46 protein-coding genes (2 of these 46 only partly in view) are annotated in these 57671 nt (G+C 56.2%); 16 read left to right on the top strand and 30 right to left on the bottom strand.

Translation table 11 applies throughout. From position 1 onward, the window contains the following. From VV869_RS02250 to VV869_RS02240, 3 genes are all read right to left on the bottom strand, one after another. Window positions 1-802: the 5' portion of a hypothetical protein gene (locus VV869_RS02250; protein ID WP_337733384.1), read on the bottom strand. It extends 230 nt beyond the left edge of the window; 802 of the gene's 1032 nt are visible here — the first part of the coding sequence; its start codon is at window positions 800-802; its stop codon lies off the left edge, out of view. A gap of 59 nt (window positions 803-861) precedes the next feature. Beyond that, window positions 862-1731: a TraB/GumN family protein gene (locus tag VV869_RS02245; protein ID WP_337733383.1), complete on the bottom strand. Its 870-nt coding sequence runs from the start codon at window positions 1729-1731 to the stop codon at window positions 862-864. Between the two features lie 194 nt (window positions 1732-1925). Beyond that, entirely contained in the window at window positions 1926-4850 is a 2925-nt protein-coding gene (locus VV869_RS02240) for a cation transporter (RefSeq protein ID WP_337733382.1), read from the bottom strand. A gap of 215 nt (window positions 4851-5065) precedes the next feature. Here VV869_RS02240 and cueR point away from each other — a divergent pair, with 215 nt between their 5' ends. Further along, on the top strand, window positions 5066-5470 hold the full coding sequence (cueR, locus tag VV869_RS02235; RefSeq protein ID WP_337733466.1) for a Cu(I)-responsive transcriptional regulator: 405 nt from the start codon (window positions 5066-5068) through the stop codon (window positions 5468-5470). A 67-nt stretch (window positions 5471-5537) separates the two neighbouring features. Here cueR and VV869_RS02230 read toward each other — a convergent pair whose 3' ends face one another. The 4 genes from VV869_RS02230 to tesA form a co-directional block, all read right to left on the bottom strand. Then, a complete protein-coding gene (locus tag VV869_RS02230) occupies window positions 5538-6392 on the bottom strand; it encodes a co-chaperone YbbN (protein ID WP_337733381.1) in 855 nt (284 codons plus the stop codon). Window positions 6393-7034: 642 nt separating this feature from the next. Beyond that, window positions 7035-7862, bottom strand: coding sequence for an SDR family oxidoreductase (locus VV869_RS02225; RefSeq protein WP_337733380.1), 828 nt, complete (start codon window positions 7860-7862; stop codon window positions 7035-7037). 98 nt (window positions 7863-7960) lie between these two features. Further along, the gene (locus tag VV869_RS02220; protein WP_337733379.1) at window positions 7961-8242 is read right to left on the bottom strand and encodes a hypothetical protein; all 282 of its coding nucleotides are present in this window, start codon (window positions 8240-8242) and stop codon (window positions 7961-7963) included. A gap of 100 nt (window positions 8243-8342) precedes the next feature. Continuing rightward, the gene (gene tesA / locus VV869_RS02215) at window positions 8343-8942 is read right to left on the bottom strand and encodes a multifunctional acyl-CoA thioesterase I/protease I/lysophospholipase L1 (RefSeq protein ID WP_337733378.1); all 600 of its coding nucleotides are present in this window, start codon (window positions 8940-8942) and stop codon (window positions 8343-8345) included. Between tesA and VV869_RS02210 the strand changes: the two genes are divergently transcribed. After that, window positions 8941-9615: an ABC transporter ATP-binding protein gene (locus VV869_RS02210; protein WP_337733377.1), complete on the top strand. Its 675-nt coding sequence runs from the start codon at window positions 8941-8943 to the stop codon at window positions 9613-9615. The two genes, tesA and VV869_RS02210, sit on opposite strands and share 2 nt — an antisense overlap. Then, the gene (locus VV869_RS02205; protein ID WP_337733376.1) at window positions 9612-12056 is read left to right on the top strand and encodes an ABC transporter permease; all 2445 of its coding nucleotides are present in this window, start codon (window positions 9612-9614) and stop codon (window positions 12054-12056) included. Before VV869_RS02210 ends, VV869_RS02205 begins: the two co-directional genes overlap by 4 nt. Before the next feature lie 50 nt (window positions 12057-12106). Here VV869_RS02205 and VV869_RS02200 read toward each other — a convergent pair whose 3' ends face one another. After that, window positions 12107-13030, bottom strand: a complete 924-nt coding sequence (locus VV869_RS02200) for a TIGR01777 family oxidoreductase (RefSeq protein WP_337733375.1) — start codon at window positions 13028-13030, stop codon at window positions 12107-12109. Window positions 13031-13400: 370 nt separating this feature from the next. Here VV869_RS02200 and VV869_RS02195 point away from each other — a divergent pair, with 370 nt between their 5' ends. From VV869_RS02195 to yfcE, 5 genes are all read left to right on the top strand, one after another. Further along, on the top strand, window positions 13401-14135 hold the full coding sequence (locus VV869_RS02195; RefSeq protein ID WP_337733374.1) for a DUF1538 domain-containing protein: 735 nt from the start codon (window positions 13401-13403) through the stop codon (window positions 14133-14135). 10 nt (window positions 14136-14145) lie between these two features. Continuing rightward, window positions 14146-14931, top strand: a complete 786-nt coding sequence (locus VV869_RS02190) for a DUF1538 domain-containing protein (RefSeq protein WP_337733373.1) — start codon at window positions 14146-14148, stop codon at window positions 14929-14931. Continuing rightward, a complete protein-coding gene (locus tag VV869_RS02185) occupies window positions 14931-15281 on the top strand; it encodes a P-II family nitrogen regulator (protein ID WP_337733372.1) in 351 nt (116 codons plus the stop codon). Before VV869_RS02190 ends, VV869_RS02185 begins: the two co-directional genes overlap by 1 nt. Continuing rightward, a complete protein-coding gene (locus VV869_RS02180; RefSeq protein WP_337733371.1) occupies window positions 15278-15682 on the top strand; it encodes a CBS domain-containing protein in 405 nt (134 codons plus the stop codon). The genes VV869_RS02185 and VV869_RS02180 overlap by 4 nt, the downstream gene beginning before the upstream one ends. A gap of 71 nt (window positions 15683-15753) precedes the next feature. After that, window positions 15754-16341, top strand: a complete 588-nt coding sequence (yfcE, locus tag VV869_RS02175; RefSeq protein WP_337733370.1) for a phosphodiesterase — start codon at window positions 15754-15756, stop codon at window positions 16339-16341. Between the two features lie 107 nt (window positions 16342-16448). Here yfcE and VV869_RS02170 read toward each other — a convergent pair whose 3' ends face one another. Together VV869_RS02170 and VV869_RS02165 are read right to left on the bottom strand one after the other, a co-directional pair. Further along, window positions 16449-16730 carry a SelT/SelW/SelH family protein gene (locus tag VV869_RS02170; protein WP_261601972.1) on the bottom strand — a complete coding sequence of 94 codons (282 nt, stop codon included), beginning with the start codon at window positions 16728-16730 and terminating at the stop codon, window positions 16449-16451. Between the two features lie 21 nt (window positions 16731-16751). Continuing rightward, window positions 16752-17513, bottom strand: a complete 762-nt coding sequence (locus VV869_RS02165; RefSeq protein ID WP_337733369.1) for a sulfite exporter TauE/SafE family protein — start codon at window positions 17511-17513, stop codon at window positions 16752-16754. A 228-nt stretch (window positions 17514-17741) separates the two neighbouring features. Between VV869_RS02165 and focA (VV869_RS02160) the strand changes: the two genes are divergently transcribed. Further along, a complete protein-coding gene (gene focA, locus VV869_RS02160; protein ID WP_337733368.1) occupies window positions 17742-18593 on the top strand; it encodes a formate transporter FocA in 852 nt (283 codons plus the stop codon). 168 nt (window positions 18594-18761) lie between these two features. Here focA (VV869_RS02160) and pta read toward each other — a convergent pair whose 3' ends face one another. Together pta and VV869_RS02150 are read right to left on the bottom strand one after the other, a co-directional pair. Beyond that, the gene (pta, locus tag VV869_RS02155) at window positions 18762-20915 is read right to left on the bottom strand and encodes a phosphate acetyltransferase (protein WP_337733367.1); all 2154 of its coding nucleotides are present in this window, start codon (window positions 20913-20915) and stop codon (window positions 18762-18764) included. A 171-nt stretch (window positions 20916-21086) separates the two neighbouring features. Continuing rightward, complete coding sequence (locus tag VV869_RS02150; RefSeq protein ID WP_337733366.1) at window positions 21087-22283, bottom strand: acetate kinase; 1197 nt, start codon at window positions 22281-22283, stop codon at window positions 21087-21089. Between the two features lie 336 nt (window positions 22284-22619). Between VV869_RS02150 and yfbV the strand changes: the two genes are divergently transcribed. After that, the gene (gene yfbV / locus VV869_RS02145; protein ID WP_337733365.1) at window positions 22620-23072 is read left to right on the top strand and encodes a terminus macrodomain insulation protein YfbV; all 453 of its coding nucleotides are present in this window, start codon (window positions 22620-22622) and stop codon (window positions 23070-23072) included. Between the two features lie 142 nt (window positions 23073-23214). Here yfbV and VV869_RS02140 read toward each other — a convergent pair whose 3' ends face one another. From VV869_RS02140 to VV869_RS02095, 10 genes are all read right to left on the bottom strand, one after another. Further along, entirely contained in the window at window positions 23215-23517 is a 303-nt protein-coding gene (locus VV869_RS02140; protein ID WP_337733364.1) for a DUF6172 family protein, read from the bottom strand. A gap of 93 nt (window positions 23518-23610) precedes the next feature. Then, entirely contained in the window at window positions 23611-24405 is a 795-nt protein-coding gene (locus VV869_RS02135; RefSeq protein WP_337733363.1) for an ABC transporter ATP-binding protein, read from the bottom strand. 9 nt (window positions 24406-24414) lie between these two features. Then, a complete protein-coding gene (locus VV869_RS02130) occupies window positions 24415-25350 on the bottom strand; it encodes an ABC transporter permease (protein ID WP_337733362.1) in 936 nt (311 codons plus the stop codon). Between the two features lie 86 nt (window positions 25351-25436). Continuing rightward, entirely contained in the window at window positions 25437-26342 is a 906-nt protein-coding gene (locus tag VV869_RS02125) for an ABC transporter substrate-binding protein (protein ID WP_337733465.1), read from the bottom strand. A gap of 532 nt (window positions 26343-26874) precedes the next feature. Next, a complete protein-coding gene (locus tag VV869_RS02120) occupies window positions 26875-27840 on the bottom strand; it encodes a ChaN family lipoprotein (protein WP_337733361.1) in 966 nt (321 codons plus the stop codon). Between the two features lie 157 nt (window positions 27841-27997). Next, a complete protein-coding gene (gene rlmA, locus VV869_RS02115; RefSeq protein WP_337733360.1) occupies window positions 27998-28813 on the bottom strand; it encodes a 23S rRNA (guanine(745)-N(1))-methyltransferase in 816 nt (271 codons plus the stop codon). Window positions 28814-28902: 89 nt separating this feature from the next. Continuing rightward, a complete protein-coding gene (locus tag VV869_RS02110) occupies window positions 28903-30723 on the bottom strand; it encodes a methyl-accepting chemotaxis protein (RefSeq protein ID WP_337733359.1) in 1821 nt (606 codons plus the stop codon). Between the two features lie 390 nt (window positions 30724-31113). Further along, complete coding sequence (locus tag VV869_RS02105; RefSeq protein WP_337733358.1) at window positions 31114-32382, bottom strand: sigma-54-dependent transcriptional regulator; 1269 nt, start codon at window positions 32380-32382, stop codon at window positions 31114-31116. Further along, on the bottom strand, window positions 32369-34747 hold the full coding sequence (locus VV869_RS02100; protein WP_337733357.1) for an ATP-binding protein: 2379 nt from the start codon (window positions 34745-34747) through the stop codon (window positions 32369-32371). The genes VV869_RS02105 and VV869_RS02100 overlap by 14 nt, the downstream gene beginning before the upstream one ends. Before the next feature lie 2 nt (window positions 34748-34749). Next, a complete protein-coding gene (locus tag VV869_RS02095; RefSeq protein WP_337733356.1) occupies window positions 34750-35979 on the bottom strand; it encodes an ABC transporter substrate-binding protein in 1230 nt (409 codons plus the stop codon). A 392-nt stretch (window positions 35980-36371) separates the two neighbouring features. Between VV869_RS02095 and VV869_RS02090 the strand changes: the two genes are divergently transcribed. Further along, on the top strand, window positions 36372-37760 hold the full coding sequence (locus VV869_RS02090) for an MFS transporter (RefSeq protein WP_337733355.1): 1389 nt from the start codon (window positions 36372-36374) through the stop codon (window positions 37758-37760). Window positions 37761-37855: 95 nt separating this feature from the next. Next, on the top strand, window positions 37856-39316 hold the full coding sequence (pyk, locus tag VV869_RS02085) for a pyruvate kinase (RefSeq protein ID WP_337733354.1): 1461 nt from the start codon (window positions 37856-37858) through the stop codon (window positions 39314-39316). A 138-nt stretch (window positions 39317-39454) separates the two neighbouring features. On the opposite strand, the gene VV869_RS02080 is transcribed toward pyk, so the two are convergent. From VV869_RS02080 to VV869_RS02070, 3 genes are all read right to left on the bottom strand, one after another. Then, window positions 39455-40726, bottom strand: coding sequence for a sigma-54-dependent transcriptional regulator (locus VV869_RS02080; RefSeq protein ID WP_337733353.1), 1272 nt, complete (start codon window positions 40724-40726; stop codon window positions 39455-39457). After that, complete coding sequence (locus VV869_RS02075) at window positions 40713-43076, bottom strand: ATP-binding protein (protein ID WP_337733352.1); 2364 nt, start codon at window positions 43074-43076, stop codon at window positions 40713-40715. The genes VV869_RS02080 and VV869_RS02075 overlap by 14 nt, the downstream gene beginning before the upstream one ends. 443 nt (window positions 43077-43519) lie before the next feature. Beyond that, window positions 43520-44020 carry a YfbU family protein gene (locus tag VV869_RS02070; RefSeq protein WP_337733351.1) on the bottom strand — a complete coding sequence of 167 codons (501 nt, stop codon included), beginning with the start codon at window positions 44018-44020 and terminating at the stop codon, window positions 43520-43522. 274 nt (window positions 44021-44294) lie between these two features. On the opposite strand from VV869_RS02070, the gene VV869_RS02065 reads away from it, so the two are divergent. Beyond that, a complete protein-coding gene (locus VV869_RS02065) occupies window positions 44295-44951 on the top strand; it encodes an energy-coupling factor ABC transporter permease (protein WP_337733350.1) in 657 nt (218 codons plus the stop codon). A gap of 94 nt (window positions 44952-45045) precedes the next feature. Here VV869_RS02065 and VV869_RS02060 read toward each other — a convergent pair whose 3' ends face one another. Beyond that, window positions 45046-46800 carry a formate--tetrahydrofolate ligase gene (locus VV869_RS02060; RefSeq protein ID WP_337733349.1) on the bottom strand — a complete coding sequence of 585 codons (1755 nt, stop codon included), beginning with the start codon at window positions 46798-46800 and terminating at the stop codon, window positions 45046-45048. 210 nt (window positions 46801-47010) lie between these two features. Next, complete coding sequence (gene focA, locus VV869_RS02055) at window positions 47011-48489, bottom strand: formate transporter FocA (RefSeq protein ID WP_337733348.1); 1479 nt, start codon at window positions 48487-48489, stop codon at window positions 47011-47013. A gap of 215 nt (window positions 48490-48704) precedes the next feature. Here focA (VV869_RS02055) and VV869_RS02050 point away from each other — a divergent pair, with 215 nt between their 5' ends. After that, window positions 48705-49610, top strand: a complete 906-nt coding sequence (locus tag VV869_RS02050) for a LysR substrate-binding domain-containing protein (RefSeq protein ID WP_337733464.1) — start codon at window positions 48705-48707, stop codon at window positions 49608-49610. A gap of 522 nt (window positions 49611-50132) precedes the next feature. After that, window positions 50133-51125, top strand: coding sequence for a hypothetical protein (locus VV869_RS02045; RefSeq protein WP_337733347.1), 993 nt, complete (start codon window positions 50133-50135; stop codon window positions 51123-51125). 114 nt (window positions 51126-51239) lie between these two features. On the opposite strand, the gene pflA is transcribed toward VV869_RS02045, so the two are convergent. Further along, entirely contained in the window at window positions 51240-51980 is a 741-nt protein-coding gene (gene pflA / locus VV869_RS02040) for a pyruvate formate lyase 1-activating protein (protein ID WP_337733346.1), read from the bottom strand. 400 nt (window positions 51981-52380) lie between these two features. Here pflA and VV869_RS02035 point away from each other — a divergent pair, with 400 nt between their 5' ends. Then, entirely contained in the window at window positions 52381-54000 is a 1620-nt protein-coding gene (locus VV869_RS02035; RefSeq protein ID WP_337733345.1) for a methyl-accepting chemotaxis protein, read from the top strand. A 113-nt stretch (window positions 54001-54113) separates the two neighbouring features. On the opposite strand, the gene pflB is transcribed toward VV869_RS02035, so the two are convergent. Further along, window positions 54114-56390, bottom strand: coding sequence for a formate C-acetyltransferase (gene pflB / locus VV869_RS02030; protein WP_337733344.1), 2277 nt, complete (start codon window positions 56388-56390; stop codon window positions 54114-54116). A 212-nt stretch (window positions 56391-56602) separates the two neighbouring features. Beyond that, on the bottom strand, window positions 56603-57671 hold the 3' portion of the coding sequence (locus tag VV869_RS02025; protein ID WP_337733343.1) for a DUF3360 family protein. 446 nt of this gene lie beyond the right edge of the window; only the last 1069 of its 1515 coding nucleotides appear in the window; the start codon falls outside the window, past its right edge; the stop codon is at window positions 56603-56605.

Here is a 57671-nt window from a genome sequence, read left to right as displayed (position 1 = left end):
GGAAGAATGCCTCGACATAACCCGGTCCCCAACCTTTTTCCGCCAGGTAATGAATTGTAGTGGCGAACAGATCATAGTCTTCATACCCGCCCAGGTTACCTGTGGCCATATCCAGCATGGTGTTGTTATATTTCTCGTGCTTGGCATGCCAAGTGCCGAGAGCCATCGGTTGCTTGCCGGTAATGACTTCCGCCATCCCTTCAACAAACCAGCTTGGATTGATGTTGTAGCCGCGTTGGTTGCCGTTCATTTGTGAATCAATGATGTGGGCCAGTTCATGCTTGAGCAGGCCGAACTCGTAGACGCCACCGTGCGTGTTGCGTTGGAACGCACTGATTTCACTGCCCTGACCACCGGCGACTGAGTTGGTGCCTTCTTTCAGACAGATCCCCAGTTTATTAAGGTGGCTGTGCTTGATCAGTGCCGCCGGTTCCAGATTCAGGTGACTGGCGATCATCTCCAGGCTGACTTCAGCAATGGCCGCGATGCGCTGCATGTCGGCCAGTGGAATGTTGTCATTTTCTCCAGCGATTTCAAAATGCGCACTGGTGTATGCAGGCCGTGCGCTACAGTCCACCATAATATTATTTGAGCGATCAATATACAGCCCGCTATCCTGGCTGGCGCTTTTTGGGGTCAGGGACGGGACGGCATTCATACGTTGTTGGAGCTCGGCAAATGACGTGCTGTGCGTTGCGCCCCAGCCCAGGGATTTACCATTGACGCTGCCGTTTTCGTCTTCTTCACCACACCCAGTCAGCGCCAGGACAACGGATAAAGCCAGTAAAGATGTTTTTTTCATGTAAACCTTTGAAATCTTGCATATATGAGGTTTACATCATAGTTTTAAAAACAATACTGTCAATTAGATGCACATTGACTTGGCTGGCTTTGGCTCAATTGTGTGATGCGAAATCCTCTTTGCTCCAGTAGTGACGGCACGCCGGACGGGCCAATCAGGTGCATCGCACCGACCACAACCAGAAAAGAGCCTTGTTGATAGGCGGGAGATTCACTGAGCTGGGCTGTCCAGTCATGGTTGCGCTGGTCGATCAGCAGGTGATTGGTTGTGTCACTGTAGCGGCTGTCTTCCAGGAGCTGTTGCATCTGGTGGTGATCGCCATGCTGCCAGGCTGAAAGCATGCATTGGAGCTGGGATTGCATGTCCTGCCAGTCATACAGGGTGGTGCGCAGCAGGCTTTGGCCGTGGTCTGGCAGGTTTTCCATCATCGCCAGTTGCTGCTGGAGACTTTCCAGTTCAAAGATGGGTTTGTTGTCTGCTTTGGCACGATGCAGCAGGGTGATATCGATCCCTTGCTCTGCGCTTAAACCAGCTTGAGTGGCCATGACATTTTGTAGTTGGATGGCGGCCAGCCAGGGCGGGCTATGGAGCAGCGACAGGTAGGGGAGTCGGGTTTGCTCGGCGATATCACGCAGTTGGCGTTTTTCCTGTTTGCTCAGCAGTGTCTCGTTGGTCGGGAGAGCACGGTTGAGGGATACATCAGCCGGTTTCAGAATGTCGGCTTCGACAATCAGGCCGTTCGCTGCGGGCCAGTGATCCCAGAAGACTTGCGGCAATGGGTACAGGGCGGATTTTCCGGCATGGATAGAGCCCAGCAGGATAAACTGTCGTTGCTGTTTTTGTGCCAGCCAAACCTGAGGCTCTGCCAGGGCAGGTGCCGCGATAAAGGGCAGGAACAGCAAGGCTTTGGTGAAGAGTGATTTCAGCATAGACATTCTGATACCAGAAGCAGAGAACTGATACGGTTATATCAGTTCTCTGTTGGCAGGGCGAGTCTGTCGCTATGTTCCTGTTATCAATCCCGAGAAATGGGATTTAGCTTTTGCTGTCAGGATGCAGCCAGAACCACCAGACAATCAGGGCAATGGCCGCGAGGCCGAGTACTGCAATCATAGGTTTCTCCTTATTGATGATGGTTGCGGTTGGGCTTGAATAAACGCAGGCGGTTCGCGTTACTAACCACGGTAATGGAGGACAAAGCCATCGCCGCGCCGGCAATGACCGGACTGAGCAGGGTGCCGGTCAGCGGATAGAGGATCCCCGCAGCAACCGGGATCCCCAGGCTGTTGTAGATAAAGGCCCCGAACAGGTTTTGTTTCATGTTTTTCAGGGTCGCGCTGCACAGTTGCAACGCATCGGCAACACCATGGAGTGAGTGGCGGATCAGGGTCAGTTGGGCACTTTCGATGGCCACGTCACTGCCGCTGCCCATCGCAATACCGACTTCGGCCTGAGCCAGTGCCGGCGCGTCGTTGATCCCGTCGCCCACCATGGCGACACGCTTGCCCTGTTGTTGGAGTTCGGCGATTTTCGCCGCTTTGCCGTCCGGCAGGACACTGGCGATCACAGTGTCAATGCCTGCCTGGCGGGCGATGGCATTGGCCGTTGTTTCCGTATCCCCGGTCAGCATGACCACGTTCAGCCCCATCCGGTGCAGCCGCTCAATGGCTTCAACCGAATCGCTGCGCAGCGGATCGCTGACCCCGAGCAGGCCGACGAGCTGGTCCCCGAGAGCCAGGTAGATCGGTGTCGCTCCTTGTTCGGCAATGGCTTGCACGTCTTCAGCGGCTGCCGCGACCTCAATTTGGTGCTTGGCCATCAGCTTCTGGTTGCCCAGCAGCACGCGCTGCCCATCAACGTTACCGGCCACCCCGTAACCCGGCAACGCTGCAAAATCCGACTGCGCCGAGAGGGTGAGTGAGCGCTCAGAGGCGGCCTGGCAAATGGCTTTGGCCAGTGGGTGCTCTGAGCCTTGTTCCAGGCTGGCAGCCAGTTGGAGCAACTGTGCTTCATCAGACTGATAGGCTTTGAGGGTGGTAACTTGTGGTTTGCCTTCGGTCAGGGTTCCGGTTTTATCGACCACGACTGTGTCGATATTGGCCGCCAGTTGCATGGCTTCGGCATTGCGGATCAGGACGCCGTATTCGGCAGCCCGTCCGACGCCGACCATTACGGACATTGGCGTGGCCAGTCCCAGGGCACACGGACAAGCGATGATCAGGACCGTGGTTGCGGCCACCAGCATGTAAACCGAAGAAGGAGCCGGGCCGACGTAGTACCAGATCATGGCGGTCACAATGGCGATAATCATTACCGCGGGCACGAAAATGGCGGAGACGGTATCGGCCAGCCGGGCCAGCGCCGGTTTGCTGTTCTGTGCTTCGCGAACCAGGTTGATGATCCGCGCCAGCATGGTGTCGCTGCCAATCTGCTCGGCACGGAACAGCAGGCTGCCGTTCTGGTTGATGGTACCGGCATGGAGTTTGTCACCCGGCTGCTTATTGGCCGGCAACGGCTCCCCGGTCAGCATGGACTCGTCCAGGTAGCTCTGGCCTTCTTCAATGGTGCCGTCGACCGGGACCTTGGCGCCGGGGCGGAGCCGGAGCAGAGCGCCGGTTTCGATCTCGGCCAGCGGCACTTCTTTCTCCCCGCTCGGGGTCACCAGGATGGCGGTTTGCGGCTGCAGATCAATTAGTTGCTCCAGCGCTTTGGAGGTCCGGCTTCTGGCCCGGGCTTCCAGCGCATGTCCCAGTGTGATCAGACCGAGGATCATCACCGAGGCCTCAAAATAGACGTGCCGGGCCTGCTCCGGGAAGAGTTCCGGCAACAGCACCACCACGGTTGAGTAGAGCCAGGCGGCACCGGTGCCCAGAGCGACCAGGGTATCCATCGTCGCGCGATGGTGCCGGAACGCTTTCCAGGCGTTGACGAAGAAGTGGCGGCCGATGGTGTAGAGCATGACAAAGGTGACGAGGCCGACAGCGCCCCAGCCCAGCTGGCTGGCGGTGGAGGTGATCATCATACTGCCACCGAAGATCCCCCAGCCCATCATCGGTAGTCCAGCACCAAGGGCAATCAGCGAGTTGCGCAGGTGACGGCGATACAGCTGGGCATTTTCGGCCTGTTGCCGCTCCCGGCGACTGTGCTCGTCCTCGCTCAGCTCAGCACCATAACCGGCATCGGTGATGGCGGTTATGAGGCGCTCTACCGGCGCATCCCCGGCGACCAGGGCAGTACGCTCGGCCAGGTTGACACTGGCGCGGGTCACGCCGGGGACATTGCGGATCGCTTTCTCGACCGAAGCCACACAGCTGGCGCAGGTCATGCCGCTCAGCATCAATTGAATACTCTGCTCTCCGGGCGCTGCCGGGGCATTGTCCGTAGTGTCTGGTACGACGACGTCGGCCGGTGCTGCCGATGGGGCCGTTTCTGTTCCGGTCTCGGCTTTTTTCTCTGTTTCCATATCCGGCGGCGTGGTGAGGGTTGCCTGGTAGCCTAGTTGCTCAATGGCGGCAATGACCGCGGCCGCTTCACCGCTGGTGGTGATGTCAGCTCGGGTTTTGCTGACCTGATAAGCAGAGACATCCGGTTGCTCGGCCAGGGCTTGCTCGACTTTGGCGACGCATTTGCCGCAGCTCAGGCCACTCAGTGCCAGGTGAAGTTGTGCCGGGGCGGGGACCTGGTAGCCGGTGCGCTCGATCAGGGCCACAGCATCGTCCCGGGTCAGAATGCCGACGATTTCGGCCTGGGTTTTGCTGACCGTGAACCGGCTGATGTTCGGGTTCTCAGCAAAGGCTTGTTCGAGCTTAGCAACACATTTGCCGCAGGATAAACCTTGAAGCGGCAACACGTGGTGATAACCGGCTTCATAACCCAGCTCGGTGATCGCTTCGATAATCGGTGTGAGCGCGCTGTCCCCCTGAATGATCGCCTGTCGGGTATCGACGGTCACTGAATCAACACCGGGGAGGGTGCTGAGGGATGTCTGGATTTTTCCTGCGCAGTTCATACACCGAACTTTGCTGAGCGGAAGAATATATTCGGTCATATCTCTATCCTTGGTTATGTTGAGGTCCTGAATCGCAGGGGTCGGGACGATTCTTTCTGTCGTTATTAAAAATGATAAACCTTCCAGAAAGTGGAAGGTCAAAATAAATTTTCACATTATTAATCAGTGTCGGATTTCTCCCGACGAACCCTTGTATCTGGCGCCGGAAGGTCGCAAGATACATTGAAACCTTCCAGAAACCGTAAGGATGGATGATGAATATCAGTGAAGTGGCAGCCAAAACCGGTTTGAACACCAAAACAATTCGATTTTATGAGGAAAAAGGGGTGATCACCCCACCGTCCCGTGCCAGCAATGGCTACCGGCGCTATGGCGATCGGCAGCAGAATGAATTGTTGTTGATCCGCCGTGCCCGGCTGGTGGGCTTTTCCCTGGATGAATGTCGGGAGTTACTGGCGTTCTCGCGGGATCCGGCGCGCCGCAGCGCAGATGTCAAAGCCAAAGCCGAGCAGAAGCTGGCCGAAATCGACGGCAAGATCCAGGAGCTACTGGAAATGAAGGCGACGCTGACCACGCTGACGGAGCAGTGTCCGGGCGATAGCGGTGCGCAATGTCCGATTATTGAAGGGCTGTGCTGTGCGTCGGAGCCTGCGCGTTAACGCTCATTCCCCTTGCTACACCAGAACCTGCAGGCCACGCGCGGGTGGCCTGCGGCGATGAAAGCGATTAATACAGCAGCGAGTACAGCTGGCGACGGTAGGTACTTGCCATCGCATTCCCCTGGCCGAGTGCCGAGAGCAGATCCATCATGGTTTTCTTGGCGTTGCCATCGGCAAAGTTCATGTCCTTGCGCAGGATGGTGATCAGCAATTCCAGCGCTTCCTGGGCCCGATCCACCTGGCTGTACTGCACGGCCAGCTCATAGGTGACTTGAATATTATCCGGTTCGGCCGCCAGCCGCTCTTCCAGCAGGCGGATTTCCGGTGAGTCGCTGGCTTGTTTATGCAACTCTAGTTTAGCCATGAGGCCTTTGTACTTGGCGTCCTGATCCTGCATCGGCACGGTTGCCAGCAGGGTTTCGGCTTCATCATACTGTGAGGTTGCGACCAGGCATTCGGCAATGGCCAGCGTGATCACGCTGTTTTTCTCGAACTTGCCGGCCAGCTCGCGCAGAGTCGGCAGGGCCTGGGCATAATCCTGCTGATCGACTAGCGCCAGCGCTGCTTTCAGCTGCAGCTCTTCCTGACTGGGCAGATGTTTGCTCAGCATGGCACGCAGACTTTCATTGGTTTGCGGTCCGGCGGCACCGTCGACTGGCTGGCCGTTTTTAAACAGGGCTACAGTCGGCAGGCCACGAACGCCAAACTGAGCAGCGACCATCTGCTGTCTTTCGCAATCCAAGGTCGCCAGGATCAGCTGTCCCTGATATTCCGAGACGATTTGCTCCAGAAGTCGGTTCACATCCGCCGTTTCCGGCATGGACGGTGCCCAGAAACTGATGACCACCGGGGTCTGCATGGATTGTTCGATGGTCTGCTGTAGGTTCGTTTCGTTCAGTTCGATCGCAAGATTTTCGTACATGGGGCTGCTCTTTGATGTTTTGGCCTATGGAGATCGATATGGGGGATAAAGCGAGAAAGATCAAGGGAGCAGCCTGCCCGGGATAAAAAAGGAGAGCCTCGCTCTCCTTTTTTATGGATGTAACGTCAACAGCAATGCGAGTGTCACGCAGACACAGAGGAAATTAATTCTGCTTAACGTCATGATGATACCTGTTAGTCTGAGTCTGTTAACCGTTGATAATCCCAATCGTCGTAAATAACTGGTCATCCTAGCTTGTTAAAACGCTCGATAACTACGTTAGAATTTTTGATTGTAGAATGACTACTTATCGAAAAATTCCGCCTTGTTCTCAAGCATTTTTCCTACGCTATATCTGATCACTTACTTACTGTGATTGGTATAAGACTCCGGGGAGTCTGCTTTCAAATTACAGGGCTAATATACAAATCCAATATGACAGGAACATGACGTTTACTCTCTTTTTCGATGAAATGCTTGCCACTCGTCCACGAAGGATGCTTTTTCCGGGTTCAGGCGTTGAATTCCGGAATTAGAAACTGAGAGAGCGGCAAAGCGATTTCAGGTTTTTGGCTGTTTTATGGGTTTATTTTCAGTGTTTTAGCGTTTTTAGGCCGAATTTCTGGTGTTTACCCATTTTGTTTAATCACTCTGGCTTAATAACTTGTCCAACCAGACCGTCGGTAAAACACGACGTAAAAAGCCGAAAATATAGGTTGGCTGGGTGACGTAATAACGGGATTTTGGCTGTTTACTGTGAATAATGGCTTGTAACGGCTTTAATACGGCTTCAGGCGACAGAGTGAAACGGCTGGAAGGTGATGATTTTCCCAGACGCTCCAGGGTCTTTCGGTAGCTGGCCTGGTGGCGGGAGGCTGCCATATCGATGTGTTGTTCAAACTGCAGTTTGGCATTTTCCCGAAACCGGCTCTCGATCGGACCGGGCTCAATCAGGCTGATGTGGATCGGGGTACCCTGTAATTCAAGACGTAAGGTGTCGGTATAGCCTTCCAGGGCAAATTTGCTGGCATTGTAGGCCCCGCGAAATTTCATCGCGACCAATCCCAGTACCGAGCTGTTTTGTACAATTTTGCCGCCGCCCTGAGCCAGCATCAGCGGGATCACCGCCCGGGTCAGTTCGTGCCAGCCAAACAGGTTGGTTTCAAACTGCTGGCGCAGGGCATCTGTCGGCAGATCTTCCAGCGCGCCGGGTTGACCATAGGCGGCGTTGTTAAATAGGACATCAATGCGGCCGCCGGTGAGCGCCAGACAAGCCGTCACACCTTGTTGAATTGATTCGGGATCAGCCAGGTCGAGCCGGACACAGTGCAGGCCCTCGTCCTGGAGTCGCGCAACATCATCCGGATGGCGACAACTGGCCACAACGGTATAACCGGCCTGGTGCAGCTGTTTGGCGCAGTGATAGCCGATCCCGCTGCTACAGCCGGTGATCAGGATGCTCTCTTTCATGATGGTTCCTTCAAAACGTCGGGGAGAGCACCATTGTTCCTGATTTCAATCGGTTTTTAAACGATTACGGACGTGCGTGGCGGGCGTGATCGCCTGACTCAGTAGCCGACGGCGCTGCCGTTGACATCGACAACATTACAGTTGACCCCGCCGAGCTCGTTGCAGGTGTTCAGCGCTGCGGCCTGGGCATCCTGGATTGAGCCGGCGGACCAGGCGGCACCAGCTACTTTATTGATGCCAATCGCATAGGCTTTATTGCCCGGTTGATCCCGGTATTCCTGAAACAGCGAGTAGGTGGTGTATTCGCCCGAACTACAGCCACCGAGGATAGACAGGACTGCGCAAAGTCCCATAACGTTCATACTTAACTTCAACATCATGTCTGACTTCCTGTTGCTTATCATCAGATCAAGCTTAGTCAAAGTGAGGGGAAAAAATTATCCTCAGCGCAAAATAGTTCTACTTACAGGTGTGCCCCGGTTACAGGTGCGGGGCCAGCTCGGATGCCATAAAGGCGGCAATCCAGGGTTGCGCTTCCGAAGTCGGGTGCAGGCCGTCCTCCATCATCCATTCGGGCTTGAGGATCACCTGCTCGAGGAAGAACGGCAGCAGCGGGGCCTCGTACTGTTGGCTGAGCGCCGGGTAAATCTGGCTGAAACTATCGCTGTAGCGTTTGCCGTAGTTAGGTGGGATGCGGATTTGCATCAGCATCGCCTGCGCGCCCTGATCATGGATCTGAGTGATCATCTGTCGCAGGTTGTTGCGTATTGTTGTGGGAGGGAACCCGCGCAGCCCGTCATTGGCACCGAGCTCGATGATCACATAATCCGGCTGATGCCGTTTGAGCAGTTGCGGCAGCCGGGCCAGCCCGTTGCCGGTGGTATCGCCGGAGATACTGGCGTTCACGACCTTAATTTCATGACCCTGGGCGATCAGGATCGGTTCGAGCAACACCGGCCAGCTTTTTTCGGCCGGCATCCGGTATCCGGCACTCAGGCTGTCACCGAGAACCAACAGAGTGGTAGAGTAGGCGTTGAGTGAGAAAAAAATGAACAAGACAACTGAAAGGATTCGCATCATGTCAACTTCCGTGATTAAGGCCAAATCGGTATCCAAGCAGGTGACGACTGCGTCATCACAGCTCACCATTTTGCAGGATGTTTCCCTCGAGGTCGAGCAGGGCGAAGCCATTGCCCTGGTCGGCGTCTCCGGTTCCGGGAAGTCGACCCTGATGACGCTGCTGGCCGGGTTGGATATTCCGAGCAGTGGTGAAATCGAACTGCTGGGTCAGCCGTTGTCCCAACTGGATGACGAAGCGCGGGCGGCGCTGCGCAGTGATGCGATCGGCTTTGTGTTTCAGAGCTTTCTGTTGGTGCCGTCGCTCAGCGCGCTGGAGAATGTGATGCTGCCGGCGATCATCCGCGAAGAGGCCGGAGATGAAGTACGGGCTGCCGAGCTGTTGCGTCAGGTCGGGCTGGAGGGGCGGGAGAGTCACTTGCCGTCGCAGCTCTCCGGCGGGGAACAACAGCGGGTCGCCCTGGCGCGGGCCTTTATGACTCGGCCGCGGATCCTGTTTGCCGATGAGCCCACCGGTAACCTGGATCAGCACACGGCCGCAACCGTGATTGATTTGCTGTTTGCCCTCAACCGCGATCACGGGACGACCCTGGTGCTGGTGACCCATGATCCGCAGCTGGCACAGCGGTGCGATCGCACCTTACGGATCCAGGGCGGCAGCGTGGAGGCAGCATGAGTGAAATGAGTGATACACGAGCTTTGACCAAACCGGCGCACGCTTCCATGCTGCTGAAATGGAGCTGGCGCGAACTCTGGCACGGCCAGCTCTGGCCGGTGGCCGTGGCCCTGACGTTAATTATTGCCTGTGTGTTTGCCCTGGCAGCGCTGGTGGTGCGGGTCGAGAAGATCATGGTCGATCAGGGGCGTTCCATGATTGCGGCCGATCTGGTCTTTCGCTCCGCTGATCCAATCGCCGAGCCGCTGCTGACGCAGGCACAATCACTGGGGCTGACTATCTCGCAGCAAACTCGGTTCGGCACCATGGCGTTCAGTGACGCCCAGATGCAGCTGGTGAGTGTCAAGGCGGTGGACAGCCGCTTCCCGCTGCGGGGCGAGTTGATCCTGCAAGGCGAGCAGCGTCATAGCCAAGTCCGGCCCGGGGAGTTGTGGCTGTCGGAGCGGCTGTTTTCGCTGCTGGCGGTGAAGCCGGGCGATGCGGTGTCAATTGGCGATGCGACCCTGACCGTCAGCGGGCATATCGTGTCGGAGCCGGAGCTGTCTTTTAACCCGTTCAGTCAGATGCCGGCCGTGCTGATCCACGCCAGTGATCTGGCCAAAACCGGGGCCATTCAGCCGGGCAGCCGGGTACGGTTCCTGGCCTATTTCAACGGGCCGGATGCTCAGTTGAAACAATTGCAGCAGGCGGTGACCCTGGCCCCGGGACAGCGCTGGATCAGTGAAACCACGCAGGGCCAGACCGGAGAGATGATTGAGCGCGCGCGCCAGTATCTTTCGCTGACCCTGTTTCTGGTGATCCTGATGGCCACCGCGACCTTGGTTCTGACTTGTCTGCATTACAGTGCAACCCGGGTTGAAGCAGTGGCGATGATGAAAAGCCTCGGCGCCAGCAAACGCTGGCTGTGGCGTTGGCTGGCCCGCCAGCTGGTGATGCTGTTTGCCATCGCGGCGATTGCCGGGCTGAGCCTGGGCGGGTTGCTTGAGTTTCTGCTGCGCCTGCCGCTGGCGGATGTGCTGCCGGATCCGCTGCCGGAGATGGGGATGATGCCTGTCGCCGCAAGCCTGTTGGTCGCGCTGCTGGTGGCGATCCCCGGGATGGGGATTTCCCTGCTGCGTCTGGTGGATGCCCCGGCGATTTCAGTGATCCAGCAGCAAGTAGCATGGCCGAAAAAACGTCAAGGCTACGCGCTGATTGCATTGCCGGTGATCGCGGCCCTGCTGTGGTTCGGCAATAACAAGTTTATGTGGCTGACCCTGGCCGGCCTCGCGGCCCTCTTTCTCGTGTTGGCGGCGCTCGGATTGGGGTTGGTGGGGCTGCTCAAACGCGGCACCTGGCGCAGTGCCGTGCGGCTGGCATTGAGCCGGATCAGCCGCAGCCCGCTGGCCACCGGCGCGCAACTGGCCGCTTTGACCAGCTCCCTGATGCTGCTGGCGGTGATCTGGCTGCTGCGCACGGACCTGCTGGCCGACTGGCAGCAAACGCTGCCGGCTGATGCGCCGAATGTGTTTGCGCTGAACATCAGCCCGCAGGAGCAGGCCCGGTATCTGGCGGAGCTTGATAACAACCAAGTGGCGCGTTCGGACAGTTACCCGGTGATCCGCGGCCGGTTAACGGCTATCAACCAGCAAGACATGCTGGCGGTTTCTCGTGAGGAGCGGGATGAGTCGTTGCGCCGTGAACTGAACCTGACCTGGCGTGAATCAATGCCGGCCCACAATACGCTGCTGTCGGGGACATGGACGACGCAGTCGGGCGTGTCGGTGGAATCCGGCCTTGCCGAGCGGCTCGGGATTGAACTGGGCGACGAGCTGACCTTTACCGTCAACAGTCAGCCGTTCAGCGCGACGGTCACCAGCTTGCGTCAGGTCGAGTGGCGCAATATGCGGCCGAACTTCTATTTTATTTTTACCCCGGATGTGATGGCGGATCTGCCGGCCACCTGGCTGTTGAGTTATCGGATTGAAGCGGATCAGGATGCGCTGATCAATCAGCTCGGCCGGGATTTCCCGACGGTCACCCTGCTGGATTTACGGATCATGGCGACCCGGATCCAGGCCATTTTGCAGCAGGTCTCGCTGTCGCTGTCGGTGCTGGCGGCGCTGGGGGTCTGCAGCGGCCTGTTGCTGGTGCTGACTCTGCTGCGGCTCAGCCTGTCGCAGCGGGCGCAGGAAATCCAGCTCTATCGCACCCTGGGGGCGAGTCGCAAGCGTATTTCGGCGACACTCTGGAGCGAGTACGGGATCATGGCACTGCTGGCCGGGGTCATGGCTGCCGTCGGCGCTGAAGTGGTGATGGCGTCCCTGATGACCTGGGGATTTGAGCTGCCGGTCCGGGCGCATTCCGTGTTGTGGCTGGTGCTGCCGCTGTTGTCGCTGGCGCTGGTGGTGGTCATCATCCGCACCATGATCCGTCAGCTGCTGTTGCCGCTCCGAGGCTAGCGGCAACGATGATGATGCTGACATGCGCGAGGTGAACCGGAAGTCCGGCGTCAGACGCCGGACGCATCGATTCGGCTTTTATCTCCGACTGTCTCTTCCAGGGCATGTTCAAGTTTCGGAAAACAGAAGTGAAAGCCGTGATCCTGCAGGCGTTTCGGCAGCGCTCGCTGGCTGTCGAGCAGCAGCGTGGCGGCTTCTCCCAGCCCGAGCCGGAGCAGCCACGCCGGGGTTTTGAAGAAGTGGGGCCGGTGCAGCACCTTGGCCAGAGTTCGGCTGAATTCCTGGTTGGTGACAGGGTTCGGGGCAGTAAAGTTGTAGGCGCCGTTTGCTTCCGGGTGCTTGAGTAAAAACAGGATCCCCTTGACCATATCTTGCAGGTGGATCCAGGGGAAATACTGCTCGCCGGTGCCGATCGGGCCACCGAAGCCGAGCTGGTAGGCCGGTAGCATCCGGGCCAGCGCGCCGCCGTGACGACCCAGTACAATTCCGGTCCGCAGCAGGCAGACCCGGGTGCGTTCCGACTGCGCTGCCTGTGCCGCTTCTTCCCACTGTCGACACACCTGGTGGGCAAAGTCCTGGCAGTTTACCTCCAGGCTTTCGTCAAAACTGCGGGATTGCTGATCGCCGTAAAACCCCACTGCCGAGCCGCTGATAAAAATCTCGGGGGGATTGGTGCCGGCCTTGATTTTGTCGACCAGCTCGCGGGTGATGGTCCAGCGGCTCTGGCAAATCTCCTGCTTCTGTCGATCGGTCCAGCGTTTGTTGATGATGGGCTCGCCAGCCAGGTTAATGACTGCATCGAAGGCGTCCAGGTCCTTCAGCTCATGCAGCGTTTCGATGACGGTGATGTGGTGGCCCAGTTGTTGATAGGCGCGTGCCGGATTGCGACTCAGGACGGTGATCCGTTCATGGGTCAGGTGTGGCAACAGTGCTTTTCCGATAAATCCCGTTCCGCCAGTGACTAAAATGTTCATTCAATTCATGGTCCTTTCCTGAAAACTCAGAGCTCCTGAAAATTCAGATCTCCTGACAACTCAGAGCTCGTGAAAACTCAGGGCTCCTGACAACTAAGAGCTACACATGACTCGATCGAGCCTGATCTAAGTATAAACGAAGATGACTAAATCATTCTAATCAATGAGTTGAGAGTGCTGTGGCCGGGTTCTGATCCGGAGCCGTAACACATGTGTCGTGCGTCACTGGTGGCTGCAAGGGATGTCCGGGGCCCAAGTTAATTATGTGCCTCACCTCTCGACTCGGTAAATGCAAGATGTTTCAAAATGTGAATACCCATTATTGTAATAAGGAATATTGAACGGCGTATTTGGGACCACAGGAGGCAGCATGGCAGCAGTATGGGCAATGATGAAGGCGATGCTCTCCAGCCTGCGTGATCTGTTGCCGATTGTGATGGTGATTGCTTTTTTTCAAGGCGTGGTGCTGCAGCAGCCGTTGCCGGATTGGGGCCCGATCCTGCTGGGCTTGATCCTGGTGGTGGTTGGGCTGACCCTGTTCGTGTTTGGCCTGGAACTGGGGCTGTTCCCGATTGGGGAGTCGATGGCACACGCCTTTGCCAGCAAAGGCAGCCTGATATGGTTACTCATTTTTGCGTTTTGTCTCGGGTTCGGAACGACCGTCGCGGAGCCGGCCCTGACGGCCGTGGCTGCGGAAGCCGCCGATGTGGCGGCCGAAGGCGGTTTGATTGCGACCGATTCGCAGTCCCGGGACGGGTATGCCCATGGCTTGCGCCTGACCGTGGCGTTGTCGGTTGGTGTGGCCATTATGCTGGGGGTGATCCGCATCCTCAAAGGCTGGCCGATCCAGCGATTGATCATCGGCGGTTATCTTACCGTGATGGTCATGACCTGGTTTGCGCCGCCGACGATTGTCGGGATTGCGTATGACTCCGGCGGGGTGACGACCTCGACCATTACCGTCCCTCTGGTCACGGCGCTCGGGGTCGGGCTGGCGTCGTCGATTAAAGGGCGCAATCCCATGGTCGACGGGTTCGGGCTGATCGCCTTTGCCTCGCTGACGCCGATGATTTTTGTGATGGGCTACGGCATGCTGGTGCACTAGGTGAAACGGGATGAGTGAACTATCGTCATTATTGAACCATTTCCTGATCACGCTGGTTGCGACCGTGCGCGATGTCTTGCCGATCGTGGCCATTATTTTCGGGTTCCAGCTGGCGGTATTACGCCGCCCGGTGGTGCACTGGCCCCGGGTCGTTCTGGGATTCGTGTACGTGATCCTGGGGCTGGCCTTGTTTTTGATGGGACTGGAGCTGGCGCTGTTTCCGCTGGGGGAGTCGATGGCCACCCAGCTGACTGCGCTGGACTTCTTGTTTGAGGCCGGAGAAACCATTCCGGCCACCGTGCCCTGGGAAGAGTATTATTGGGTGTATGTGTTCGCCGCGGCGATTGGGTTCAGTACCACCATTGCAGAGCCGTCTCTGATTGCGGTGGCGATCAAGGCCAGTCAGGTCTCGGGCGGCACCATTCGAGTCAATGGCCTGCGGGTGGCGGTTGCCCTGGGCGTAGCGCTGGGGATTGCTCTGGGCAGCTACCGGATTGTGGCCGGCGATCCGCTGCACTATTACATTCTGGTCGGTTACGTCGTGGTGGTGATCCAGACCGGGTTTGCGCCGAAAATGATTGTGCCGCTGGCCTATGATTCCGGCGGGGTCACGACCTCAACCGTCACGGTGCCGATTGTCACGGCGCTGGGGCTGGGGTTGGCCTCGACGGTTCCCGGTCGGAACCCGATGCTCGATGGTTTCGGTTTGATCGCCTTTGCCAGTTTGTTTCCGATGATCACGGTGATGGGCTATGCCCAACTGTCGGTCTGGCTGGGGCGTAAGGAGAGTAACTGATGCGATTTAAACTCTTGGTAGCATTTGTCGAGGATTCAAAAACAGACGCGGTGCTGGATGCCGCCCGGGAAGCCGGCGCGACCGGGGCCACGGTGATCAATAATGCCCGGGGCGAAGGGCTGCACAAGAAAAAGACCTTCCTCGGTCTGAGCCTGGAGGTGCAGCGCGATGTGTTGCTGCTGGTGGTGGAAGAGCACCTGGCCCGCTCCATTTTGGAGACCATTGAGCGGGTCGGGGAGTTTGATTCCGGTGGCGGGCAGGGGATTGCGGTGCAATTGGATGTCGAAGATGCCATCGGGGTCGCCCACCAGGTGGAGACGTTAACCAAAGTTGTGGAGGAAAAGCTATGAGTCAGGCGGAAGCTGTGGTCCGGGTCCGGGATGTCATGATGAATACCTACGCGATCGTGGAGGGGCTGACCACTGTGGCCGAGGCGGTGGCGATCGCCAAGCAGCGCCAGGTCAAAGCCCTGATCGTAAACAAACGCCATGCCGATGATGAGTACGGCATTGTGCTGATGAACGATATCGCGAAGAAGGTTCTGGCGGTGGATCGCTCACCGGAGCGGACCAATGTGTATGAAATCATGACCAAACCGGCCTTGTCCGTCAGTGCCAATATGGATGTCCGCTACTGCGCCCGGCTGTTTGAGCGCTTCGGGATCAGCCGGGCACCGGTGATTGAGGATGGCAAAGTGCTGGGCATGGTCAGCTATAACAACATTGTGTTGAACGGCATGCTGCGGGATTAAAACCTGACTCGCAATGCGGGTTTATCCGATGTAGGATCCCGTTATTGATAGTCCGATAAACGGGTTCCCCGATGAAATTATTTTTTGCTTCCGATCTCCATGGCTGTGCCGACAGCACCCGGGTGATGTTGACCGCCTTTGGGCAAAGTGGCGCTGATCAGCTGATCTTGCTGGGGGATTTGCTCAATCACGGCCCGCGCAATCCCTTGCCGGCCGGGTATGCTCCGACCGAGACGGCGGCGCTGCTGAATCAGTATGCCGATCGCATCATTGCGGTGCGGGGCAACTGCGACAGCGAAGTGGATCAGATGCTGCTCGATTTTCCGATGATGGCGGATTATAACCAGGTGTTGCTGGCCGATGGCCGCCGCCTGTTCCTGACTCACGGCCATCTTTACAACGCTGAGAAACATCCCAAACTGCGGGCCGGGGATGTGATTGTCTCCGGTCATACCCACCTGCCGGTGGCTGAGCAGAAAGAAGATTTGTACCTGCTGAATCCGGGCTCGGTCACCATTCCGCGGGGCGAGCATCCGGCGAGCTATGGTTTATTGGAAAGCAGCGGCTTATTGGAAAGCGGTGGTTTACGTGAACACAGCACCCTGAAAGTGGTGTCGTTTGAGGGTGAGGTGCTGCGTCAGGTCGCTTTAGCTTCTTAGGGTAAGGCTTTAGAGAAAAGCCTTAAGAAAAGGCTTAAGAAAAGCCGTATCGGATAAGACGGAAGACCCGCCTTATCCTTGTCGAAAGCCGGGCATAGGCCACAGCGTCAAGACGTCCGGTCGACATGCCCCAGATCCCGCTCGGGATCGATGATATCCCGGATCCGCTGTTTGAGCTGCTTGGCATCCGGGAATCCGCCGTCTGCTTTTCGCTCCCAAATCCGCTGTTGATTACAGAAAATTTCAAATCGGCCGCCGGTATCCGGATGCAGGCTCAGGGTGTCGATTTCCTCGCTGAAGGTATGGAGCAGCTCCTGGGCCATCCAGGATGAGCGCAGCATCCAGTTACACTGGCGGCAGTAGTAAATGTCGATATGAGCTTTGGTCATTTCCGCAAATCTCCGTCTTTATCAAAATCCAATCAATAACTTCAAGCCGATCAAAAACGTCAGGGTTTCAAAACAGCGTTTGATCAGGGTATTACTTTTCCGGCTGGCCAGATGCGCGCCAAGATAACCGCCCAGCAGGGAGCCGGCCAGTAAAATCGGCAGCCAGGGCCAGTAAATCTCGGCCCCGGCGAGATACATGGCAGCGGCTCCGATGCCGTTCCAGAACAGGCCGACACTGATCATCGTCAGGGCGACGGCCTGCTTGTAGTCAAACCCGAACCAGCGGATCAGAAACAGGGTGACAAACAATCCGCTGCCGGCGGTAAGGGAGCCGTTGAGCACGCCGATGGCGGCCAGGCCGATTCCGCCGATGAGCATCCCACGGGCATCCCGGTGGCGAGGTTGGGCATGCTGGCCGAGGCTGGTTTTGGTTACCGAATAGAGTCCCAGCCCGAGGATCAGCAGGCCGAGCGCGGCTTCAGCTTGTCGCCCCGGCACAAACAGGATCAGATTCGCCCCGGCAATGACACCGGCCATCCCGGCCAGGGGTACAAAGCCGGTCAGCCGCCAGTCGAGCTGACCGCCGCGCAGGTGTTTGACGGCGGCCCCGAGTCCCAGAGCCACACTGGCCACTTTGTGGGTCGCCAGCGCAATGGTAAACGGCAGTCCGAGAAAAATCAGCAGCGGAAACTGGATCAGACCGGCGCCGCCGCCGGACAGCGACGCCAGGGTATTGGAGAGCAACGAGCCGAGAAACAGCCCCAGCGTATTGAGTAAATCCATGGGTATTCGTACAACCTGCATCCTGCAAAGAGACTCACCATAGCGGCTTTTGGTGCCGGGATCTAGCATCAGCCCATGACCGGGCCCAAGAAGTTAAATAGCTCGAAATAGGCGAGTGATAAATTCGTATATTTCGAGGTTTTATTGATCTCGCCGCTTGAATGGCCGTGGGTTTCCGGTCACGATCGCGCTCACATTTTTTACGAACCACGAGTGTCGGGTTTTTCTATGTATCAGAATCAGTTTGATGCGCTGCTGCCGCCCCAGATGGCTGAGCGAGCGGCGGAAATCGGGGTCAGCAAGGCCACCAAAGATCCGGTGAAATCGCTGCTGCTGGCGATCACGGCGGGCATGCATATCGGGATTGCGTTTGTGTTTTACACCACGGTCACCACCGGTGCCGGTGACATGCCCTGGGGGATGTCGCGGTTTGTCGGCGGGCTGGCCTTCAGCCTGGGGCTGATCCTGGTGGTGATCACTGGTGGCGAGCTGTTTACCAGCTCCGTGCTGACGCTGGTGGCCAGAGCCAGCGGCAAAATCAGCTGGCGGAGTTTGTGCCTGAACTGGGGGGTGGTGTATCTCGGCAACCTGATCGGCGCCTTACTGCTGGTCGGGCTGATGCTGATGACCAAGCAGTATCTGTCGGCGAACGGGACGGTGGGGATCAATGCCATGCAAATCGCCCAGCACAAACTGCACCATGAGTTCTGGCAGGCGGTGGCCTTGGGGGTGATGTGTAACGTCCTGGTTTGCGTGGCGGTGTGGATGACCTTCAGTGGCCGGACCCTGACCGATAAAATTCTGGTGATGATCCTGCCGGTGGCCATGTTTGTCTCTTCCGGGTTTGAGCACTGCATTGCCAATATGTTCCAGGTGCCGATGGCGATCGGGATCAAGCATCTGGCAGGGCCGGAGTTTTGGCAGATGAGCGGGATGAGTCCGGCAGATTTTGCCGATCTGACGCTGGGGAACTTTCTTCTCCACAACCTGCTGCCGGTGACCCTGGGCAATATTATCGGCGGCGGTATTTTTGTCGGGATGGGCTATTGGATCATTTACTTACGTGGGCATGAGGACTGATTCTCGTCCGACGTGAAGGGGAGGAAGGGCGTGAAAAGTGGGGCTCTGAACACCCAATTTCATCAGCACTCAACAACATTAATCCTCAAAGTTATCAGCCTCTGAACACGAGATAAAAAAACGCCCCCGCAGTGCGGGGGCGTTTAATTTGTGTCAGTGTATCAGCAATCAGGCTTTGGCATCTTCAGCTTGCTTGGCCTGAATCGCAGTCAGTGCAACGGTGTAGACGATATCGTCAACCAGAGCGCCACGAGACAGGTCGTTGACCGGCTTGCGCATGCCCTGAAGCATTGGACCGATAGAAACCAAGTCGGCAGAACGCTGTACCGCTTTGTACGTGGTGTTACCTGTGTTCAGGTCTGGGAAGACGAACACGGTCGCTTTACCGGCAACTGGAGAGTTCGGCGCTTTCGAAGCCGCAACGTTTTCCATGATAGCGGCGTCGTACTGCAGCGGACCATCGATGATCAGATCAGGACGTTTTTCCTGCGCGATGCGAGTGGCTTCACGGACTTTCTCAACGTCTGCACCCTGACCAGAAGTACCGGTCGAGTAAGAGATCATCGCCACGCGAGGCTCAATACCGAAGGCTTTGGCAGAGTCCGCAGACTGAATTGCGATTTCAGCCAGTTGCTCAGCGTTTGGATCCGGGTTGATTGCACAGTCACCGTAGACCAGAACCTGGTCAGGCAGCAGCATGAAGAAGACAGAAGAGACCAGAGAAGCCCCTGGCGCGGTCTTGATCAGCTGTAGCGGTGGACGGATGGTGTTGGCTGTGGTGTGAACCGCACCGGAAACCAGACCGTCAACTTCTTCACGCTCTAGCATCATGGTCCCCAGAACCACGGTGTCTTGCAGCTGCTCGCGGGCAACGACTTCGGTCATGCCTTTGTTCTTACGCAGCTCAACCAGACGCGCAACGTACTGTTCGCGAACCGCTTCTGGATCGATGATTTCAACACCGGCACCCAGAACAACGCCTTGCTGCTCTGCAACACGTTTGATTTCTGCAGGGTTACCCAGCAGTACACATTCCGCGATACCGCGCTCGGCACAGATTGCCGCTGCTTTTACGGTACGTGGCTCGTCACCTTCCGGCAGCACAACACGCTTGGCCGCAGCACGGGCAAACTCGGTCAGCTGGTAACGGAACGCTGGTGGGCTCAGGCGACGTTCGCGAGTTGAACCTTCAGACAGGGATTCAATCCACTGGCCGTCGATGTGGCTTGCCATGTACTCGTTCACCAGCTCAACACGCTCTTTGTCGTCGGCTGGAACTTCCAGGCTGAAGCTTTGCAGGTTCAGTGAGGTCTGCCAGGTGTTGCCCTGAGCCGTCATGACTGGCAGGCCAGTCTGGAAGGCGCGCTCACACAGATCCATCACCGGCTTCGGCAGCTCGTAGCCGCCAGTCAGCAGCAGGGCACCGATTTCAACGCCGTTCATCGCTGCCAGACACGCTGCAACGATAACGTCAGGACGATCGGCTGAAGTGACCAGCAGTGAGCCCGGACGGAAGTGCTCAACCATGTGCGGAATAGAGCGGGCACAGAAGGTGATGCTCTTGATACGACGGGTTTTGATTTCACCTTCGTTGATGATTTCAGCGTTCAGGTGGTGGGCGATGTCAGTAGAACGCGTTGCGATCAGCTCAGCACTCCATGGCGCACAACCCAGAACGCGGATTGGGCTGGAGTTGAACACTTGCATCACTTCTACGTGAGTCGGTACCGTGGCTTCGGCATCGTCAAAGATTTCAGACAGGTCCGGACGGGTGCGGCCCGCAGCATCAACCGGTGCGTTCAGTTTGTTGACGATGACGCCGGCAATGTGCTTGTTCTTGATGCCGCCGAAGTTCGAGCAAGCGACTTCGATACGCTCTTTCAGCTGTGACGGGTTGTCAGTGCCAGGGGAAACCACGAACACGATTTCAGCATCCAGTGTTTTGGCGATTTCGTAGTTGATCTGGTTGGCAAACGGGTGCTTGCGAGTCGGGACCAGGCCTTCGATCAGCGTGACTTCCGCGCTGGCCGTGGCTTCTTTGAAGCGAGCCACGATGTCTTCCAGCAGCACATCGCTCTGATCGTTACGGATCAGCTCTTCGGCACGAGCCATAGAGAAAGACTCGGCCACTTTCATGTCGCTGTTGGCAGTGATGATCGCGGTGGTCAGATCCGGTTGCTCACCACCGTGACGTGGCTGGGCAATTGGCTTGAAGAAAGAAACACGAACGCCTTTGCGTTCCATGGCACGAAGGACACCCAGGCTGACGCTGGTCAGACCAACTCCGGCGCCAACCGGAACAAGCATAATAGTACGGGACACTATAGATTCCTCAACGATTCAGGAAACAATCGTGCTGTTCAATAACGATGAGCCACCGGTATTGGACAGCACCTCAAAATGTGGACACCCGGGGCAGAACGCGATCCGTTCCGGTCGGGAGATGTAAAAACGGCCGGCCCAGGCCAGCCGCTTTCGAACTTGCGTCGCGAATTAGATTTCAGCCAGACGAGCTGTATCTTCGGCGATGATCAGTTCTTCGTTGGTTGAAACAACCATAGCAGGAACACGGCTGTTGGCAGTGGTGATCACACCTTCGCCACCGAAGCGAGCTTTCAGGTTCGCTTCGCTGTCAACTTCAACACCCAGGATCGCCAGACGGTTCAGCACCATCTCACGGATAGGGGCAGAGTTCTCACCGATACCGCCAGTGAACGTGATAGCGTCCAGACGACCATCCAGAGTTGCAGTGTAGCCTGCAACGTATTTCGCCAGGCGGTGACAGAACACGTCCATTGCACGCGTTGCTTCTTCTTTCTCACCGTAGTTGTCTTCAACGAAACGGCAGTCAGACGTCACTTCAGTCAGACCTTGCAGGCCAGACTCTTTGGTCAGCATCGTGTTGATTTTCTCAACAGAGTAGCCCAGGGTATCGTGCAGGTGGAAGATGATCGCTGGATCAATGTCACCACAACGGGTACCCATCACCAGACCTTCCAGTGGTGTCAGACCCATAGAGGTATCAACAGACTTGCCGTTCTTGATCGCACAGACCGATGCGCCGTTACCCAGGTGGCAGTTGATGATGTTCAGCTCTTCTTCTGGCTTGTTCAGCAGTTTTGCAGTTTCGCGCGTGATGAACAGGTGAGAAGTACCGTGCATACCGTAACGACGGATAGCGTGATCTTTGTACAGGCTGTATGGCAGCGCGTACAGGTAAGCTTCTTCCGGCATGGTCTGGTGGAACGCCGTGTCGAATACAGCAACGTTTTTCAGAGCAGGGAAAGCTTTTTGAGCCGCTTTGATACCAATGATGTGCGCTGGGTTGTGCAGTGGCGCCAGCGTTGCACAATCTTCGATCCCTTTCAGGACAGCTTCGTCGATCAGGGCAGATTGGGTGAACTTCTCGCCGCCGTGAACGACACGGTGGCCGATGGCTGCCAGGTTTTCTGCCAGCTCAGGCTTAGAAGCCAGGATAGTTTCAACCATGAATTTCAGGGCTTCTTCGTGCGCTGCACCTTCACCTAGTTGCGCTTCGTGTTTGCCGTCAAGTTTCCACTTGATACGGGCTTCAGGAAGGTGCAGACATTCTGCCAGACCTGTCAGATGCTCATCACCAGAGACTGCATCAACAACAGCGAATTTAAGCGAAGAACTACCGCAGTTAAGAACTAAAACCAGCTTAGACATGAGAGTGACTACCTATAATCTGTCTGAAAGTTGATATTCAACTGAATAAAAATTACCCATAGGATAGACGACTTTCATAGCAGTCGACCTAACCTGGGTCAAATTCGTGTTATGTCCGTATTGGCGAGAATTGAGAACCCCCACACTTCCGACCATCCTTGGAGGTTTGCCTCAGGTTGCCATAACGGTGATTACAGGCAACAATTAGTTTAGGCGCGCCTAGGATAGCGATTGTGACGCAATATAACAAAAAGATTTTTAGAAAATTTTAATTTCAATCAAGTTTGTTCTTACTGGATTTTAATATTTATAGATTTTTTTGAGTTTTGGTGGTTTATGAGTCAAAAAAAATCGATCTGGCGCTCTTTTCAAAATGGCCAGCAGTACATGGCGATCTGGCCGATGCGAAAAGAACTGGCGGTGATGTTCCCGGAGCCTCGGTACATCCAGGCCACGAAATTCGCGACCCGGGTGATGCCGGCCGTCGCGGTGATGAGTGTGCTCAGTCAGATGGCGTTCAACAATTACGACGCGTTGCCGCAGGCGATTGCGGTGGCGTTGTTTGCACTGAGTATGCCACTGCAGGGGCTGTGGTGGCTCGGCAGGCGCAGCCGAACCCAGTTGCCGCCGTCTCTGGCGACCTGGTACCGGGAACTGCATGAGAAGATCACCAGCGAGGGGTATGCCCTGCAGCCGATGAAAGCGCGGCCACGTTACCTGGAGCTGGCCCAGGTGCTGAACCGGGCGTTCAAGCAACTGGATAAAACCGCGCTGGAGCGCTGGTTTTAAGGCCGGTGATTTCAAGATGCTGTTTTGAACCGCAGTAAGCCACTGTTGGTGCAGCAAGCGCTAACCCGAGCATAAAATTCAAGCATAAAAAAAGTAGCCGCCGGGCTACTTTTTTTATGCTTCACTGGGACCGTAGGGGCCATTACTCGTCGTCACCGACGATTTTCTTTTGGCGCACGCCCGGCTTGGCCAGGATTTCCAGGTAGAAGGAAGTCAGGGCCAGGGATTCGGCTTCATCAATGCACTTATTGATTTCCTTCACGTGAATTACCTTTGCTTCCTGCTCGGTATGGCCGAATTGACAGTCAAAATCCCAATAGTCCGCGCCCGCAGGCAGAGCTTTACGGCGCTCCCGCTTGAGGTACTTCTTCACTTCATACTTAACCGCTTCTACAACACGCGGAACCGCTTTCTTGGGGTGAGTTAAAGCAAATGTCTTTTTCATCGTTTTCCTAAAATAAAAAGGCCCGGTCCGGCCGGGCACGATGCGCATCATACTGGAATTTACCCGCAGCGGCTAACCCTGCGTGCGTCGAGGTTAACTCAGCAGCAGGCTGTCGTCGGCCAGCTCTTCGCCACGCACTTTGCTGAACATTTCCAGCAGGTGCTTGACGTCCAGCTGCGCGCGCTCTTCGCCGTCAACATCCAGCACAATTTCGCCCTGGTGCAGCATCACGGTGCGATCGCCGTAGGCGAGGGCATCCTTCATGGAGTGGGTGACCATCATTACGGTGAGATCAAACTCTTCGACCACTTTCTGGGTCAGGGCCAGCACGAAGGCTGCCATGCGCGGATCCAGTGCCGCGGTGTGCTCATCGAGCAGCAGCAGTTTGCTGTCGGCCAGCGTCGCCATCACCAGACTCACCGCCTGGCGCTGGCCGCCGGAGAGCAGGCCGATGTTGTCCCCGAGGCGATCTTCCAGACCCAGGCCGAGAATGCTGATCCGCTCCTGGAACAGCTTACGGCGTTTGGCGGACAGGGCTATTTTCCAGCTGCGGCGGCTGCCGCGCTTATAAGCCAGGGCCATATTTTCCTCGATGGTCAGCGAGCCGCAGGTCCCGGCCAACGGGTCCTGAAACACCCGCGCCGCATATTGGGCGCGTTGATGGACCGACTGGGGCGTCACGTCGATATTGTCGATCAGCACCTGGCCACCCACCATCGGTGTCTCGCCGCTGACGGCACCGAGCAGGGTCGACTTGCCTGCACCGTTGGAGCCGATCACGGTGACAAACTGCTTCTCGGGCACGGTCATCGAAATGCCCTTCAGCGCCTGGTTTTCCAGAATGGTCCCTTCGTTGAAGGTGACGCGAATATCATTGAGCTCTATCATTTTTCACCTTCACTGTGGTTCAGCCAGCTTTTTTGTGCGGGCCGGTTGCTTGCTCTTACGCTTAATGCGGGTTTTCATTTTCGGGGCAATCAGGGCGACAGCCACCAGCAGGGCGGTGATCAGGTTCAGATCGGAGGCCTGCAGGCCGAACATGCCGCTGCTCAGGGCAAAGGCCACGGCGAGGCGATACAGCACAGAGCCGAGGATCACCGCGACCACCGCGACCCAGATCTTGCGGCCGGGGATCAGGGTTTGTCCCAGGATCACCGCCGCCAGGCCGACAACAATGGTCCCGACCCCGGAAGTGACATCAGCAAAGCTGTTGGTCTGGGCAAACAGCGCGCCGGAGAAACCGACCAGGCCGTTGGACAGCGCCAGGCCAAAATAGGTGTACAGGGCCGTGTTGCCGCCCTGCGCGCTGACCATGCGGCTGTTGACGCCGGTGGCGCGCAGGCCGAGGCCGAAATCACTGCCGAGCAGGCGGGTCACGAGCCAGCCACTGCCGATCACCAGGGCCAGCACCACCAGCAGGCGAATCAGGCTGGAATCGAGTCCGGCATCAAAGGCCAGCATTTCGAACGGCGTAAACAGGGTATCTTCCCCCAGCAGCGCCAGGTTCGGACGGCCCATGATCCGAATGTTGATCGAGAACGCGGCGATCATGGTGAGGATACTGGCCAGTAAGTGCAGAATACCGCAGCGAATGGCGAGAAAGGCGGTCACCAGACCGCACAGGCCGCCGGCCAGAATGGCCAGCAAGGTGGCGGTCCAGGGATCGATCCCGGCGACGATGGCGGTGGCGGCCACGGCAGCGCCCATCGGGAAACTGCCGTCGACGGTCAAATCAGGGAAATCCAGAACCCGGAAGGTCAGGTAGACCCCGAGGGCGACCAATCCGTAGACCAGGCCGATTTCCAGGGTACCCAGCAAGGCAAAGAAAGACATCCATATTCTCCTTGTCTTTGTATTTCTGTAGGGCTGAGCAGGAACCCGCCGGCGGCACGGTCCCTGCCATCAGATCATCCCTGCGGTTAGTTGGTGACGGACGTCGCACGCGTCAGCACGGATTCCGGGAAGGTGATCCCGAGCTTTTTCGCTGCTTTCTGGTTCAGGGCCAGATCAGAGCCTTTAGCCACGCGGACCGGCAGATCCGCCACTTTTTTACCTTTCAGCAGGGCATCCACATACTCCGCGGTCTGGACACCAACCTGGTAGTAATCAAAGCCCAGCGCGGCCAGCGCACCATTTTCGATATAGGTGGTTGAAGCGCCGACAATCGGCTTATTGGCCTGATTGGCTGCATTGACCAGGCCATCAATGGCACTGGCGACGGTGTTATCGGTCGGAGCGTAAATCACATCAGCCTTAGCCGCGACAATCTGTGCGGCAGCCTGAACATCGGCACTCTTGAGCGCGGTGCCTTCAACGACTTCCAGCCCTTTGGCATGGGCCGCTTCACGCAGCAGTTCGACCAGGGCAACCGCATTGGCTTCGCCCGGATTGAAGACCACCCCGATGCGTTTGGCATCAGGCAGCAGCTCTTTCATCAGATCGACATGCTGGGCGACCGGCGACAGATCGGACAGGCCGGTCACGTTGCGTTGGGGGTGGTTCATATCTTTCACCAGCTTGGCCCCGAGTGGATCGGTGACGGCGGTAAATACCACCGGAATCGAACGGGTGGCCGCAGCCAGCGCTTGCGCGGTTGGTGTGGCAATACCCACCAGCACATCCGGTCGTTCTCCGACAAACTGCTTGGCAATTTGAACGGCGATCGCCGGGTTGCCCTGCGCAGTTTGATAGGTAAATTCGAGGTTTTCACCTTCGACATAGCCTTTTTGTTTCAGGCCGTCTAAAAGACCATCGCGCGCAGCATCAAGTGCCGGATGTTCAACAATTTGCGATACCGCCACTTTGGCGACATCGGCGAGTGCCATGGGCGCGGTCAGAGCCAGGGACGTGGCAACACAGGCGGCAGTAAATAGTTTATTTATCGGATTTTTCTTGAATTCCATCTCACAAGCTCCTTGCCAGGTAATGTAGTACGGCGCGGGGGAATAGCGTGGTTATAAAGTGGGTTCCCTCGGAATATTGTTTTAGCGCAATGTTGAAAGAAAGAACATCTATATTTTAACAAAAAGTAAACAAAATTCAGGGTGTTTGTGCTGATATTCTGGAGTGTTAAAAATGAAGTCTCTGCTATTGATGTAAATAACAGTTCAATTTTCGAGCAATTCTGACAACCTTGGTTGAATATTCTTATTTGGAATTTGTCGGGTGATCCGGCCCGCTCCGGGCGCACATAGGAAGAAAGCCGTAACTTTGCAAGGTTTGCTGTGCAATGGGTGGCTTATCTGGCCTGCTAATTCGGCCAGCTTTCTTTAGCCAGGGCGATGTACCGGTTATCCGGGGACTGCCGCAGGCAGGCGTGCCTGCGGCCAGATGGACAAGGGTCAGCTTGCCACAGGATTAGCGGGCGGGTTGCTCCGGATAGCATTGGAGCGAGTCATTGCGGCGATGGATCTGGCCCATGGCCGCCATCATTTTGTCTTGATCGATATAAGCGGTGGGCAGGGGCTGCAGGGTCACCCGGTAGTCGGGGGCCTGAGCATTCCATTCTGTCTGCTCGGTGATCGGGGTGACCATCACCACTTTCAGCTTCGGGTTTCGTGACTGGATCCGTGAGGCGGTGCCCAGCCCCTCTGCAACATGGAACCGTCCGGCAATATGCATGATTTGTTTGCCCGGGTGGCGCGCCAGGTAGTTCACCATACTCTCGGCCATGGTGTCGTCCCAGGCGGTTTGCGCCGCGAACTGGCGGCGGGTTTTGGCTTCATCACCGTGGTGCATCGATGCGTTGAACTTCTCAAGGTAAGCATCGGGGGTCAGGGTCAGGATCCGGGCGACCCACGGGCGCTCGTTCGCCGGCAGGCGGTCGAGATAGTCGGGGCCGAACTTGCCGATGCAACGGACAATCGATTTGGGGGCATTGGCTGCGATCACATCCAGTTGATGTTGCTTGGCAAATTCCACCAGCGGGCGGTAGCTGCCGGTGTAGTTGGGCCAGGCATTGCCTTCTTGGATCAGGGTTTTCTCGCCAATCTCGCCGGCCAGGTACTGGTTGACCACAGTTTGCTTATCCCGGGTGAACTGCTCCATCGACAGGGCCAGGTTCGGGCTCTGGGCATACAGGGCGGCAAACAACTGGGTTTGCATCAGGTGTGCGCCCGGGTGGCCATGCCATTCCCCGACCAGAATGATGTCTGCGTCCTGCAGCGCCTGGGCCAGCTCCGGCAGGGTCAGCGCCGTGCCTTGCGGCGAGGTGATGCTGTAATCGTAAAACGTCTGCGGAAGCGGAGCGGTGGGCGTCGCCGTTGGCTCTGTGCTGCAACCGAACAGGAAGCCTGCCAGTCCGAGGGAAAGCCATTTTTTCATGAGATCACCATTGGGGTTAAAAGCGCAGGCAATGAACTGCGAGCGCTGGCGCTGCTGCAATAACTGTAGACGGGGCGGGATCATAAGGGAGAAAAAAAAGGAACGCAATCGAAGTGAGAATTATTTTCAAAGGGGCCGGGACCCCTTGTCGATAAGCTTACTGTTTGCGATAGACCCGGATCATAAAGTCGGTCTCGCATAGGAAGTCCGCGCTGGCCGCCAGCTGTTGCCAGACGGCGTCGCTGGTTTTCCAGGCAAACGGGGTCATCTGCATCAGGGCGGTTGCCGCTTCCCCGGACAGGCTCAGCGTATCGTGCAGTTGCTGCTCCTCGACCAGGGTGAAGCCGTCGAGCTGCTCCGGGGCCACATCGTGCAGCCGTACTTCATCGTAAATCAGTGCTTTGAGCTGGTACAGGTGGCGCGCTGCCGGGGTGACCGTCAGCACAATGCCGCCGCTGTTGAGGGTACGTTTCAGCTCTTCGGCCTTGCAGGGGGCGTAAATTCGGACGATACCGTCCAGCGAGTTCTCGGCAAACGGCAGCCGGTGGCTGGAAGCGACGCAGAAGTGACACGCCGGATAGCGCTTGGCGGCGTAGCGCACCGCAACTTTGGAAATATCCAGTCCGTGAACTTCAAGGCCGGGATGGCCGACGGCCTCACCGGCAAACCCGGCGGTGTAATAACCTTCACCGCAGCCGATATCCAGCAGCCGGGTGCTGTTGGCCGGCAGGTGGCGGGCAAGCTGAGCAATCACTGCCTCGCGGAGCGGTGCGTAGTAGCCGGCTTCCAGAAACTGGCGCCGGGCCTGCATCATTTCTTTATTGTCACCCGGATTTTTCGAGCTCTTATGGTGCGCCGGCATCAGGTTGACATAACCTTCTTTGGCCTGGTCAAACTGGTGATTGTTGTGGCAGCGCCACTGGTTGCCCTCAGAACTGAGGGGAGCGTGGCATAAAGGGCATTGGTAAGACATGGGGAAAACCGGGGATGATAAACACAGCCGCCATTGTAATCACCGGCGTGAGGGGCGGCAAGGTCTGAATGCCCCTGCCGCCCCGGGGCTTAGAGTTTGTATTGCTTGATTTCATCCCCGAGCTGATGCGCCAGTCGCCGTAACGTGGTGGCCTGTTGATGGCTGGTCTGGGTATCTTCGGCGATCTGGTTGGCGGTGTGCTTCAATGCTTCCGTATTGTCGGTGATATCCCGGGACATCTGGTGCTGCTCTTCTGCGGCACTGGCCGTTTGCATCGCCATATCGGTGATCGTGGTGACCGAGCGGGCGATGGTTTGCAGGTTGGTGCTGGTTTGCTCGGAATCGCTGACACTCACTTGGGCAATCCGCTGGCTCTGCTCCATATGCTTCACCGCCTGGCGGGTGGTCGTTTGCAGCACTTCGATAATCTTCTGAATTTCCTGGGTGGACGTGTGCGTTCGCTGGCTGAGGATGCGGACCTCGTCGGCGACGACCGAAAATCCGCGCCCTTGTTCGCCGGCCCGTGCGGCTTCAATGGCGGCGTTGAGGGCGAGCAGGTTGGTTTGCTCCGCGATTTCACGGATGGTCAGCAGGATCTTCGAGATATTCTGTGACTGCAGGTTGAGCTGGTCGATGGTCGCGCTGGTCTGGTTCAGCTCCGAGGCCAGTTGGTTGATCGACTGCTGGCTTTGTAACACTTGCTGGAAACCGGCATCGGCCACCGTCCGGGCTTGCTGGATTTCATTCACCGTATGCTCGGCATAGCCGGTAATGTTCTCGGTGGCCGCAGACATTTGGCTGACCGCCGTGGTGGTATCGGCCTGCTGGGAGAGCAGCCCGACGATTTGCTGGGTGTTTTGCATCATATGCTGCAATTTGCTGACGAACTGGTTAAATGAGCCGGCCAGCTGTCCGACTTCATCGCGGCTGTTGACAGCCAGGCGGGCGGTGAAATCGCCGTCGCCGCTGCTGATATCTTCCAGGGCATCCGTCAGCTGGCGCAGCCCTTTGAGCATGACCTGGATCAGGAGCTTGACCAGCACGACGGCCAGTAACGTCAGGCCGACAGACACCAGAATCTGCTGTTGGATCAGGGTGTAATAGTCGTGGTAGGTCAGGTCGTAATCCTGGCTGATGGCCAGATACCAGTTGGTGTGCTTGATTTTTGTCAGGGCCAGCAGGTGCTGTTTCTGATCCAGCGTGACGCTCAGGATGTCGTTGTGCTGTGCCGCCCGGGCAATGGCGTCAGGGGTCAGCTGGCTGTCCAGGCGGGTGGCCGGCGACAGGATGAACTGAGGATTGTCATGGGCGATCAGGGTGCCGTCCTGATGGATCAGAAAGACGTGGCTGCTGGGATTGAGCCGAAACTGTTTCAGCGCCTGACTTAGGAAGTCGGTTGTAATGGCTGCCCCGACGACGCCGGGGGTGCCGTCGATGGTGGTCGGCATGGATAGAATGAACTTCATGACGCCTGAGTTTTTGCCGACTAACGGTTTGGAGATCACCACATCCGAGGCATGGATGGCATTTTGATACCAGGGACGCGTGAGGGCGTTATAGCCTGGTTTGACCCGCTCCGGAAACGCTCGCACATAATATCCCTCATCGCTGGCATAGTAGGCGTCGTCAAGCGCCAGCGAACGCTGTGCCTGCTGCAGTGCGGCAAGGTGACGGGACGATTCTTGCGGCACCGCCAGGGTTTTGAGCGCATTGATCCGATCGGAAAGCCACTCGCTGATGTTCTGCGCGGCGACCCGCGACACATTGTCCATCATGTCGTGTGTTTTGGTGGTCGTGTGTCGTTCCAGGGTCGCAGTCGCCTGAACCGAGAGCAAGGTGGTGACAGAAAGGATGATGGCGATCAGCAAGAGCGCCAGTTTGGCCTGAAGGGTCAGTGGGCTGAGTTTCATCAAATATTTTACCTTTCGAGAGTTGGAGGTTAACTGGGGGGCTTTGACAGAGGCCCCGCTGTGCAGGAAGACGTTGCTTGGCTCCTGCAAGACCGGACACTAGATAAAGCGACGCAATGTCGTCCAACGTTAACCGGGGGTTGGCCGTCAAATGGCCAACGCACCCCGCGTCTTGTCTGCTGTCTGCTAATCGCGGCAACATGCGTCGTGTTCGGCCACGGGTGTTGCGGTGATTATGCCCTGTGCCCGGCGGGCATTTCTGTAACCTGCCTCAGAGCAATGGCCGGGTGCCGGGAAAAAGAAGGGACAAAATGGACTGAAAATCGGCCTTTGTGGGACGGGCCGGACAAAAAAGGCACACCGGACGGTGTGCCTGAGCGAGTTGACGGGTTAGCGAATTTTGTAACTGTCTTTGTCAAGGCCGTATTTTTTCATCCGGAGGTAGAGTTTCTTCCGCTGGATTTTCAGATAATCCGCTACGTCATTGATTCGCCCTGCATACAGGTACAGGGCATCTTCAATGAGCTGTTTCTCGTATTGTTCAACCAAATCATCCAAGGGGCTGGTCAATTGCTCGATCGGTGTTGTCCGCTCGGTGCTCGAGAGTTTAACGATGCCGATCGCATAAAGCTCCGCGGTGCTTTTCAGCTCCCGGATATTACCGGGCCACATGTGGCGCTTGAGGGTATCGAGATAGGCTTTATCGATCTTCGGCCGTTGCTTGCCAAGTAAGGCACAGCTGTTTTTCAGGTAGTGGCGAAATAACGGGATTACGTCCTCTTTATGCTGGCGAAGGGGCGGGATACTTAAGCGTACCTGGCTTAAAAAGTAGAATAACTCCGGTAGCAGACGATGCTCTTTCAAATCGTTCTCCGGGCTTTCACCAAAAATGGCGATTAGTTTGACCTCACGCTTTCCGGAGCGTTCCTGATCCAGTAGGAAGTGGCTGAGATAACGCTGGACCTCTGCCGGCATGGCTGCCGGATTGTGCAGGATCAGGCTGCCGTGTCTGGCGTCCTGCAGGGCCGCTTCCAGTTCGTCAACGGCCTGGATGGTGTCTCCGTTGCTGGCGGTGAGCGGCTGATGATGCCGTGCACTGTGCTGATGCAGCAGCGTTGCCGTGGTGTAGCGTCCGCTCCCGCTTTCCCCCTGAATCAGCACATCTTTGTCGGCACAGGCGAGGAGCTTGACATGGTGACGCAGCTCTTCCATTTCAGCGCTGCTTCCCAGAAGCTGTTTCGGCAGTTCATTTTCAATGATTTGCCATTGTTCCACGTGCTGTTGTCTTTCCCGGAGCACTTGCTCCAGGAGGGTCAGCAATTTTTCCGGCTTCAGCGGTTTTTCCAGATAGTTGACAGCACCCTTTTGCATGGCCTTGACGGCCATTTCAATATCGCCGTGACCGGTGATGGTGATGATCGGGAAATGGGGGCTGATGGCTTTGGCTCTATCGATCAATTCCATCCCGTTCATGGTGGGCATGTAAATGTCCGAAAGGATCACCCCGGACCAGTTCGGGTGCAGGATTTCCAGGGCCTGATGCGGGTCGAGGAACGCTTTGGTTTTATAGCCCGCCAGCTCTAACAGGTGCTGGCAGGCGTCCAGCACGTGCTGGTCGTCATCGATGAGGATCACTTGGTAGTCATTACTGAGCATCATGAGTTGAAAACTCCAAAATAATCATAGCCCCGCCGCTGAGGGTTGAAGCCAGGTAAATCGAACCGTTGATCCGGTTCATGATGGACCGACAGATACTGAGCCCGAGGCCCAGACCAACTTCTTTGGTGGTGGTAAACGGGGTGAACAATTGAGAAATAATTGTGTGGTCAAAACCCTGGCCGTTATCACAACAGGCGAGCGTGAGGGTGTGCTCGGTGCGGGAGAGTTCCAGCACTTCAACCTTGCCCTGCGTATTGACTAGCGGAGCCAACGCGTCGCAACTGTTCATCAGCAGGTTCACCAGGATCTGCTCGACCTGGACGGCCTCGCCGAGTGCGGTACAGTCGGGGGCGAGGTGACTTTGAAGCTGTATATTGTGCTGCTGGGCCTTGCACGCGACGATGTCAATGGCGTGCTGTGTCGCCTGGCACAGATTGATCGGGCCGACGGGATGCGAAGCGGTGGTCTTTTTCGAGAAACTGCGCAGATTGGCAATGATGTGATCCATACGCTCGCAGATCTCATTCATTTTATCCATGGTCTGGTTGAGTTCAGCATACGCGTCCGCCGGATAACGCATTTTCACCGTGAAAATATAGGTGGAAAGGGCAGACAGCGGCTGGTTCATTTCATGGGCGAGCGTGGTCATGGCCTGGCCGACCACCGCCATTTTCGCGGCCTGGATCAAGTCATCCTGGGTGGTAACCAAAACGGCCTCGGTGCGCTTGCGCTCTTCGATCTCCTCCTGGAGGGCAAGGTTGGCGGCGGATAATGACCGGGTCTTTTCCTGAACTTTGCGCTCCAGCCAGCGGGCAATATTTTCCTGCTCGGTAATGTCCGTCAGGGTAATAATTACTTTGGGCACCGAATTCTGACGGAACAGGCGGAGGTCGAGCCGGAAATAGCGGGTCTGCGCCTGCTCGTTGGTGATCGGGAGCGTGAGCTTGTCCGCGCTGCTGCGCAGCAAGGGACTGTTCTGGGTAAAGATACTTTTGAGCTGCACGCGCTGTTGGGCGGGAAACAGTTCCCAGATCGATTCCGAGGTCGTGCCATCGGTCGATAACTGCGGAAATAGCTCCGTGGCCCGGTGGTTCATCGACTCAATGATCCCCTGGGTCGTACAGGTGATGAGGCTGGCCTGGGTATTGTTGATCAGGTTCAGGGCATTGGTTTTTTCCATTTCCCGGCGCTGTTTGCAGAAATGGCGGAGATCATCCCCCAATTTCCCGATTTCGTCCTGACCGGAGACCGAGACGGACAGCGCGACGTCGCCGGTCACGACGGCATTGAGATCCCGGCTGAGATCAGACAGGCGGGCGACAATCCGTTTGCGGACAAAATAGGTGCAGATAAAAATACTGCTCACCAAGGCGCAGGTCAGCATAATCAAGAGCCACAGGTTGCCCGCGCTGACGGTGCGTTTGGCCTCCTGTTTGATGCTGGCCAGATCCCGGCTGGTGTGGGCCACCAGCTGTTTGATTTGCTGCTGCTGGGCAGCGAGCCGGAATTTGATGGCTTGCTGGTGGGTGTCGGCCTGGAGCGTGATCGTATTCATTTCCCGCAGCAGCTGGTGGAGTTTGCCTTCCGGTTGGACGATGGCGATGATCTCCAGCATGATTTGGTGCTGGGCAATACTGGCGGCATTATGTTGCAGGTCGTCACTCAGCTGTCGGAGCTCTTCGGTTTTATACCCGATAAACTGAAAGGTGCTGTTCAAATCCCGCTGTTTGGGCTGCCGGATGATTTCCTGGATCAGGGAAACCAGGGCATTTTCATTAAAGGTCAACTGTTGCAGGGTCGAAAAATCCTGGCTGATCAGATCGTGTTTCTCATCACTCAGCTGCGACTTGCTGGCGTTGATGATCTGCCATTCCAGCTCTTTGTTCAACGGCGTCAGTTCATCGACCAGATCCTGATGCAGCCACAGCAGCATTTCAGTCTGCTTATTCAGGGCCTGGTTCAAGATGATTTTCTGTTTCAGGGTGTCGGTGTAGGCCTGAATATCTCCTGCCAACCGTTGGTATTCCTGCTGGAGCTCGTTGACCTGCGGTAAACCGACAATGGTGGCGATGGTCAGGTTGAGCTGATTCATCTCTTTATGCAAACCGGCATGGATCTGTTTGAGCTGGCTGAGATTTGGCGTGGTATGGATCTCGTGCAGGTAGGCTTGCAGCTCGGCACTGTTGCGCTCCATCTGATAGCTGGCTTTCAAGGCCGGGATACTGTTGTCGAGCATGCGGGCCACCTGGCGGTCCAGAGCCTGCCAGGTGAGGAAAGCCCCGGCACTGACCAGACCGACGATGCACAGCACGCAAGTAAAGGCGGCAATGAGCCGTGAGCCGATGGTTTTTAATCGATATCGCATGGTCAGTTTATCGGGCTGAGTTGATCAAGCAGCAGGTTTGCCTGCCGCAGGTTATGAGCGAGCGCGCGCTTCCACTGCTGGAGCTCTTGGGTGACGGCCGGATCCATCATCCGCTTGCCCCGTTCGTTCTGAAACAGCGCCAGATAGGCCGGGTCGCCAGCCTGGGCAGCCGTCACCGGTACACGGCTTGCCAAGTGTTTCGCCTCGTCCAGCAACTGTTGATGAGGGACAGACAGGGACGAGCGGTTAGCTTCCAGTTGATGGATGGTTTTCCAGATGCTGTTGAGCTCCTGAAGCTGGTGGGTAATGGCCTGGTCAAAGAGTTGCGCGATGAGTGGTTCCCGGTTGTAGACCACTTCTTTATCCAGGATGAATGTGGTCTTCAAAGCAAGCTCGGGTTGGTTCAGTGACTGCTTTGCCATAGACGATGTTTCCAGAAATTGCTGCCCGGGTTGCGAGAGCAGGAAATCGACAAACCGGCGGCTGGTTTCAAGCGCGTGGCTTTTGCGGGACAGGCCAATATAGGCCGGCATCAGGATCGCGTTCGGCAGGTACCGGAAGCCAATATAGGCGAAGCGATTGCGGCTTCGGATCCCGTAGCTGTCGATAACCGGCCCGGCCCCGATCAGGCCTTTCGATACCGCTTCACTCACCCCAAAACTGCGCGATGAGATAAAGGCGATGTTGCCGCCGATTTGCATCAGCAGCCGCCATCCGGCCTCCCACCCGTAGTACTGAAGGATATTCTCCACCATCAGATTGGTCGAGCCGGAGCGTGACGGCGTACTCATGGTGATATGGTGGTAATAGCGGGCTTGGGCCAGATCTTCCCAGGATGTCGGCGGCGACAGGTGATGACTGTCCAGGTATTGGCGATTGTACATCAGGCCGGCACCGGAATACCCGAATGCCGAGACCTTCCCGGACATATCCAGAACATGGGGTTGAAGCCAGTCCGGTACCTTCCGGCCCTGGGAAAGGGCGGTTAATTGCTCGTTGTTGGACAAGCGGTTAAATAACGTGGGAGATGACGAAATAATGATATCAATATTCTGCGCATCTTCTTTGTTCAAAAGCCGGTGGGCAGACTGGGTACGTCTGAAGATGACCCGGATTTCGGTGCCTGGAAACTGGGCCTGATACCGTTCCACCAGTTGTGCAATCGAGCGTTCAGAGAATGTGGTTAAGATGACGATGGGTTTGCTTTCTGCTGCCAGGGCAACCGATGGCATGAGACTCACCATCACAGAGAAGCACATTGCTAAAATCGTTTTTTTCATGTCGAGCATCACGGCGGCAGCAACGAAATCGGGCTGCTTAATCAATAGTAAAAATAAGGGAATTGTGCGCACTATCAAAGTTCAGCAAATCATCTGAAAAAACTGTGCGGGGCGAATGCGTCCGGCAGGGAACATTTTCGCGATCGCCTGATTGTATTATCGTCTATCTTGCTACTGCGCATGATATCAAATGCCCTTTATTGCCCCATGTGAAAAACAAATTTGGGAAAGAACTTTCCCAAATCCGCTCAGTTGCAGCCCAAATGCAGGCACATATTATCCATCTCGAGCACATCGAACGGCTTCTTGCTCATCAGGGAGCCCGATAATACACGGAGATGAATATGTTTAATTTCTTTAAGACAAGACCCGATAAGCCGGTCATGGCGGGGAGCGCGGATGCAATCCAGGCAACCTTTAAACGCCATCAATGGTCCGTCTTTTTAGGGCTGATTTTTGGTTATGCAGTTTTCTATGTTGTGCGGATGAGCCTGGGGGTGGTGAAAAAACCCATGCTCGATGCCGAAATTGTCACCACAGCTGAGCTGGGGATAATGGGCTCCGCTTTCTTCTTCACTTATGCCATCGGTAAGTTTTCGAACGGATTCTTATCGGACTATGCCAATATCGGCCGTTTCATGTCGGTTTCTTTGTTGCTGTCGGGCCTCACGGCTGTCGCGATGGGGATGAACTCTGCGGCCTTCTTCTTTGTGCTGCTATGGGGCTTAAACGGTTGGTTCCAATCGGTGGGTTCAGCGCCGTCTTGTGTCTCTCTTTTCCAGTGGTTCTCACCGAAGCAACGCGGCAGCCGCTATTCCATCTGGGGCGGGTCCCGGAATATCGGTGAAGGGATCACCTGGATCCTGACAGCGACAATGGTGAGCTACTTCGGCTGGCGTGCTGGTTTCATCGGCGCGGGTATTGCTGCGGTCCTGGCTGCGCTGTGCATGTTCTTTGTGCTGCGTGACCGTCCGCAAACCTACGGTCTGCCGGATGCGGCGACTGCGTTTGGTGAGGAGCCGGAAATCAAGAAGGCGAACGATCCGAAAGAGACGCGTCGGGCACAAGTGTTCATTTTGAAACAGCCGGTTGTGTGGTTGATAGCCCTGGCGTGTGCGGCGATGTATACCTCGCGTTATGCGATCTCTTCCTGGGCCGTGCTGTACCTGCAAGAAACCAAAGGCTATAGCCTGATTGATGCCGGTTTTGCCATGTCCGCTTATCCGATTGCGGGTCTGGCCGGTGCGATTCTGTCCGGGATCATTTCCGATAAAGTGTTTAATGCCAATCGCCACATCCCGACGCTGCTTTACGGGATTGCCAACATCGCCGGGATGACCCTGCTGTTCTTCGGCCCGCAAAGCCGGATGATGGATGCTGTCGCGCTGGGCTTAATTGGTTATGCCATCGGCGGCCTGGTGGTGTTCCTGGCGGGTCTGACTGCTTGTGACTTGATGCCGAAGAATGCCGTGGGTGCGGTGAAAGGGTTCATTGGTCTGTTTTCGTACATGGCTGCGTCGGCTCAGGAGCTGATTTCTGCTCACCTGATCACCGTGACCGAAGTGGTGAACAAAGCGGGCGAGACCGTCAAAGTGTACGACTTCGGCTCGGCGCAGTATTTCTGGCTCGGGGCGTCTGTGGTCTCTTTGTTCCTGGCCTTGACGGTTTGGAATGCGAAGAAAGTGACGGATATCGATGCGGTAGATTCCGGTGAGCCGGCAACTGCGAAGTAACGTTTTTCCTTGCAATAAGTAGCGGTGCTCGCCGCTACTTTTTTTTGTTCCTCTCTTTTTTCGATTTTTATCTATTTTTTTGACAGAGGTATTTTATGTGTAGAACGAAGATTGTCGCCACGTTGGGACCAGCCAGCAATGAGCCCGAGACCCTCAAAGCACTGATCCTCGCCGGGGTGAATGTAGTCCGGCTGAATTTTTCTCACGGCGCCAGTGCCGATCATGTTGCGCTCGCTTCCCGGGTTCGCGCGGTTGCAGAGCAACTGGGACGGCAGGTTGGGGTGCTGGCGGATCTTCAGGGGCCTAAAATCCGCATTGCCCGATTCAAGCAAGGGTCGGTGACGCTGGTGCCGGGCTGCTCCTTTGTGCTGGATGCCGGGCTGGCACCGGATGAGGGGGATGTAAACACGGTCGGCCTGGATTATCCCCAGCTGATCGACGATGTCTGTGCCGGCGATGTCTTGCTGCTGGATGACGGGCGGGTCCGTCTGAAGGTTGAGAAGGTCGACGGGACGCAAGTTTGTACCACGGTGCAAGTGGGCGGCGTGTTGTCGGATCGAAAAGGGATCAATCTACTGGGCGGGGGGCTCTCGGCGCCGGCGCTGACGGAAAAAGATAAACAGGATATTAAAACGGCCGTCGCGTTGAACGCGGATTTTATTGCGGTGTCGTTCCCGCGCAGTGCCGATGATCTGCATTTAGCACGCCAGTTGGTGCAAGCCGAAGGAGGCCAGGCGGCGATTGTTGCCAAGGTTGAACGGGCGGAAACAGTGGAGTCCGTGGCAGAGATGGATGCGTTGATCTGTGCGTCGGATGCCATCATGGTTGCCCGGGGGGATCTGGGGGTTGAAATCGGCGAGGCTCGTTTGCCGCGCGTTCAGAAGCAGCTGATTGAGCGGGCGCGCCATCACGGCCGGCCGGTGATCACCGCCACTCAAATGATGGAATCGATGATTGTGAACCCACTGCCGACCCGGGCCGAAGTACTGGATGTCGCCAATGCGGTGCTGGACGGGACCGATGCGGTGATGTTGTCCGCTGAAACTGCGGTTGGCAAATATCCGGTTGAGACGGTCCGCTACATGGCGGAGATTGCGGGCGGGGTCGAAGCGCCGGAAGAGGGCGCCGAAAGCGGTTGGCAATCACAGATGGTACTGGGTACTAAGCCGAGTCACAGAATGGTGGTGGCAACGATGATGTCGGCGATCGGAGCGAAAGAGAAGCTGGGCATTGCAGTGTTGACGGACACCGGCGAGGCGCCGAAGCTCATGTCGCGCTGCCAGGCGCCGCAACCGATTTGGGCCTTGTCGTCGAGCCATACGGTTCTGGGGCAACTGACGCTGTTGCGGGGCGTGACTCCGGTTTATGTGCCGGAAGTCGGGAAGGCGGCGGGCCTGTCATGGGCAGAAACGATTCGCGCCAGCCTGCCGGAGCATGCGACGGCAGACATCGACGGATTGATTGTGGCGCGTCTGGCGTTACTGGAAGGGCGAGGGGGCAGCGATCACTGCAGCTTTATGCCGTTGAATCCGGTGGCCGCCGTTCATGTCGCTTAATCCGGGCGAATCATCGGACCGGTGAGCCGGATTTGAGATTCCCGGTTTTTCCGTCCCCGGTTCTACCCGCGGGACAGGAAAAAACAGGGGCTGGACAAAAACAGAGAAACCGCTCACGGCCGTGAGCGGTTTGACGGTTCAGGTTCTGACCTTGTATTCAGCTTTGTCGAGGTTGTGCTTTTTCATTCTCAGATACAGCTTTTTGCGCGGGATCTGAAGGTAATTGGAGACATCATTGATCCGTCCGGCAAACAAATAGAGCGCATCTTCAATCACCTGTTTCTCGTAGCTGTCGACCAGCTCGTCGAGCGGGCTGCTCATCTGCTCCAGCGGCTTGGTCCGCTCCTGTCCTGCCAGTTTGACGATCCCGATAGCGTACAGCTCGGCGACATTTTTCAGCTCCAGCACATTGCCCGGCCATTCATAGCGGCTGAGGGTGTTGAGGTAGGCTTTGTCGATCAACGGAACAGCCTTGCTGAGCTTCTGGCAACTCTGTTTCAGGAAATGACGGAACAGCGGAAGAATATCGCAGTTCCGCTGCTTCAGAGACGGGATCTGGAAGCGGATCTGGCTGAGGAAATAGAACAGCTCCGGCAACAGCTTGTCTTGCTCGACCTGGACTTCCGGGGCGCCCTCGACCACGGCCAGTACCCGGACTTCTTTCTTGTTCAGTCGCTCCTGCTCTAGCAGGAACCGGCAGAGCCATTTTTGGGTCTCCTGCGGCATATCCTGCGGATGCATCAGGCACAGGCTGCCGCCGCGAGCGGCGATCATGCTACGCTGGAGATCGGCGGTACACTGGACCGAGTCTCCGGCGGTGGTGAGATAGGGACCGTCGCCGAGATCGCTTTTCTGGTGCAGCAGCCGGGCCACGGTGTGGCGGCCGACCCCGTGCGCCCCTTCGATCAGCACATCTTTGGTGGTCAGGGCGACTTCGGTAATTTGCTCGCGCAGCCGGACCATCAGCGGGCTGTCGCCAATCAGCAACTCGGCAGCGCTCTGGGTCAGACTGGCGCGCTGGGCGATCTGTTGCTGGCGCACCGGCAGGTGCTTGTCCAGCAGGGCCAGCAGTTCATTGGGCTGGAGCGGCTTTTGCAGAAAATCGAGCGCGCCCTTTCTGACCGCATCCACCGCCATCGGAATATCGCCGTGGCCGGTGATCATGATGACCGGTAAATCCGGATCGAGCGCCTTGATCTGCTCCAGCAGCTCCATGCCGCTCAGACCCGGCATGTACATATCGGTGACAATCACGCCCGGCCAGTTTCTGTGTAGCATGCTCAGGGCCAGGGTTGGATCCGTGATCGCACAGGCTTTGTAGCCGGAGATTTCCAGCAGCTGTTGGTAAGCATCAACGACATCTTGATCGTCATCGATGACCAGGACTTCAATATCGTTATTTATTGTCATAGCAGTTTAACTCCAACACGACCAATGCACCGCCCTGAAGGTTCGAGGCGAGGTAAATATCCCCTTCCAGGCGGTTCAGAATAGAACGACAGATGCTCAGCCCGAGACCGAGTCCGACGTCTTTTGTTGTGGTAAATGGTACAAAAAGTTGTTCAATAATCCCGGCGCTGAATCCATGGCCGCTGTCGCCGACGGCCAGTCGCAACCGTTGCCCTTCCGCGGGCAGGGTGAAGACAGTAATGGTGCGCTCCGATCCGGCGGCCACGGCATCACAGCTGTTGACGAGCAGGTTGACCAGCACCTGCTCGAACTGGACCTGATCGGCCAGGACTGTCAGTTGGGGATCGAGCTCGCTGATGATAGTGGTTTTCTGGACTTTCGCCCGGCTTTCCACGATCTGCATTGCCTGTTGTAAGGCATCTTGCAGGTTGACCGGGGTCAGCGGGCTGTTGGCCGACTGCTTTTTGGCAAAATTACGCAGGCTGGCAATAATTCGCCCCATGCGCGAGGTGAGGCTGTCAATCTTATCCAGGCTGGTCGGCAATTGGTCCGAACGGCCTTTCTCCAGCGCGACCCGGGTGGCAAAAACATGAGTTGAAATAGCGCTCAGGGGCTGGTTCAGCTCGTGGGCCAGGGACGTCATAGTTTGACCGACGACGGCCATTTTTGCCGCCTGGATCAACTCATCCTGGGTGGCCCGCAGATCGGCTTCGATCCGTTTGCGGTCCTCAATTTCGGCATTGAGCTGGCGGTTGCGGTTGATCAGCGACTGGGTCTTGTCGCGGACCATGTTTTCCAGCCAGCGGGCGGCATTTTCCTGCTCGGAGATATCGGTCATGGTGATGATCACCTTGTCGCTGCCGCCTTGGCTGAACAAGCGAAAATCAAGCCGCAGGTAGTGCGTCTTTCCCGAGTGGTGGTCGTGCTTGAGGGTCAGGCTGCAGGCGCCGTTGTTGAGCAGCGGGCTGCCGATGGCAAACAGGGCTTGCAGGCGCTGCTGCATGCTGTCACTGAACAGGCTCCAGAGGGTTTGCTGCTCGGGCGTACTGCGGTAGCGGAACAGTAACTGTGCACTCGGGTTGACCGATTCCACCAGCCCCTGCAGGTTGCAGGTAATGATGCTGGCCTGGGTATTGTTGATCAGGTTGAGCGCGTTGCTTTGCTGCATCTCCTGCATCTGGCGGCAGAACAGCCGCAGGTTATCGCCCAGCATCCCGATTTCGTCATTGCCGGAGACTTGCACCTGGGTATCGAGCTGGCCGTTGGCCACCGCGTAGAGGTCCTGGGACAGCAGGTTGAGCCGTTTGACAATCCCGCGGCCGACGAGGTAAATAGACAGGATCACCGACAGGCAAATCGACAGCAGCATGGTGCCGAACAGGATCAGGTTGCTGATGGTAATGGTCCGGTGTGCCTGTTCATTCCGTTGGTGCAGTTCCCGGTTTTCCTGCTCAACCATCTGTTGGATCAGAATTTCTTGGTTCGCCAGCCGGGTTTGGATCTGATCCTGGTAGCGCGCGATCGTGCTGTGGAGTTCAATATCCTGACGCAACTGCGTTTCCAGTACTCCGGCCGGGGCAACCAGCAGGATCATCTCCTTCAGCAGCTCACGGTAGGAGGTTGAGGCGGTGTAGTGATTGAGGTTTTGGCCAATCTCATTGATCTCTTTGATTTTATTACCGATGTAATAGAACGCCTTGCCGAGATCCAGAAGGTGGCGTTGCTGAATGACCTCCTGGACCAGAAGGTAGAGTTCGTTCTCTTTAATGGTGATGGACTGGATATAGGAGAACTCCGCCGTCACTTCCTTGATGGCTTCCGGGCTGAGGGCATTGGGGACCACGCTGGTCAACTGCCACTCGACTTCCTGGCGTAGTGGGGCCAGTTCATCGACCAGATCTTTGTGCAGCCATTTCAGGGTATTTTCGGTCTGGGTGACGGCAAAGCGATGGGCATTGCGCTGGTAGAGCAAGTCGGCGTAGACCGTAATATCGCCGACCAGGGTCTGGTGCTCGGCTTTAATGGCCTGATAGTGCTTCAGATCCGCCGTTTCATGGATGGCGGTATTGATCAAATCCAGCTTGTCGGCAATGGTTTGCTTGAGCGGGCCATGTTGTACCGGATCGCGGTTGTTGCTCAGGGCATTGAGCGCCGCTTGCAGCCCGGCGGTATTGCGCTCGAGCCGGTAGCTGGTCCAGAGGGTCGGCAGGTTTTTATCGACAATAGCTTTGATCTGGGTGTCCAGGGTGTCCCAGTTGATTACGGCAATCATGCTGACACTAATGGTCAGAAACGACATAAACGCGATGGCCGCAATGAGCCGGTTCCCGATCGTATTGCGGATCAGCATGTTGCATTTTTCCCCGGCAGAATTGTGTGCAGGCCGACAAGGTGCGCCCGGCTGAGCGGGTGCGATATCGGCTCGGCAGGCGCACCAAAGAGAAAACACGGCGTTGCGAAAGGGGATCGGCTCATGGCTTCCTGCGACTGATTGGGCTCGAAGGGTTCAGAGTGCTCAGCTTACTCTGAAGCGCTGATAGATATGAAAACAGTTTGGTGAAGTTCAATGCTGTTAGCTATTTTTCGGCTTGCGTCCGAAATGTTGAGTCAAAATTGACTCAATTGGAATAAAACTTGGTTGAAGGTCACATTTCCGCGCGTGTTCGGCGCAGTTTATCGCAGGAGGCAGGGGAGAAGGAATAGAAAAAGTGTGTCTGGAGATGAGGTTAGAGACCGCACCAACCGGCGCTTGGGCGCCGGTTGGTGCGGATAGTGACAGGGAGCCGGTGGGGCTCAGGCATTCAAAATTTGCTGGATCTCGGTTGCCGACAGGTGGTACTGACGCGGACAGTTACGCCAGGTTTGCAGCATGCGCTGATACTTGTCCTTCATCGGCACCTGGCTGTTGAAGTTGTGCTCGGCTTTCTCGAATTGCGGGTACAGACCTTCTTCAGCGGTCAGGAAGCGGACGTAATGGACCAACTGCGCTTCGGTGGCGGCATCAAAGCCCAAAAATTGCAGGCGGCGGGGATCGACATCCGCTTGCTTGCCTTCGTCCAGCATCTTGTACGATTCCTGCAGCGCGTGATGCATCTCCATATAATCAATGACGAGTCGGCACTCTTCATCAGACAGGCAACCGAAATCTTTATCCAGTTCACGCATCTGCAAGCCGTAGCCGCGCTCGACGATGGTTTGCAGGCGGCGATATTTAGCGGCGTTTTCCGGATCCATCTGCGCCATCAGGTTGTACTGGTTTGACAGAATCAGACGTTGCGCGTTGGTCATTTCCATAGTGATAGGCCTTTCATTATCTATTGAGCTGCCATTGAGATTAGCAGGTTGGAGGTAAAAAAAATTGATCTGACGACGGCTTGATGCCGATTTCCCATCAATTGCAAATGACCGGCGAAAGCTTGTCCAATCGGGCTTTGCGGCGGATTTTTACCCGGTGAAAAGCCTGATTTTTTAAGGCAGTGGCGAGAGGTTGTGAGCCATGCCAGGGTTAATGGACGGTTAACATGCTGATATACTTCCAGCTTCTCTTTTTACAAGGATGTAGATTCGGATGACATGGTTACAGGTTGCCGGCTATCTGATTTGGCTGGTTGTGATGCTGCTCAGTTTTCCCCGCGAATTCTGGCCGAAGTTTCGTCACGAGAAGGACTATCAGCATCTGGTGCTGGCGACGGTGGTGATCCTGTTCATGCTCTGGGGATTGCGGGCGGGGATCGCAGACGGGTTGCAGGTGCATTTTCTGGCGCTGACCGTCCTGGCGCTGTCTCATGGCTGGCAGATCGCGGCGCTGATTGGCTCGGCGTCGACGGTGCTCATGGCGGCGCTGGGATTTGTTGCCTGGCCGGATATCGGCCTCTATGTGCTGACGGGGGTGATGTTCCCGGCAATGTTCAGCTTCGCGGTTTTTTTGCTGAGCTATCGCTTTCTGACCCGGCATCTGTTTGTTTACATCTTTGTGGCCGCCTTTCTCAATGGTGCGCTGACCATGGCGGTGCATCTGTTGCTAACCAGCGGCTGGATGTACTGGAGCGGTGAATACAGCTGGGCCTATATCGTGGACAACTATCTGTCGCTGTTGCCGCTGTTGTTATTCCCCGAAGCTTTGCTGAACGGGATGGCCACCACTTTGTTGGTGGTGTACAAACCCGAATGGGTCCGCACCTTTGCTGACCGCGACTATTTAGACCCTTTTAACCACAAGAAATAAGTGGGGGCGATGGGGCCGGTCACAAATGCTGGCGTCGAATAACAAACGCGCCCCAATGGGCGCGTTTGTTGGTAGGGAACCGTGAGTGTCCGGATTAGCTCAGGCCGGTGATATTGCCGTCGTCATCCAGATCAAGCGCCATGAAGGCGGGCTTTTCCGGCAGACCGGGCATGGTCATGACATTGCCGCACAGCGCGGTAACAAACCCGGCGCCGGCACAGAGCCGAAGTTCGCGCACCGGCAGCACGAAGTCCCGCGGGGCTCCTTTGCGGGCCGGGTCGTGGCTGATCGACAGCGGGGTTTTGGCGATACAAACGGCCAGCCCATCGTGACCCAGCTGCTTGAGCGCAGCCAGCTGTGCTTTGGCTTGCTCAGACAATTCGACCCCTTGGCCGCCGTAGCCGACTTCGGCCAGGATCATCAGTTTTTCTTCCAGGCTCTGTGCTGGATGGTACAGCGGCTTGAAATCGGCTGGCTGTCGGCAGGCCCGCACCACGGCTTCGGCCAGTTCAATCGTGCCCTCTCCGCCCCGGGCAAAGGCATGGCTGAGCGCCACTTCGACGGTAGTGCCGAAGTCTTCGGCCTGAATCATTTCTGCCAGTTGGGCCAGTTCCTGATCGCTGTCCTGCGGGAAGCAGTTAATGGCAACCACCACCGGCACGCCGTATCGGGCAGCATTGCGGATATGCCACTGGAGGTTGGCAAATCCGGCGTGCAGCGCATCGGCATCCGGCTCGAACAGCGATGCCGGCAGGGGCTGTCCCGGTCGCAGATCATAGTGGCCGGAATTGGCTTTCAGTCCGCGCAGGGTGGCCACCACCACGGCGCAGTCCGGGCCACGGTCGGCTTGTTGCGCCTTGATATTACAGGCTTTCTCAAATCCCATATCGGAGCCGAACCCGCCTTCGGTAATCGTGTAGTCACTGAGCTTAAGCGCAATGCGATCGGCGATGATTGATGAGTTGCCGTGGGCAATATTGGCAAACGGTCCGGCATGGATCAGCGTCGGCACGCCTTCCAGCGTCTGCATCAGGGTCGGTTCGATGGCTTCGCGCAAGGTCACGGCCATCGCCCCGGCGACCTGGAGATCCTCGGCGGTGACAGGGGCACCTTCCAGCGTATAGGCCAGCACAATGCGGCCCAGGCGACGGCGCATGTCGGCCAGATCGCTCGACAGGGCGAGAATCGCCATCAGCTCAGAGGCCGCCGAGATATCGAAGCCGTCATTGCGGGCAATCCCGTTCAGGGTTTTGCCCGGTTCATTGTTGCCGATGGTGATCATCCGCAGGGCGCGATCATTATGATCCATGACCCGCTTCCAGGTGATGCGGTTGAGATCGATGTTCAGTGCCGGCAGGCCGGTCCGGGCTTCAAATGCCGCGCTGCCGAGCCGTTGCTCATGATAGATCCGGGCATCGAGGGCTGCCGCCGCCAGGTTATGCGCGGCGGTGACCGCGTGAATATCGCCGGTCAGGTGCAGGTTCAGCTGCTCCATCGGGGCGACCTGGCTATAGCCGCCGCCGGCTGCGCCGCCTTTGACTCCGAAGACCGGCCCCATCGAAGGCTGACGAATACAGGCCATGACGCTTTGTCCCAGCTTGGCGAGTCCCTGGGCCAGACCGATGGTGGTGACGGTTTTGCCCTCCCCGAGCGGGGTGGGCGTAATCGCGGTGACGGCGATCAGCTTACCCTCGGGGCGATCGGCGAGGCGCTTGAGCACGGCGGGTTTCACCTTGGCTTTCAGGGGACCTTGCGGCGTGAGGTCATCGGGCAGAAAGCCGGCCTGACGGGCCAGGTGTTCGATCGGGAGCAGGGCCGTGTCACGGCAGATTTGAATATCACTTTTCATGGGGCGGTCAGGACCTCGCGATGCAATGACAGCGAATATAGGGCTGTCAGTCTAAATTACAGTTATGCAAACGTTTGCTCTTGGTCGGCGCCGCAATAATATCACGTGTTGTGGGAAATACACGGAGAATGATCAGATTGATGGGCGGAATGTTAATACGGGGGCTTTATCGGGAAGAAATGCCTGCCAGCGAACTGGCAGGCAGGGGGATCAGACCAGCTCGCGGCCGGCGACAGCAGTGTCCAGCTCAAGCTCGGTCACGGCCACGGTTTGACCATAGACCGGGCGGAGGGCCCGCATGATGTCCTGACGGCTGATCATGCCGACCAGTTTGTTGTCTTCCACCACCGGGAACTGGTGCGGCCGGGTGATCACCATGGTGCGGGCGCGCTCGCTCAGTGACTGGGTGGTGAGCTGGGTAGCGATACCGCCGCTGGTGACCGGGTAGAGAATATTTTTATCAATACTCATGTATTCGGCAATTTCCACGATGGCATTGTCCGGGCTGACGGTCTGGATCTCGTGCTTCATCAAATCCTGTACTTTGCGCTCCGGATCCGGCATGTAATCGTTGAGCCAGAGATCGACCAGACTGTCATGCATGGAGAAGTAACCCACCAGACGCTGATCCTGGGTCAGCACCGGGGCACCGGTTAAGTGGGCGGCGAAGAGCTGATCCAGGGCGTCGGCAACTGGCATTCCCGGGTGCAGCGTGACGTCGGCCGGACGCATGAAGTCGTTCACTAGTAGGTTTTCCTGCAGCATAGTATGTTCCAAATTCCGTGTTGAAGTGGTTGAAAAGTCAGGGTGGATCAGGGTTGCCGTCGGCAGTGCCTCGAGCGGGGCGCGGTAAATGGTCCAGTAACCGAGGCCGACCAGGACGGCACCGCCGACGATATTGCCCAGGGTGACCGGGATCAGGTTGGCAAAGATGAAATTGCGGATGGTCAGGTCGGCATACTGGCTTGGGTCAACGCCCAGCTCCAGCCAGAACGTGTCCGGGGCCAGGTGCTGGATGGTGATCCCGAGCGGCACCATGAACATGTTGGCGACGCTGTGCTCAAAGCCGGTGCTGACAAACATCGCGACGGGTAGGATCAGCATCGCCATCTTGGTCATCATGTTGGTCGAGCAGAAGGTCATCCAGACCGCCAGGCAAACCAGCAGGTTACATAGCACCCCCAGAGCAAACGCCTGCATCGGCTGGTGGTGCAGCTTGTGCTGGGCGACATTGAGCGCGTTGAGGCCCCACTGGCCGCCGTCGAGCTGATACAGTCCGGCCATGGAGACCAGGACCAGCAGCAGCATGGCGCCGAGGAAGTTCCCCGCATACACCTTGCCCCAGGTGCCCAGCATCTGCCGCGAGCTGATCTGACGGTTGGCACAGGCAATGGCCGACAACACGGTACTGGTAAACAGTTCGCCGCCGCAAATCACCACCAGGATCAGACCCAGGCTGAACGCCACACCGCCGAGCAGGCGGTTCAGCCCCCAGCTCAGATGGCTGCCGCCGGTGGTGACGGTGAGGTAGAACACGAATGCCAGGCCGATAAAGACACCGGCCGTGACGGCCAGCGCAACCGTGGTCCGGGTCGGCTTGGTGGCTTTCCCCACGGCGTAAATTTCCGCCTGCTTCATCATTTCCTTGGGATTGAATTCACCGGATGCAGAAGACATAGCCGAAGCCATAGGCCATTCCTCCTGTGTTACTGACGGACGCGTCAGGGTTGAAGTGTGGATAGGGGATTGAAATTGCCAATTTTTTTTCTCCTTGTGACGAATAACTGACTGTCAGGATAAATGGGCACAAAAGGGTGAGTAAAATTGATATTTTTTTTAACCCACATTCAAAACCTTGATACTCTTGCGGATAGGAAATGGATTGCATTGTCAGGAGTGAAATGATGCGTTATTCACTGAAACAACTCGCGGTTTTTGATGAAGTCGCCCGGACGCGCAGCGTCTCGAAAGCCGCGGAAAATCTGGCGATCACGCAGTCTGCAGCCAGTATGGCCTTGTCTCAGCTGGAACGGCTGCTGGGACGTCCGCTCTTTGAGCGTCAGGGGAAACAGATGACCATGACGTACTGGGGAGCCTGGCTCAGACCCCGTGCCAAACAGTTGTTGTTTGATGCCCAGCAGATTGAGTTGGGGTTCTACGATCAGCACCTGGTCAGTGGAGAAATCAATGTGGCCGCCAGCCAGACGGTGGCAGAGCACCTATTGCCGGAGCTCATCAGTATTATTGATAAAGATTTTCCCGAATTACGCATCCAGCTGATGGTGAGTAATGCGCAGAAGGTGATTGACCGAGTGCGCAATTATGAGTGTGATTTAGGGATCATTGAAGGCCGTTGCGATGATAGCCGCCTGCTTCAGGAAGTCTGGTGTCATGACCATCTGGTGATCATCGCAGCCCCGCATCATCCTTACGCCAGGCTGGAAACGGTTAGCCTGGCCCAATTGGAGCAGGCTAAGTGGGTGCTGCGGGAGCAAGGAGCCGGAACCCGCAAGAGTTTTGAAAGTGCGCTGCACGGGGTGATTGATGATCTGGATGTCTGGCGAGAGTATGAGCAAATTTCCGTGCTGCGCACCCTGGTAAGAAATGGGCCGTATCTCAGCTGTCTGCCATACCTGGATGTAGTGCAGTATATTGAACGGGGAGAGCTGGCGGCGTTGAAGGTGCCGGAACTCAACATGCAGCGTACCTTATCCTTTATCTGGCGGGCAGATTCGATTGAGAACCCGTTGCGTGATTGTATTCGTCGTGAGGCTGTCCGGATGATGAAAGACCGGAAAATGGAGATGTGAACCACCAGTTGGCAGCGGGTTGAATCCTTCTGTATCAAAAAAGTTGATAGCAGTAAGAAAAACTATCGATATGCACTTTTGTGAGCAATCGGTGTAAATATCACCAATGTTACAATTTAGGCTCGATATTTTATCCATGCTATCGGAATTTTATATCTACTTTTGGCCTTTTGGTCTGAGTGAAAGTCATAGATCATTGAAAGTACCTATTTTATTGGCTTGGGTAGTCGGTTTTTTGTCATCATAAACCTTGATATATATTTATATAATCATTGATGCATATTGTGAGCGAGTCGCGAATTTATGGCGAAAGACGACCCAAACGGCAGATGGTTTGAGGTTGAATTGTCATCGATTTGCCATAAAAAGATACTGCTCACAAAAAACAAAACTGTCATTAAGGCATCTGGTTGATTTTATTTAGCGGCTGAATGCTTGTATAAGTTTTGAGCGGCTTGACTCTGGACTGACGGGGGAGAGACGCTAGAATCCGCTCTGTTTGTCATTGCCAGGGTTGAAGTCATGATAATTAAAGGAAAGCCGATCCGGGACTTTTCGCTGAAAGTGAATACACTTTTTCGCGGGCTGATCTGTCTGCTGTTACTGCTGTTTTTAGTGAACCTCCAAACACTGACCGACAGTCTGGCTGCATCGGCCCACGCGCTGAAGAAGCTCAGTCTGGTCCCGCAGCAGGCGGTTGCCGTCGAGTCGTCGCCCGCGCCGGTGCGCGAGTCTGCTGGGGTACTTGAATCATTCGGTGAGCCTGCGCCGGAGGCCGTAGCACCAGAGGTCGGGAGCATGGCGCCGGAGATTGCGGCCTTGCGCCAGGCGGCACTGGAGCGGTTTGCCAGCAAGTTTAACTTTCCCAACTCGGTTGAGTTTTTCAGTGTTGCCAGCCAGGAAGACTGGCTTTTCAGTCCGGCCACGGTGAAAGCGCAGGATAATGTCCTGAATCTGACCACTTGTGGTTACTACACCGCGAAGAATGCGCTGGGCCTGGCCCGGGAGCGGGTGCCGTTTATGGTTGAGCTGGTCTATGACTTCATGCAGAAAACCTACAGTCTTAGTGGTTATTTTAAAGATGATCGGGCGCATTACTATCAGTTTGAAGGACAGAAAAAGCCGCTTGAACTGAACCGGAATCACTTTCAAAGCAAATGGAAAGTTGCCTGTGCACCGGTGGTAATGGGGGAGTTTGATGATATTCTGACCCAGGCATCGGCGGTGCGATACGCGCCGGATCCGGCGGTCGATCTTAAACGCCAGTTCAACTATTTTGATCGCCGGGTGCAGGATGAGATTGATCAGTGCGTTGGGGATGCCGCCCTGGCGGAGCAGATCACGACGTCGTCAGAGCGTCAATCGTTGTGTGTGCTCAGTGCCCAGTGTCAGTATCTGGCGGAGATGTCCGATAGCCAGTGTGAACCAGTCAGCAAGACTTGCCGCGATCACCAGAATGCTTCGCTGTGCCAGACGGCAAAAGCGCTGACCGACGAGACCCCGCATCGTTCCTGAGACAGAGTGGATCAATGGCGGAATTTTCCGTCGGGGGAGTAAGGAAAGCAAGATAAACAACAGAAGCCAGACCGGAACGCCGAGGCTCAGTGCCTCGGCGGTATTGATCGCGGATCAGTACATGACCGGGTGGCCGTATTCGGCCAGGATGGATTTGATTTTTTCCATGGTCTCTTTGCTGGGCGGTTTGACGCCGGCCAGCGGGTATTCAAAGCCCATCGCTTCCCACTTATGCTCGCCCAGTTGGTGATACGGGAGCAACTCGACCTTCTCGATATTGTCCATATCTTTAATAAATTCACCCAGCAGATGGGCAGAGCGCTCATCATCGGTAAAGCCGGGCACCACCACATAACGGATCCAGGTTTTCTGGCCGCGTTGGTGCAGGTAGCGGGCAAAATCCAGCACCCGTTTGTTGGGCACACCCACCAGCTCCTGGTGAATGGTGTCATCGAGTTGCTTGAGATCCAGCATCACCAGATCGGTGTTGTCCAGCACCTCGTCGATCACTTCAGTGTGCTTGCGCACATAACCGTTGGTATCGAGACAGGTATGGATCCCTTCCGCTTTGGCCGCGCGGAAAAAGTCGCGCACAAACTCCGGTTGCAGCATGGCCTCGCCACCGGATGCCGTGACGCCGCCGCCCGAGGCATTCATAAAGTGGCGGTAGGTGACCGCTTCTTTGATGATCTCTTCAACCGTCACTTCACGTCCGCCATGCAGATCCCAGGTATCGCGGTTGTGGCAATACTGGCAACGCATCAGGCAACCTTGTAAGAAAACGATGAAACGGATGCCGGGGCCATCCACGGTACCGCAGGATTCAAAAGAGTGAATACGGCCTTTGACTGACATGGTGACGTTTCTCCACAGGGGATGGGTTTGCCTGTTATTTTATTACAAATTAGCGGACTAAAATAGCGAAAAGTACGTTGAAAATGTAAGGTTAATACACTTTATGATGCTTTAAGTATGGGCGATTTCGATCAGCCCTGACCGGAAGTTCATCGATGTCTCCGCTTGTTATTGACCTTTTTCATACCTGTAACCAAATGCATCGAAAATAATGCATCCCTACCACGAAATCATTACATTTGATCGGGAAATTGCGGCCTGAATCTCATCAAAATATGCGCAAAGCGCTTATGATTCCGAGTGAATTCAGTTGGTTTTATATGTATAGCCAAACAGGATTGGCTGTACCTGTCTAGCCGTTTCTGGACAGACAATAAAAGCGATAACAATAAGGAGATGTATGTTCAGTCTTAGTAATTTGACCGTCAAGAATAAACTGATCGCGCTGGTGGTCAGCGCCATTGTCTTGCTCGTCAGCGTCAGTATTTACGACGTGCTGGAGCAGAAGAAGGTGGCTTATCTTGAACGGAAGGCGTCCCTAAAAAGTCAGGTAGAGCTGGCTGTCGATATTCTGGACTACTATGCGTCGCAGCAGGGCACGCTTGGTCGGGAACGGGCGCAGCAACTGGCCATCGAGATGATTGATGCCGTGCGTTATGACAGCACCAACTATTTTTGGATCATGACGCCGGAGATGGCGATCGTGAACCATCCCCTGAAACCGGAGATGAACGGAACTTCGGCGCGTGGGATCACCGACGCCAGCGGCAAACGGCATTGGCAGGAGATGGTGACGGTCTCAGCTCAGAGCGGCGCAGGCTATCTGGACTACAGCTGGCGTTCTCCCAAAGGGGAGATTGAGCCGAAAATTTCATATGTGCAGCGTTTTCAGAACTGGAACTGGATTGTCGGAACTGGCGTGCATGTGAAGGATATTGAGGATGATTTCAAGGCAACGGCCCTGAAATCCGGCATGATTGCCCTGATCGCGATGGGGATTTTGATGGCGGTCGGCTACGTGATCAGTAAGAACATTTCCGATCCGCTTGAGGATCTGGTGGTGAAGTTTGATGCCATTGCCGGGGGGGACTTGCGCATACGCTGTGACGAAGTGCGTAAAGATGAAATCGGTAAACTGGCGCGGCGGATGGATACCGCCATTGGTAGTATTCGCCAGGCTCTGAAAGTTGCCCATGAATCGGCGATGCATTCGTCGCAAATGGCCAGTACCATTGCTTCTGCCAGCGAAGAAAGTGCGCACAGTATCCAGTCGCAGCATGTGCAGCTGGAGCAGCTGGCGACGGCGATGAATGAGATGACGGCAACGGTGGCGGATGTGGCGGATAATGCCGACAAGACCGCCCTGATGACCAATGGCATTTCGGATAAAGCCACGGTCAGCAATGATAAGCTGGAAGAGACGACTCGTCATATCCGTCAGGTCGCTGAGCAGATCGCCGAGGCGGATCAGCGTGTGGAAGCGCTGAAGCAAGGGGTGACTCAGATCAGCGAGATGGCGGATGTGATCCGGGGTATTTCCGAGCAGACCAACCTGCTGGCACTGAACGCCGCGATTGAAGCGGCCCGGGCCGGCGAGCAGGGGCGTGGGTTTGCCGTGGTCGCCGATGAGGTCCGCAGCCTGGCGCAGCGTACTCAGGCATCGACGGAAGAGATCCAAACCACAGTGGATGCACTGACCCGCGGCGCGTTCGAGACGGCGGCCGCCATGAAAGCCAGCCATGAAAGCAGTCGTAACAGTGTGCAGAATGCCCAGGATACCCAGTTGCAGTTGCAGAATATGGTGGAAGAGCTGTACCAGTCCAATGATCGGGTGGCACAGATTGCGGCCGCGGCCGATCAGCAGGGCACGGTTTCGGAAGATATCAACCGCAACGTCAGCAGCATTCACCTCTCGGCGAATGAAGTCAATGCTGCCGCGCAGCATCTGGCCGACCAGAGCCAGAGTCTGGCTGAAGCCTCAGAAGAGCTGGCGCACCAGTTGCAGCACTTCAAGGTTTAATACGATTCCAGAGCTTAAACCTCATAAAAGAAAAGCCGGTCGTCAGACCGGCTTTTGGTTTTTCTCATTGCTTGGGTCTGGCCGCGGGTATGCGGCCAGTGTTTTCCTGAGGCTTACAGCGACTCAGTAAACGTCCGGGCGATGACGTCTTTCTGCTGCTCGGCAGTCAGAGAGTTAAAGCGCACGGCGTAACCGGAAACACGGATGGTCAGCTGCGGGTATTTCTCTGGGTGCTTCACGGCATCTTCCAGCGTTTCACGGTTCAGAACGTTCACGTTCAGGTGCTGACCGCCTTCAATGCCGGACTCGTGGTGGAAGTAACCGTCCATCAGGCCCGCCAGGTTCGCTTTCTGAGTCTCTACATCTTTACCCAGTGCGTTCGGTACGATAGAGAAGGTGTAAGAGATCCCGTCTTTTGCATCGGCAAACGGCAGTTTACCCACTGAAGTCAGAGAAGCGACAGCCCCTTTCTCGTCACGGCCGTGCATTGGGTTTGCACCCGGTGCAAACGGTGCGCCTGCTTTACGACCATCTGGTGTGGTCCCGGTTTTCTTCCCGTAAACCACGTTGGACGTGATGGTCAGGATAGACTGCGTTGGGATCGCGTCACGGTAAGTTTTCAGCTTGCGGAGCTTGTTCATGAAGGTCGTGACAAGTTCACAGGCGATGTCATCTACACGTGGGTCGTTATTCCCGAATTTCGGATAATCGCCTTCGATTTCGAAATCGATCGCGATGCCGTCTTCGTCACGAATAGGCTTCACGGTCGCGTACTTAATCGCAGACAGGGAATCCGCGGCAACCGACAGGCCGGCGATACCGCAGGCCATGGTGCGCACTACGTCACGGTCGTGCAGGGCCATCAGCGAAGCTTCGTAGCTGTACTTGTCGTGCATGAAGTGGATGCTGTTCAGTGCGGTGATGTACTGCTTCGCCAGCCAGTCCATGAAGTGATCCATACGCGCCATCAGGTCGTCGTAGTTCAGCACTTCATCCGTCACTTTGTCCATGACCGGACCCACCTGGATCTTCAGCTTCTCATCTACACCGCCGTTGATTGTGTACAGCATGGTTTTCGCCAGGTTCGCACGCGCGCCGAAGAACTGCATTTGTTTGCCGACCACCATTGGCGAGACACAACAAGCGATCGCGTAGTCATCAGAGTTCATGTCCGGACGCATCAGATCGTCGTTTTCGTACTGGATTGAAGAGGTATCAATCGAGACTTTGGCACAGAACTTCTTGAAGCCTTCAGGCAGTTGCTCAGACCACAGCACGGTGATGTTCGGCTCTGGCGATGGACCCATGGTGTACAGGCTGTTCAGGAAGCGGAAGTTAGTGCGAGTGACCAGTGTACGGCCGTCCAGGCTCATACCACCCATAGATTCTGTTGCCCAGATTGGGTCACCGGAGAACAGCTCATCGTACTCAGGAGTACGCAGGAAGCGAACCATACGCAGCTTCATGACGAAGTGGTCGATCATTTCCTGAGCCTGCTCTTCGGTCAGCTTGCCGGCTTCGATATCACGCTGGATGTACACATCCAGAAACGTTGACGTACGGCCCAGAGACATGGCAGCGCCGTTCTGAGATTTCACCGCAGCCAGGTAGCCGAAGTAGGTCCACTGAATTGCTTCTTGCGCTGTTTCGGCCGGACGAGAAATATCGAAACCGTATTTCGCAGCCATCTCTTTGATCTGGCCCAGCGCACGGTGCTGCTCAGCGATTTCTTCGCGCAGCTGCATCGTCATCTGAAGATCTTCGCCGTTCTCGAATTTCTCTTGCAGAGAAGAGAATTGCGCGAATTTGTCCTTCATCAGGAAGTCGATCCCGTACAGGGCCACACGACGGTAGTCACCGATGATACGGCCACGGCCGTAGGCATCCGGCAGACCGGTCAGCACGCCGGATTTACGGCACTTCATGATGTCCGGGGTGTAGATATCGAACACGCCCTGGTTATGGGTTTTACGGTATTCGGTGTAGATTTTCTTCACGGCTGGATCCAGTTCGCGGCCGTAAACCTGGCACGAACCCTCAACCATGCGGATACCACCGTTCGGGATGATCGCACGCTTCAGTGGCGCTTCGGTCTGCAGACCCACAATGGTCTCCAGATCTTTGTTGATGTAACCCGCATCATGCGCAGTGATGGTAGAGATAACAGAAGTATCGAAATCAACAGGTGCGTGCGTCGCGTTTTCCTGCTTGATGCCTTCCATTACTTGTGCCCAAAGCGCTTTTGTCGCCTCAGTACCTTCAGAAACCAGGAAAGACTCATCGCCTTCATAAGGGGTGTAGTTCTTCTGAATGAAGTCACGTACGTTGACTTCGTTCTGCCAATCACCAGCTGTGAAACCTTCCCAAGCTTTAGCAAATTGCTCTGCCATGACATACCTACCTTATTAGTAGAAAAAACACGTACTGCGTGAGCGCTGTTGAGCGAACGCCGAGTGGCGAACAGTACACTTTATTAACAATAATACGGATAATCGAACCAGTTCATGCGGCGATTTCGTGACACGATTATTCGTATTAGTACTAATACCCGGTTTTTTATAGCGGGCAGTGCCAGGCACTGCCCATCTCGTTTTCGTTACCGTTACAGGAGTGCCGGGATGCCGTATTGGCTTTCCAGCATACCGACTGCCAGCATGGCAATCAGGCAGATGATCAGGACCCCGCCCGGAATCACGACTTTATCCGTGAATGACAGTTTCGCTGCCCGTGCTTTGTCACCAATCAGGCCGTTGTTATCCAGCAGCATGGTCAGTGCCCAGGCAAGAACCGGGTTGACGACCGCTGAAGCAAAGATACAAATCCCGGCAGACTGAGAGTCTTTGGTTTCTTTCACCATTTGTACACCCGCTTCCAGCAGCGGCAGGAAAACACCAACCAATAGTGCGACGCGCATCACAGGTGGCCATACCGCAACATCCATCGGGAATCCCAGGATGGCAATGAACATCACCAGACAGCCCAGAAGAATCGCACCCGCCGGAATCGGACGTTTGGCAATTGCGGCCGGGATCATGTAGGTCCCCCAGGAAGACGTGATGTTACCGCCGCCCAGGCTTGTCCCAACCATCTGGCGAATCGAACACATGGTCATGGTGTCATCGACATCCATCAGCACTTTGTCGGTGCCCTTCGGATAGTTCAGCTCCTGGAAGATCCGGTGACCCAGGAAGTCCGGCGACCACATAGCAACCGCTAGGATAGCAAACGGTAGTGAGGCTATAAAATGCTCAATAGTCGGCAGGCCCAGCATCCAGCCTTCTTCAGTGCTGCCCCACCAGTACACAGGGTTCAGGTTCGGCAGGCCCATCTCGGTTTCAAATTTCAGGTCGAATCCGGCACCCAGGACCAGCGCGACCAGCAGACCGGTAACGGCACAAGCCGGGATCGCCAGCCAGCGTTTGTTAATGCGTGCCAGGTAGGCGTACAGCACAATGTTCACGGCCAGAACAATCAGGCCGACATACCCCATGCTGCCTGCGGCCACATCCGCAGACTGCAGGCCGGTGGCCCAGGTCTGGATGGAGCCGATCTGGCTCATGGTGCCGGTGAAGCCCAGGAAAATCAGCAGGCCGCCGGCGGTGCCTTCCGAAGTCAGGTTGACCAGTTTGGAGCCGCCCTTGAAGTAGCTGAGCAGCAGGCCGAAGACCCCC

The sequence above is a fragment of the Photobacterium sp. MCCC 1A19761 genome (genome assembly GCF_037389125.1).
Classification (GTDB): domain Bacteria; phylum Pseudomonadota; class Gammaproteobacteria; order Enterobacterales; family Vibrionaceae; genus Photobacterium.
This window is presented reverse-complemented; position numbering and strand designations above follow the sequence as displayed.

Bases quoted from the DNA above. Each gene is read 5' to 3' on its own strand.
- VV869_RS02245 (WP_337733383.1), bottom strand. From the start codon at position 1,731: ATGCTGAAATCACTCTTCACCAAAGCCTTGCTGTTCCTGCCCTTTATC.
- VV869_RS02240 (WP_337733382.1), bottom strand. From the start codon at position 4,850: ATGACCGAATATATTCTTCCGCTCAGCAAAGTTCGGTGTATGAACTGC.
- cueR (WP_337733466.1), top strand. From the start codon at position 5,066: ATGAATATCAGTGAAGTGGCAGCCAAAACCGGTTTGAACACCAAAACA.
- VV869_RS02230 (WP_337733381.1), bottom strand. From the start codon at position 6,392: ATGTACGAAAATCTTGCGATCGAACTGAACGAAACGAACCTACAGCAG.
- VV869_RS02225 (WP_337733380.1), bottom strand. From the start codon at position 7,862: ATGAAAGAGAGCATCCTGATCACCGGCTGTAGCAGCGGGATCGGCTAT.
- VV869_RS02220 (WP_337733379.1), bottom strand. From the start codon at position 8,242: ATGATGTTGAAGTTAAGTATGAACGTTATGGGACTTTGCGCAGTCCTG.
- VV869_RS02210 (WP_337733377.1), top strand. From the start codon at position 8,941: ATGTCAACTTCCGTGATTAAGGCCAAATCGGTATCCAAGCAGGTGACG.
- tesA (WP_337733378.1), bottom strand. From the start codon at position 8,942: ATGATGCGAATCCTTTCAGTTGTCTTGTTCATTTTTTTCTCACTCAAC.
- VV869_RS02205 (WP_337733376.1), top strand. From the start codon at position 9,612: ATGAGTGAAATGAGTGATACACGAGCTTTGACCAAACCGGCGCACGCT.
- VV869_RS02200 (WP_337733375.1), bottom strand. From the start codon at position 13,030: ATGAACATTTTAGTCACTGGCGGAACGGGATTTATCGGAAAAGCACTG.
- VV869_RS02195 (WP_337733374.1), top strand. From the start codon at position 13,401: ATGGCAGCAGTATGGGCAATGATGAAGGCGATGCTCTCCAGCCTGCGT.
- VV869_RS02190 (WP_337733373.1), top strand. From the start codon at position 14,146: ATGAGTGAACTATCGTCATTATTGAACCATTTCCTGATCACGCTGGTT.
- VV869_RS02185 (WP_337733372.1), top strand. From the start codon at position 14,931: ATGCGATTTAAACTCTTGGTAGCATTTGTCGAGGATTCAAAAACAGAC.
- VV869_RS02180 (WP_337733371.1), top strand. From the start codon at position 15,278: ATGAGTCAGGCGGAAGCTGTGGTCCGGGTCCGGGATGTCATGATGAAT.
- yfcE (WP_337733370.1), top strand. From the start codon at position 15,754: ATGAAATTATTTTTTGCTTCCGATCTCCATGGCTGTGCCGACAGCACC.
- VV869_RS02170 (WP_261601972.1), bottom strand. From the start codon at position 16,730: ATGACCAAAGCTCATATCGACATTTACTACTGCCGCCAGTGTAACTGG.
- VV869_RS02165 (WP_337733369.1), bottom strand. From the start codon at position 17,513: ATGGATTTACTCAATACGCTGGGGCTGTTTCTCGGCTCGTTGCTCTCC.
- focA (WP_337733368.1), top strand. From the start codon at position 17,742: ATGTATCAGAATCAGTTTGATGCGCTGCTGCCGCCCCAGATGGCTGAG.
- VV869_RS02150 (WP_337733366.1), bottom strand. From the start codon at position 22,283: ATGTCTAAGCTGGTTTTAGTTCTTAACTGCGGTAGTTCTTCGCTTAAA.
- yfbV (WP_337733365.1), top strand. From the start codon at position 22,620: ATGAGTCAAAAAAAATCGATCTGGCGCTCTTTTCAAAATGGCCAGCAG.
- VV869_RS02140 (WP_337733364.1), bottom strand. From the start codon at position 23,517: ATGAAAAAGACATTTGCTTTAACTCACCCCAAGAAAGCGGTTCCGCGT.
- VV869_RS02135 (WP_337733363.1), bottom strand. From the start codon at position 24,405: ATGATAGAGCTCAATGATATTCGCGTCACCTTCAACGAAGGGACCATT.
- VV869_RS02130 (WP_337733362.1), bottom strand. From the start codon at position 25,350: ATGTCTTTCTTTGCCTTGCTGGGTACCCTGGAAATCGGCCTGGTCTAC.
- VV869_RS02125 (WP_337733465.1), bottom strand. From the start codon at position 26,342: ATGGCACTCGCCGATGTCGCCAAAGTGGCGGTATCGCAAATTGTTGAA.
- VV869_RS02120 (WP_337733361.1), bottom strand. From the start codon at position 27,840: ATGAAAAAATGGCTTTCCCTCGGACTGGCAGGCTTCCTGTTCGGTTGC.
- rlmA (WP_337733360.1), bottom strand. From the start codon at position 28,813: ATGTCTTACCAATGCCCTTTATGCCACGCTCCCCTCAGTTCTGAGGGC.
- VV869_RS02110 (WP_337733359.1), bottom strand. From the start codon at position 30,723: ATGAAACTCAGCCCACTGACCCTTCAGGCCAAACTGGCGCTCTTGCTG.
- VV869_RS02105 (WP_337733358.1), bottom strand. From the start codon at position 32,382: ATGATGCTCAGTAATGACTACCAAGTGATCCTCATCGATGACGACCAG.
- VV869_RS02100 (WP_337733357.1), bottom strand. From the start codon at position 34,747: ATGCGATATCGATTAAAAACCATCGGCTCACGGCTCATTGCCGCCTTT.
- VV869_RS02095 (WP_337733356.1), bottom strand. From the start codon at position 35,979: ATGCCATCGGTTGCCCTGGCAGCAGAAAGCAAACCCATCGTCATCTTA.
- VV869_RS02090 (WP_337733355.1), top strand. From the start codon at position 36,372: ATGTTTAATTTCTTTAAGACAAGACCCGATAAGCCGGTCATGGCGGGG.
- pyk (WP_337733354.1), top strand. From the start codon at position 37,856: ATGTGTAGAACGAAGATTGTCGCCACGTTGGGACCAGCCAGCAATGAG.
- VV869_RS02080 (WP_337733353.1), bottom strand. From the start codon at position 40,726: ATGACAATAAATAACGATATTGAAGTCCTGGTCATCGATGACGATCAA.
- VV869_RS02075 (WP_337733352.1), bottom strand. From the start codon at position 43,076: ATGCTGATCCGCAATACGATCGGGAACCGGCTCATTGCGGCCATCGCG.
- VV869_RS02070 (WP_337733351.1), bottom strand. From the start codon at position 44,020: ATGGAAATGACCAACGCGCAACGTCTGATTCTGTCAAACCAGTACAAC.
- VV869_RS02065 (WP_337733350.1), top strand. From the start codon at position 44,295: ATGACATGGTTACAGGTTGCCGGCTATCTGATTTGGCTGGTTGTGATG.
- VV869_RS02060 (WP_337733349.1), bottom strand. From the start codon at position 46,800: ATGAAAAGTGATATTCAAATCTGCCGTGACACGGCCCTGCTCCCGATC.
- focA (WP_337733348.1), bottom strand. From the start codon at position 48,489: ATGGCTTCGGCTATGTCTTCTGCATCCGGTGAATTCAATCCCAAGGAA.
- VV869_RS02050 (WP_337733464.1), top strand. From the start codon at position 48,705: ATGCGTTATTCACTGAAACAACTCGCGGTTTTTGATGAAGTCGCCCGG.
- VV869_RS02045 (WP_337733347.1), top strand. From the start codon at position 50,133: ATGATAATTAAAGGAAAGCCGATCCGGGACTTTTCGCTGAAAGTGAAT.
- pflA (WP_337733346.1), bottom strand. From the start codon at position 51,980: ATGTCAGTCAAAGGCCGTATTCACTCTTTTGAATCCTGCGGTACCGTG.
- VV869_RS02035 (WP_337733345.1), top strand. From the start codon at position 52,381: ATGTTCAGTCTTAGTAATTTGACCGTCAAGAATAAACTGATCGCGCTG.
- pflB (WP_337733344.1), bottom strand. From the start codon at position 56,390: ATGGCAGAGCAATTTGCTAAAGCTTGGGAAGGTTTCACAGCTGGTGAT.